Annotated in this window: 37 protein-coding genes and 1 pseudogene (1 of these 38 running past the window's edge); 18 read left to right on the top strand and 20 right to left on the bottom strand. The window is 66.6% G+C overall.

The features are described from left to right. Positions 1-75, top strand: a pseudogene (locus HB724_RS20315) (tyrosine-type recombinase/integrase) (its annotated part extends 186 nt beyond the left edge of the window); the annotation flags it as partial. A 26-nt stretch (positions 76-101) separates the two neighbouring features. Here HB724_RS20315 and HB724_RS01125 read toward each other — a convergent pair. Then, a protein-coding gene (locus tag HB724_RS01125) for an IS3 family transposase (protein WP_346344641.1) occupies positions 102-1,228 on the bottom strand; the annotation gives its coding sequence in 2 pieces (ribosomal slippage) (positions 102-970 and positions 970-1,228; 1,128 coding nt in all). A 464-nt stretch (positions 1,229-1,692) separates the two neighbouring features. On the opposite strand from HB724_RS01125, the gene HB724_RS01120 reads away from it, so the two are divergent. Beyond that, positions 1,693-3,744 (top strand): M28 family peptidase, encoded by a 2,052-nt coding sequence (locus tag HB724_RS01120; protein WP_213979061.1) that lies wholly within the window; start codon positions 1,693-1,695, stop codon positions 3,742-3,744. Between the two features lie 116 nt (positions 3,745-3,860). Here HB724_RS01120 and HB724_RS01115 read toward each other — a convergent pair whose 3' ends face one another. From HB724_RS01115 to cas9, 4 genes are all read right to left on the bottom strand, one after another. Then, the gene (locus HB724_RS01115) at positions 3,861-6,773 is read right to left on the bottom strand and encodes a TonB-dependent receptor (RefSeq protein ID WP_213979060.1); all 2,913 of its coding nucleotides are present in this window, start codon (positions 6,771-6,773) and stop codon (positions 3,861-3,863) included. A gap of 36 nt (positions 6,774-6,809) precedes the next feature. After that, positions 6,810-8,696: a CocE/NonD family hydrolase gene (locus HB724_RS01110; protein ID WP_213979059.1), complete on the bottom strand. Its 1,887-nt coding sequence runs from the start codon at positions 8,694-8,696 to the stop codon at positions 6,810-6,812. A 256-nt stretch (positions 8,697-8,952) separates the two neighbouring features. Then, the gene (locus HB724_RS01105; RefSeq protein ID WP_213979058.1) at positions 8,953-10,698 is read right to left on the bottom strand and encodes a M20/M25/M40 family metallo-hydrolase; all 1,746 of its coding nucleotides are present in this window, start codon (positions 10,696-10,698) and stop codon (positions 8,953-8,955) included. A 687-nt stretch (positions 10,699-11,385) separates the two neighbouring features. Continuing rightward, positions 11,386-11,895, bottom strand: coding sequence for a type II CRISPR RNA-guided endonuclease Cas9 (cas9, locus tag HB724_RS01100; RefSeq protein ID WP_256731232.1), 510 nt, complete (start codon positions 11,893-11,895; stop codon positions 11,386-11,388). Positions 11,896-12,481: 586 nt separating this feature from the next. On the opposite strand from cas9, the gene HB724_RS01095 reads away from it, so the two are divergent. The 5 genes from HB724_RS01095 to HB724_RS01075 all read left to right on the top strand — a co-directional run bounded on the left by HB724_RS01095 (position 12,482) and on the right by HB724_RS01075 (position 19,776). Beyond that, entirely contained in the window at positions 12,482-13,075 is a 594-nt protein-coding gene (locus HB724_RS01095) for an RNA polymerase sigma factor (RefSeq protein WP_213979057.1), read from the top strand. After that, positions 13,053-14,108, top strand: a complete 1,056-nt coding sequence (locus HB724_RS01090; protein ID WP_213979056.1) for a FecR domain-containing protein — start codon at positions 13,053-13,055, stop codon at positions 14,106-14,108. The genes HB724_RS01095 and HB724_RS01090 overlap by 23 nt, the downstream gene beginning before the upstream one ends. A gap of 93 nt (positions 14,109-14,201) precedes the next feature. Then, positions 14,202-17,225, top strand: coding sequence for a TonB-dependent receptor (locus HB724_RS01085; RefSeq protein ID WP_213979055.1), 3,024 nt, complete (start codon positions 14,202-14,204; stop codon positions 17,223-17,225). A gap of 116 nt (positions 17,226-17,341) precedes the next feature. Further along, the gene (locus tag HB724_RS01080) at positions 17,342-18,586 is read left to right on the top strand and encodes a hypothetical protein (protein WP_213979054.1); all 1,245 of its coding nucleotides are present in this window, start codon (positions 17,342-17,344) and stop codon (positions 18,584-18,586) included. Positions 18,587-18,630: 44 nt separating this feature from the next. Beyond that, positions 18,631-19,776 carry an alkaline phosphatase gene (locus HB724_RS01075; RefSeq protein WP_256731231.1) on the top strand — a complete coding sequence of 382 codons (1,146 nt, stop codon included), beginning with the start codon at positions 18,631-18,633 and terminating at the stop codon, positions 19,774-19,776. 202 nt (positions 19,777-19,978) lie between these two features. On the opposite strand, the gene HB724_RS01070 is transcribed toward HB724_RS01075, so the two are convergent. Next, positions 19,979-20,992 (bottom strand): LacI family DNA-binding transcriptional regulator, encoded by a 1,014-nt coding sequence (locus HB724_RS01070; RefSeq protein ID WP_213979053.1) that lies wholly within the window; start codon positions 20,990-20,992, stop codon positions 19,979-19,981. Positions 20,993-21,137: 145 nt separating this feature from the next. Here HB724_RS01070 and HB724_RS01065 point away from each other — a divergent pair, with 145 nt between their 5' ends. The 4 genes from HB724_RS01065 (at position 21,138) to HB724_RS01050 (ending at position 31,879) form a co-directional block, all read left to right on the top strand. Beyond that, positions 21,138-22,592, top strand: a complete 1,455-nt coding sequence (locus HB724_RS01065; protein ID WP_213979052.1) for an MFS transporter — start codon at positions 21,138-21,140, stop codon at positions 22,590-22,592. A gap of 213 nt (positions 22,593-22,805) precedes the next feature. Then, positions 22,806-26,237 carry a TonB-dependent receptor gene (locus tag HB724_RS01060; protein ID WP_213979051.1) on the top strand — a complete coding sequence of 1,144 codons (3,432 nt, stop codon included), beginning with the start codon at positions 22,806-22,808 and terminating at the stop codon, positions 26,235-26,237. Positions 26,238-26,346: 109 nt separating this feature from the next. Beyond that, entirely contained in the window at positions 26,347-28,368 is a 2,022-nt protein-coding gene (locus HB724_RS01055; RefSeq protein WP_213979050.1) for a glycoside hydrolase family 97 protein, read from the top strand. Between the two features lie 187 nt (positions 28,369-28,555). Next, positions 28,556-31,879, top strand: coding sequence for a PAS-domain containing protein (locus HB724_RS01050; protein WP_213979049.1), 3,324 nt, complete (start codon positions 28,556-28,558; stop codon positions 31,877-31,879). Between the two features lie 200 nt (positions 31,880-32,079). Here the strand turns inward: HB724_RS01050 and HB724_RS01045 are convergent, their stop codons facing one another. Both HB724_RS01045 and acs read right to left on the bottom strand, forming a co-directional pair. Next, entirely contained in the window at positions 32,080-32,721 is a 642-nt protein-coding gene (locus HB724_RS01045; RefSeq protein ID WP_213979048.1) for a response regulator transcription factor, read from the bottom strand. Between the two features lie 21 nt (positions 32,722-32,742). Then, the gene (gene acs / locus HB724_RS01040) at positions 32,743-34,686 is read right to left on the bottom strand and encodes an acetate--CoA ligase (RefSeq protein ID WP_213979047.1); all 1,944 of its coding nucleotides are present in this window, start codon (positions 34,684-34,686) and stop codon (positions 32,743-32,745) included. A gap of 178 nt (positions 34,687-34,864) precedes the next feature. Between acs and HB724_RS01035 the strand changes: the two genes are divergently transcribed. From HB724_RS01035 to HB724_RS01025, 3 genes are all read left to right on the top strand, one after another. Beyond that, positions 34,865-36,271, top strand: coding sequence for a DcaP family trimeric outer membrane transporter (locus HB724_RS01035; RefSeq protein ID WP_256731230.1), 1,407 nt, complete (start codon positions 34,865-34,867; stop codon positions 36,269-36,271). A gap of 25 nt (positions 36,272-36,296) precedes the next feature. Continuing rightward, positions 36,297-37,967 carry an MFS transporter gene (locus tag HB724_RS01030; RefSeq protein ID WP_213979046.1) on the top strand — a complete coding sequence of 557 codons (1,671 nt, stop codon included), beginning with the start codon at positions 36,297-36,299 and terminating at the stop codon, positions 37,965-37,967. A 163-nt stretch (positions 37,968-38,130) separates the two neighbouring features. After that, the gene (locus HB724_RS01025; RefSeq protein ID WP_213979045.1) at positions 38,131-39,999 is read left to right on the top strand and encodes an AMP-binding protein; all 1,869 of its coding nucleotides are present in this window, start codon (positions 38,131-38,133) and stop codon (positions 39,997-39,999) included. A gap of 7 nt (positions 40,000-40,006) precedes the next feature. On the opposite strand, the gene HB724_RS01020 is transcribed toward HB724_RS01025, so the two are convergent. After that, positions 40,007-41,164 (bottom strand): MFS transporter, encoded by a 1,158-nt coding sequence (locus HB724_RS01020; RefSeq protein ID WP_213979204.1) that lies wholly within the window; start codon positions 41,162-41,164, stop codon positions 40,007-40,009. A gap of 645 nt (positions 41,165-41,809) precedes the next feature. On the opposite strand from HB724_RS01020, the gene HB724_RS01015 reads away from it, so the two are divergent. Next, positions 41,810-42,199: a hypothetical protein gene (locus tag HB724_RS01015; RefSeq protein WP_213979044.1), complete on the top strand. Its 390-nt coding sequence runs from the start codon at positions 41,810-41,812 to the stop codon at positions 42,197-42,199. Between the two features lie 158 nt (positions 42,200-42,357). On the opposite strand, the gene HB724_RS01010 is transcribed toward HB724_RS01015, so the two are convergent. From HB724_RS01010 to HB724_RS00960, 11 genes are read right to left on the bottom strand one after another with little or no spacing between them, the layout of a single operon-like run. After that, positions 42,358-43,935: a glycosyltransferase family 39 protein gene (locus tag HB724_RS01010; RefSeq protein ID WP_218625027.1), complete on the bottom strand. Its 1,578-nt coding sequence runs from the start codon at positions 43,933-43,935 to the stop codon at positions 42,358-42,360. A 44-nt stretch (positions 43,936-43,979) separates the two neighbouring features. Next, positions 43,980-44,909 carry a class I SAM-dependent methyltransferase gene (locus tag HB724_RS01005; protein WP_213979043.1) on the bottom strand — a complete coding sequence of 310 codons (930 nt, stop codon included), beginning with the start codon at positions 44,907-44,909 and terminating at the stop codon, positions 43,980-43,982. 29 nt (positions 44,910-44,938) lie between these two features. After that, positions 44,939-45,349 carry a GtrA family protein gene (locus HB724_RS01000; protein WP_213979042.1) on the bottom strand — a complete coding sequence of 137 codons (411 nt, stop codon included), beginning with the start codon at positions 45,347-45,349 and terminating at the stop codon, positions 44,939-44,941. Further along, on the bottom strand, positions 45,346-47,166 hold the full coding sequence (locus HB724_RS00995) for a thiamine pyrophosphate-binding protein (RefSeq protein ID WP_256731229.1): 1,821 nt from the start codon (positions 47,164-47,166) through the stop codon (positions 45,346-45,348). The genes HB724_RS01000 and HB724_RS00995 overlap by 4 nt, the downstream gene beginning before the upstream one ends. Next, positions 47,163-48,173, bottom strand: coding sequence for an NAD-dependent epimerase/dehydratase family protein (locus tag HB724_RS00990; RefSeq protein ID WP_213979040.1), 1,011 nt, complete (start codon positions 48,171-48,173; stop codon positions 47,163-47,165). Before HB724_RS00990 ends, HB724_RS00995 begins: the two co-directional genes overlap by 4 nt. Beyond that, positions 48,170-49,462, bottom strand: coding sequence for a hypothetical protein (locus tag HB724_RS00985; protein WP_213979039.1), 1,293 nt, complete (start codon positions 49,460-49,462; stop codon positions 48,170-48,172). The genes HB724_RS00990 and HB724_RS00985 overlap by 4 nt, the downstream gene beginning before the upstream one ends. Continuing rightward, complete coding sequence (locus HB724_RS00980) at positions 49,462-50,421, bottom strand: glycosyltransferase (RefSeq protein ID WP_213979038.1); 960 nt, start codon at positions 50,419-50,421, stop codon at positions 49,462-49,464. The genes HB724_RS00985 and HB724_RS00980 overlap by 1 nt, the downstream gene beginning before the upstream one ends. After that, entirely contained in the window at positions 50,418-51,524 is a 1,107-nt protein-coding gene (locus HB724_RS00975) for a capsule biosynthesis protein (protein ID WP_346344640.1), read from the bottom strand. Before HB724_RS00975 ends, HB724_RS00980 begins: the two co-directional genes overlap by 4 nt. Before the next feature lie 8 nt (positions 51,525-51,532). Further along, positions 51,533-53,407 carry an SLBB domain-containing protein gene (locus HB724_RS00970; protein WP_213979037.1) on the bottom strand — a complete coding sequence of 625 codons (1,875 nt, stop codon included), beginning with the start codon at positions 53,405-53,407 and terminating at the stop codon, positions 51,533-51,535. Continuing rightward, positions 53,404-54,234: an inositol monophosphatase family protein gene (locus HB724_RS00965; RefSeq protein ID WP_213979036.1), complete on the bottom strand. Its 831-nt coding sequence runs from the start codon at positions 54,232-54,234 to the stop codon at positions 53,404-53,406. The genes HB724_RS00970 and HB724_RS00965 overlap by 4 nt, the downstream gene beginning before the upstream one ends. A gap of 6 nt (positions 54,235-54,240) precedes the next feature. After that, positions 54,241-55,053, bottom strand: coding sequence for an aldolase/citrate lyase family protein (locus HB724_RS00960; RefSeq protein ID WP_346344639.1), 813 nt, complete (start codon positions 55,051-55,053; stop codon positions 54,241-54,243). A 138-nt stretch (positions 55,054-55,191) separates the two neighbouring features. On the opposite strand from HB724_RS00960, the gene HB724_RS00955 reads away from it, so the two are divergent. The 3 genes from HB724_RS00955 (at position 55,192) to HB724_RS00945 (ending at position 57,526) form a co-directional block, all read left to right on the top strand. After that, positions 55,192-55,830, top strand: a complete 639-nt coding sequence (locus HB724_RS00955) for a M23 family metallopeptidase (protein WP_256731228.1) — start codon at positions 55,192-55,194, stop codon at positions 55,828-55,830. Between the two features lie 196 nt (positions 55,831-56,026). Beyond that, a complete protein-coding gene (locus HB724_RS00950) occupies positions 56,027-56,542 on the top strand; it encodes a sigma-70 family RNA polymerase sigma factor (RefSeq protein WP_213979035.1) in 516 nt (171 codons plus the stop codon). Between the two features lie 33 nt (positions 56,543-56,575). Further along, positions 56,576-57,526 (top strand): FecR domain-containing protein, encoded by a 951-nt coding sequence (locus HB724_RS00945; protein WP_213979034.1) that lies wholly within the window; start codon positions 56,576-56,578, stop codon positions 57,524-57,526. Positions 57,527-57,671 lie beyond the last annotated feature (145 nt).

Below are 57,671 nucleotides of genomic sequence, written 5' to 3'. Positions count from 1 at the left end.
TTCGCGGACAAGGTCTGGCGTGTGCCGGCTGAGCGTATGAAGATGAAGCAGCCTCACGCCGTGCCGTTGTCCCGGTGACGTGCTCCCCAAAATTCCCCCACTCATAAGTAGAGTCCGAGGTTGTCATGGTGCCCATCTGGGCGGGGTTGCACAAGTCGCCTGGCAGCATCGGCGGGCGTCAGCCCGCCTATCCCGCTATGCGGCCGCACATGGTTGTAATCGTCGCGCCAGTTTCTCAGCACTGATCGAGCATGGCCGAGCGATGCGAACAGCGTTTCGTTGAGGCACTCGTCGCGCAAGCGACCATTGAAGCTCTCCACATAGCCATTCTGCTGAGGCTTGCCGGGAGCGATGTAATGCCATTCGATCGGTCGATCCTGTGCCCACCTCAGGATCGCCAGGCTGGTCAGTTCGGTGCCGTTGTCACTGACGATCATCAGCGGCTTGCCGCGAGCTGCGATGATAGCGTCGAGCTCTCGACCGACCCGGGCGCCTGACAGCGAGGTGTCCGCCACGAGCGCCAGGCACTCACGGGTGAAGTCGTCGACCACGGCAAGCATGCGGAACCGCCGGCCGCAGGCCAGAGTGTTGCTGACGAAGTCGAGGCTCCAGCGCTGGTTGGGTGCCTGCGGCAGCGTCATCGGCGCTCGCGTGCCCATTGCCCGCTTGCGTCCACGTCGACGCCGCACACGCAGGTTCTCCTCACGATAGAGCCGCAGCAGCTTCTTGTTGTTCATGACGATGCCTTCACGCGCCAACATGATCCCGAGCCGCCGACAGCCGAACCGACTTCGTTCCAGCGCGATCTCGCGAAGCCGCGACCGAAGGTCGCCATCATCAGATCGCCGATGCGCATAGCGCATCGACGTCCGATCCACCGACAGGATGGCACAGGCCCGACGCTCGCTGATCGCAAAGAGCTGCCGAACATGCTCGACAGCCTTGCGCTGAGCGACAGGCTTCACCAGTTTTTTGAGGCAACTTCCTTCAGCACAGCATTATCGAGGATCGCTTCGGCCAGAAGCTTCTTTAGCTTCGCATTCTCGTCCTCCAGCACCTTCAGCTTGCGCGCCTGTGACACGTCCATGCCGCCATAGGTGGCCTTCCACTTGTAGAACGTCGCGGTGCTCACGCCATGCTTGCGGCACACATCCGCCGTCGTCGCTCCAACCTCCTGCTCCCGCAAGATCGCGATGATCTGCTCCTCGGTAAACCTGCTCTTCTTCACGTCGCACTCCTTCTCGAAGTGGACTCTACATCAAACTGGAGGAGTTTCCGGGGAGCACGTCACGCGGTGTCGGGCTACAAACGATTATGTAGAATCAAATTACTATGAGAATGGATCGAGTCCTGCAAGCGCACCATTTCCCGAAACCCGCAGAAGGGCTGGGTTCTTACTGACCCTATAGAGGACTATCTGAGAACCGGTAGCGCTTCGGCTGGGCGGTCAGTAGCTATGTTGTCTATTCTGCAGATCCGCGATTTCCTGTCGGGGGCTAATTTACGCCGCTGTCGGATCTGGTGGCCACGCTGAAAGCGCGCGAGATTGCCGGCCTAGTAACACTGCAGAAAAGATGATGTCCTCATCTGCGAAGTGGGAACCCGGCGGAGGATGGCTGGATCGACTGAGAGCGCCTTCGCGGCGAGGGTGCAAGGGGGAGATATTGCATCGTGCGAGTCAATCGAACCGTATTGCTGGGCCTTGCCCTGACGCTCGGCGCGCTGCCGCGCGTTGCCTCCGCGCAGGAGCGGGAAGACCGGACCCTGCTCACCCAGGAGCAGATGACCTCGATCATCAACGAAGTGTCGGGCGACCGCGCGATGCAGCATGTGCTGGAGCTGGTTCCCTATCAGTTCGTGCGTCTGCCGAGCGATTACGACAAGCAGTTCCGTGAAACCCGCGTCGTCGCGGACTTCGCAAAGGACTATGGCTTCGCCAACGTCACGGTGGAGACATTCAACGATGACGCGAAGACCTTTCAGCCGACGGTCGGCGAGCTCTGGATGACCACGCCCAAGAACGTGAAGCTGTTCGACATCCATGATGTGGCGCTCAGCCTCGCGTCGCAGAACGCCAATGGCGATCTCAGCGGCGAACTGATCAACCTGGGCGCCGGTCGGCTGGAGGATTTCGACGGCAAGGACGTGAAAGGCAAGTTCGTGCTGACGTCCGGCAACACCGGTCAGGTCTACAATCTGGCCATTGCACGCGGTGCGCTGGGTGTGCTTGGGATCGTTGCCAACAGTCCGCAAAGGGCGATCGACTATCCCCGCCAGATCATGTGGTCGACGGTAGTCGCCAAGCCCGGCACGGTCGCCTGGTCGGTTACGCCAGAGGTGCGCGGCTATCTCGAATCCCTGATCGCGCGTGGCGAGAAGCTGACTATCCGCTCCGTCACCAAGAGCACCGAGGTTTCCGGCCGCAGCGAATATGTCCATGCCGAGATTCCGGGCGATGGCTCGACTAGCCAGGAAGTGGGCATCAGCTGTCACCTGTTCGAAGGGCTCGTCAAGCAGGGCGCGAATGACGACAATTCGGGCTGCGCGATGACGCTGGAGGTGGGCCGCGCCTACATCAAGCTGATCAAGGAAGGAAAGCTGCCGCCGCCCAAGCGGACCATCAATTTCCAGTTCGTGCCCGAGATTTCCGGCACCAATGCCTATCTGAACAAGTACCCCGACAAGGCGAAGGCGATGATCGGGACGCTGAACTTCGACATGGAGGCCATCCGCGTTTCCGCAAGCCGCAGCTACTGGGTTCTGCAGCGCACGCCGGACAGTTTTCCGTCGTACCTGAACGACATCGCCCAGAGCATGATGGAGTATGTCTCCGACATTACCCGCGAACGCGTGCGCTTCCGCCGCTCGTTCAGCGGCTACGCGCCGACCCAGCCGGTGGAATCGCCGCACGGCTCGAAGGACGCCTTCTACATCAAGATCGACAAGCATTACGGCTCTTCCGACCATGTGACCTACATGCAGCACGGCATCCCCGCGGTCATGTTCATTACCTGGCCGGACATGTGGTATCACTCGTCCGAGGATACGCCGGACAAGCAAGATCCGACGCAGTACAAGCGCGCCGCGGTCGTGGGCTTGGGCGGGTTGGTGGCGTTGTCCACCGGCACCGACGCCATGGCCGCCAAGGTCGTGGCCGAGAATCTCGCCCGAGGTACTGGTCGCATGGGCGAAGCGCAGGTCAAGGGCCTGGGTTACATCACCGATGCCGGCGATGCGGGGCTTCCCATGGCCTATCGGGAAGCCCGGAACGCGATCCGCCATCAGGCGGAGATCGAGAAGGCTGTGGTCCGCTCGGCCAACGTCATGTGGACTGACGTCCCCGCTGGCAAAAAGAAGACGGCGGCGATCGCTTCGCTGATCGACAAGCGCGCCGAGGCGCTGCTGGCTGAAGCCCAGGCGACCTTCCAGATGGAAGCTGCCCAGCATGGTATCGGAGCCTCGGAGCCGGTAGTGACCCCGGAAGAGCGCGAGGCCGCTGCTATCATGGTCAAGCCCGGTCCGAAGGCGCCCGCACCCGGGACGCGTGGCTCACCGGCACCGGGGCCGAACCTGCCCGACGAATATATGGCCGAGTTCCAGATCCTGGTGGCGCGCGGCAACATGACTGTCCTGCAGATCCGCGACTTCCTGTCCGGCGAATTCACGCCGCTGCCGCTGGCCGATCTGATGGCCACGCTGAAGGCGCGCGAGGCTGCCGGCCTGATAACGCTGACCAGGAAGTAGGTTCGAATATTCCGTCGCGCATCCGGCGAGGGCCGGGTGAGCGGTGCGGCCTTGCCCCGGCCGAATGAAAAAGGGCGAGCCCGAAGGCTCGCCCTGTATCGTCCGCTCGTTCCGGATCAAAAGCCGAACCGGGCGCCTGCGCGGAAGGTGCGGCCATTGACGCCGGCGGCATGCCAACTCGTCAGATAGTTGCTTCCCATCGAAGGCGCGATCGGAGCCCTGGCGTTGGTGACGTTGCCGACAATGACGTAGAAAGTGAAATCGTCGTTGACCTTGAACGACGCATTCACGTCCGTGTAGAGGAACCGCTTGATATAGCAGAAATTCTCGCCGGTTCCGTAGATGTTGCCGTCGCAGGACAGATCCGCCGTGCCGGCGTCCGCAGCGACGTTCTTGATACGGTCTATGAAGTAGGTTGTGGCCGACAGGGTCAGCCGGTCAAGCTCCAGACTGTTCTGCCAATTCGCGCGCCATTTCGGCGTGCCCGACCCCGAAGACAGCACCGCGGGGCCCCGGGTGCCGGCAAAGGTCATGTACTTACCATTTGCGAGCGTGGTGCTGTATTCGAACACATAGGTCGAATTGATCGTGCTGTTCCACCGGATCTTGTCGGCCAGCTTGACCTGAGCCGTCGCCGACACGTCTAGACCGGTTGAAAGCTCGTTTGCGCCATTGGCATAGGGCCCACTGATCAGGAGCGCGCGCGGCAACGCGTCCGGAAAGTCCGGGTCGGGATCGGCCACTGCCAGCAGCAAATAGCCCTGGGGCAGCGGCTGCTGGTTGTAATAGGCCAGAAACGCGTCACCGATCTCGCCCGCCATGACGATGACGTCGGTCTTCTTGATGTTGTAATAATCCACCGTGAAGCTCAACCCCTTCACCGGCTCGACAACGGCGCCCAAGGTGAAGCTGCGGGATTTCTCCGGCTTGAGATTGGCATTGCCCGCGAAACCACCCCGAGCGCTCCGGCTCGCGGTCACATAGGCCGAATTCGCGCCGCCATGCGCATCGATATAGGCCTGGGGCAGGGCGATGGTATAGCCGCCGGAGAACCCTGAGTCCGGATCGCGCTCGGCAAAGCTCGGCGCGCGGAAACCGCGCGACCATGTGCCGCGAAGCATCAACTGCTGGAACGGTTTGAACGTTGCACCGATCTTGGGCGAGAATGCGCTGAAACCCTCCGAATAATTATCGTAACGGCCGGACCCGGTGATTTCGACCGTCTCCAGGATCGGCGCGGAGACTTCGAAGAAGCCGGCCGTCACCGTGTGCTTGCCGAAAGCTGCGGCGGTGCTGGTGAACTTGTCCAGGTCCGGATTGGGGCCCGGGTTGTTCTGTACCTCGCGGCGGACCTGACCGCCGACGGCGACCTGCAGCGGGCCGCCAGGCAGATCGGTGACTGCCTTGGCGATCGAGGCATCGAACGAAAACATCGAGAACCAGGACTTCTGCGAATATTCCGGCGCCACCATGTCACGCACAGCCTGCGTGTTCAGGTTCGGATTGACGAAATTATAAGCGCCGGTGTTGATCGCCTGCCGCAATCCGGCGATGTCGAGAACGCCGCGCTGGTCGATATCGAGCGTATCCTTTGCGGCGACGACATCCGCCTTCCAGTTCCAGCCTTCGCCGAACGATCCTTCCAGACCGATATTGCCGCGAAGAACCTCATTGACGCGGTGGGTGCCGGTCTCGATGTCGCCGAACAGATAATAGAGGCGGGCCGCGCCGCTCGCCGGATTGGCGGCATAGGCGGCCGCGTAGGGATTGTTCGGATTGAGCTGGCGATCCGCTGCTGCCGCGCAGTTCACGCCCGACGAACAGATATAGACCGGCAGCACGATGTTCGACGAATTATCCGATTCAAGACCGCGATAGGGCTGCACCTGGGCGATGTTGGTGGGCGCACCTATGTAGTCGACCATGCTGCGCGCATAGCTGCCCACCGCGTGGAATTCGATGTTGTCGGCCAGCCGGGCGCTGAAGCGCGCCGTAGTCGAATAGCGCTCCTGCTTTGGCTGTATCTGGCCATACTCATCGAGATTGTTGTGCTTGCAGCCGGTTCCGCCCGCGGCTCCCGTCACGGTGAACGTGCCGTTGGCGCAGGCGGCGGTGCCGCCGAGCAGGGTGTAGGTGCCCGTCGGATTCGCGCCCCGGAAAGGATCGGCGAGATCGGTCTGGGTGGCGCGGCGCACCAGGGCGTTGACGGTAGGGGTAGCCAGATTGTTGTCGGCGGGGTTCCCGTCATTGCCGCCGATCGAGGTCAGATCCTTGGTATTGTACGGGAAACCGGCGTCATTGTTGGAGATGCGGCCGTCCGACTGATATTCGCCATTGAGGTAGAAGTTCCATCCCTGCGACGCATAGTCGCCGAAGCCGGCCGTCATATTGGCGCGATAATGCGCACCGTCGCCGCGCTGCGTCGCGCCGCCTTCCACTGCGCCGGCAAGGCCGTTGAACCGCTTTTTCAGGATGACGTTGACCACGCCGCCGATCGCGTCGGCGCCATAGAGCGAGGAGGCGCCGTCCTTCAGCACCTGTACCTCCTGCACCGCACTGAACGGGATCGAGTTCAGGTCGACGAAGGTGATATGGCCGTCGTCGTTGATCGGGTAATTCGCCGAACGCAGGCCGTCGATCAGGGTGAGCGTCGAGGACGCGCCGACATTGCGCAGCGACACCGTCGCACCGCCGCCGGCGAAGCTGCCGAAATTGGTGGAGAGAGAACCGGCGCCGTCCGCGGCGATCGAGCGGACCGCTTCGGTGATATCGGTGATGCCGGCCTTGGCCAGGGTTTCGGAGGAGAGCAGGGTGACGGGCGAGGCCGTCTCCGTTTCGGTGGCGCGGCGGAACAGCGTGCCGGTAACGACGATCTCCTGGCCCCCCCCGGGATCGTCGGATGCGGGCTTGTCAGCGCTTTGTGCGCTTTGCGCGAAACCGGGTGTCGCGATGAAGGTGGCAATGAGAGCCAGGGATGCTGCGCCCGAATCGAATGCGAGCCGTCGGTAGCTTCTAAACCGTTTGGCCATCAAATATTTCCTCCCGTTTGTTACACCATGAGCCCCTCAACGTGGATCAACGACAGGCAGGTCGATGTAGGAGAGATTGGCGCCGTCGTGATGGACGGCGTTCTCCGCCACCACGCCCTTGCTCTCGCTCTCATTGGGCCCGCCGGTATTCAGATTGCGGACGAACTTGGGAAAGTTCGACGAGGTGACCTCGACGCGGATGCGATGCCCGGCCTGGAACTGGATGCTGGTCGCGATCGGCGTCGGCTTTATCGTATAGGTCTTGCCCGCTTCCATCATCGCCGGCTTGTCGTAGCCGGCGCGGTAGCGCGCGCGCATGATCGTGTCGCCGATGATCCAGGCGGTTCCGTCAGGCGCGACGTCGACGATCTTGACCGCGAAGTCGGTGTCCTTCGCGCTCGACGACACGCTCAGCGCCGCGTCGATGAAGCCGCTCACCTCGATCGGGGCCTTGAGCGGCTCGCTGGTGTAGACCAGCACGTCGTTGCGCGCCTCGACCCCGCGCTGGTCGAACGCTCCGGGGACTACGATCCCGCCATTGCAGCAGTCGCCGCCGCCGACGGTCGGCACCGGATTGAGCGGATCGTAGCGGAAGCGATCGGCGGGCTCTTTGCCGGGCGCCGCTGTGTCCAGCCGGCCATTGCCCCACAGGCTGTTCGCCGCACCCTCGCTGCGCAGGTAGAAGCGCATCGGCTTGGCGCCCGCGGGCGGCCAGGACGCGGTCGCTTTCCACTTGTTCTCGCCCATCGCATAGTAGCGGACGTGCGGCGTGTTGTCGGGGAACTTGGCGACGTCGCCCTTCAGCCAGCGATCGAACCAGTTGAAGATCGTGCCGTCGACGTCGAAGCTGGTATCGCCCATCGGACGCTGGCCGACGACGGTGTCCGGGCCCATCCGGTTATACTGGCAATGCGGCATCGGCGCGATCACGTTGTACTGGTTCTCGCGCACGGTGGCGGTGCTGCCGGCCTTGCGGGCATGGTTGAACAGCTCGAGGTTCGGCCCGATCGACACGTCGTACCACGTGTTGAACCACAGCGCGGGCACGCCCCAGCCCATATCCTCATGGTAGAGCCCGCCTTTCCGCCAGCCCGGATCGGCCGGCGTGCGATCGATGAACGCTTCGAACGTCGCCGGCGGCTCGCCGAGGCTCGACAGCATCTGATCGACCGGCAGGTGCCAGATCTGCTTGTTCCAGTCGACCTTGGGCTTGGTGGCGTTGAGATCGTTATACTGGGCGACGTGCACGCGCATCTTCTCGTCGAGATCGTGGGGAAGCTCGGCGCGTAGCGGATTGTCGACCCCGTAGAGCCAGACGAAGAACAGGTTGCGCGGCACGCCGCCGGTGTACCAGTTGCCCTGCTCCTGGAACCGTCCGACCTTGCCGATGCCGGCGCCCGACGACATCGGCACCATCGCCGCGTGCGCGGGATGCTTCATCCCGGCTAGCGCGAGCTGCCACTCGGCCGAGGACGAACAGCCGAGCGTGCCGACCTTGCCGTTCGACCAGTCCTGCTTGGCGATCCAGGTGAGCGTGTCGTAGCCGTCGGTCTGCGGCTTTCCGAGGATTTCGTACTTGCCCTCGGAGAAATAGCGGCCGCGCTCGTTCTGGACGATGAACACATAACCGCGGCTCACCGCCTCCAGCGCGTAGCGCTGGGTCGAGCCGCGCAGCTTGTGCTCGTTGTACGGCGTCTTCCACAGGATGGTGGGGAGCGGCCCCTTGGCGTCCCGGGGCATGAAGATGTTGGTCGACAATCGGACGCCGTCGCGCATCGGCACCAGCACTGCCAGTCGCGACACGGCAACGCGCGCCATCTCGCGCTCCATCGCCTCCGGGCTATAGTTGGAAACATCCTGCGCAAAAACAGGCTGGGTCACCAGCGCGCACACCAGCACACACCGCGAAATAGCTCGCAGCATAATATGCTCCCCCTGTGGCTATACGTCATGACGACGCTGTGCCTCTAAGGGGGAGGGATCATCCGTGCAATGTCAAGGGGTGGGCGCCAAATATTATAATTTAATATTCAAAAAGGCGCACTTGAATATTTTGAATTGCTTCTGCCGGACTTTTGGGAATTTTCTTGCTTTTTGGCGGCTATGTTCAACTTGCCGTTAACCCTGCCGGGTGATGCGTTCCCGCACAGCCGGTGCCGGAGCAATGCGACGGCGCTTCCTATTCCCGGTCCTGCCCCGTACCGCGCGTTTCGGGTTGCAGGCGCGCCGGCGAGGGCGAGACGGGCCCCGGCATAGGCATCGCTCCGGCTTGGAAGCGCGACAGGGCATCGTCGCTGGTGGCGAGCATATAGACCAGCACCGCAACTTCGATCGCGGCGTTGCGAAGATCGGGCTCGTATAGTTTTTCGTACGTGTCGAAATTGGTGTGGTGGGTGAATGCACCATAGCCGAACGGATCCTGGAGAAGGCCGATCGCCGGCAATCCGGCGACCGCGAAGGATCCGTTGTCCGATCCCCCGAGCATGCGCGCGCTTGATGCGATCGCGGTGGTGAAGCCCCAATCCCTGAAACTCGCCATCGTATTCGCGACGAACGCTGCAGCATCAGGCGGCCCGAACACGGTGGCGCCTCGCGGAATACCAGTACCGGAATCGAGGTTCACATAGCCTGCGAACTTGGCGAAATCCGGCTTGGGATGTTCAGCACTGCCGAAATGCTCGGCAACATAGGCTTGCGAGCCAAAGATGCCCTGTTCCTCCCCCGACCATAGGGCGAGGCGGATGGTGCGCCGGGGGCGCATGCCGCTGGCCTTGAGCAGCCGGAGCGCTTCCATCATGACCGCCGAACCGGCGGCATTGTCCGTGGCACCGGTGCCGGCGGCCCAACTGTCGAAATGGCCGCCCAGCATCACGACTTCGTCGGCTTTGTCCGTTCCGGGGAGTTCGGCGAGGACGTTGTAGTTCGTGCGGCCTTGCGGATGGTAGCGGTTGCGGACGTTCAGGCGAAGCTGCACCGGCATGTCATCTTCCAACACGCGGGCGATCCGGCCATAATCGGCGTTGGCGATCATCACCGCGGGCACCTGACGCACCTCGCCATAGCTGTTGACGCTTTGCACCCGCATCGCCTCCTGCGGCTCGCCGCTATCGACGATGCGCGCAGCCGCGCCGTTATCCAGCAGGAATTTGGCGACGATATTGTCGACCTCGTCTGGCGAAAGCCGGCCTGGCTGCGGCGGCGTCACGGGTTCAGGCGATCGCCTTCCCGGGCGGGCTCCGCTTGCGAACGCCAACAACTCCGCATCGCTCCGCCGTAAGGGGGCAGGCGTGAAATCATGCGACGGCGTCGCCGCGCGGCCGACCAGCACCGCGGCTCCGCGGACCTTGCTTTTCATGCTGTTCAGATATGCCGTCAGTTCCGCGAGGGTCGGCATCGCGACGGGAGCGCGAGGCGTTGGTTTGGCCCAGCTTGCGGGATCGGGAGACGATGCCGCGCTGCGCCCCGAAACCGCGCCAAGGCCTGGCGGAAGAAGCAGGACGGCGTTCGTCGTGACCAGACCTGCGGTCGACGGACTCCATGGCAGTGCGCGGGCGTTGATCGGAGCCTGGTAAGGCGCAACGACGCTCGCCTCCGTCAACTCGTTGCTCCAGCCCTGGTGCCCGAAGTCCCAGGGCTCGAGGTGGACATCCTGAAGTTCCCAGCTCTTCAGGATTTCGGCCGCCCAATCCTGCGCCGCCCGAAGTTGCGGTGAGCCGGTCAGGCGCGGGCCATGCACATCGGTTATTTGATGAAGCAGGGCCATAATCCGGGAATCGGCCGCAACTTTTGCCTCAATCCGGGTCCGAACCTCTGCGGGAGAAAGCGCCGCTTCCGTCGCCTGTTGCGGTTGGGCGGGCTGCGCAGCCCCACTGGCGATGTGGCAGATCGATAATAATGCGGCCGTAGCCAGATAGCGACGCTTCAAAGTTGCTTCCCCCTCGTGTTCGGACCGGGTGCGACGGACACTTTGCATGAAAGCCGAAATTGGCAGGCAAAGGCCTAGCTCGCAAGGCAGGAGGAATGAGAAATCCCTGCTTCTCCGAGATTCCTCTTTCTTTTCAAAATTGCACCTCGGATAGAATAGCGTGCGGAAATTGGTGCCACTTCTGATGCGCTTGACATAGCTCGATAATTGCCAAGGCCACAATGGGCTCGAGAACGGCGCCTATCGGCGCAGCCGTGCCGGAAGCTGCCAGTCTAGGCGATTCGAGAATCGCTTTGACCACGAGTCCATAGACCCACGCACCCAAAGCATCGCGCTCCACCGGCAGTTGGTCGAGATGAACCTGAAGTCCGGTTTGAAAGCTAGCCCCGGTCTGCTTCGGCAGCGCCGGGGTTCACGTTCGATCAAGACATTCTTTAGAAGGGCAGGCCGATCGCTCCCTTCACGGCATTCGATTGGTTGGAGGGAACCGATTTGTCTCTCATAACCGACCGACACGGTCAGGCCCTGGGAAAGGTGCAGCCTGCCGTTGACTGCCATGGTCGCGCTGTTCCACGAAAGCTGCGCGCCGATCACGTCGAAGCTGCTGCTCGTGCCGGACAGCGTCATTTCGCTGACCGGATCGATCGAGCCCCAGGCATGCGGCATAGCTGTTCGCGCCGGAGAGCGTCAGCATGCCGGTGCCGAGCGCTTGCGTTTGATCCGGTTCGCCTCCCGCATGCACACGATCTTGTTGGAGACGCCGTCGTCCAGCGTGTCCGCGAAGGGCAGGATGTGATCGACATCGACCGCGCTGGAGAACAGCATCTCGATCGAGATCTGCTGTCCGGTATAGATACAGCGCCGATCTAGGACGTTGCCCGGATTCAGTTCCTCCCACAGCTTCAGCAACGCGCGGTTGGCGCCGGTGTCCGGCTGGCCGATCGCGGCCAGCTTCTCCGATCGGCGTTCGGCAGCGAGCCGGTTGTCGTTGTTCTCGCGATTGAGCCGCTTCTTGTCCTCGTCAGTGAGCTTCAGCTCGCGCGCCAGCTCGATCGCGATCTCGGCCGGTGGACCATAGGTGCGGATCAGCCGGTTGACGACCCGGCGGAGCTGGTTGAGCCCGATATGGACGGTCGGGTTGGTCAGCCGGCCGACGCGCATCTCCTCCGGATCGGAAGGCTCGCCGGTGCCAGGCATGATGTGCCGCTCGAGCGCGACGCAGCTAGTCTGCGCCAGATAAAGCCAGCGCTACGGCGCTGGCTTTTTTGTTGAGCGGATAACTAAGCCACCCGCCTCAGTCGATACCCACTCAGCTCCACCGAAACATGCCCCAGCCGGGCGACCGATCGTCAGATCGCGCACGGCGTTCAGCACCGCCGACGCCAGTATCTTCTACAATCACCGCGGCACGCGCATCTCGTACGCGCACAAATATACCGGGCCGTAATATGCTAGCGAGGACAGCGGCTTTCCCGCGAGCGTCTCAGCCGAGGCCGGTACGCCTGCGCATCCTGCCACGGCTCGACTGCTCCGCATCGTCCAGAACGACGCCGAGATCACCGCTGGTATGGGAAAGGTCTATTTCGATCGCAAACGGTCCTGGTTCTAGGATGAGCGTATTGAGGTATGTGAAGAGAGGGCGCACGCGGTTGTGCGACCGTTCGGCACCGGCCTGGGTCGAGCGTCATCAATATTTCACGCGGAGCGTCTCTGGGAAGCCCTCCTGTGCCCCTTGCCGATTCGGCCGGCGGCAATTCAGCGGATCACGGACGGCTGGTATCGAATGGATGACGAGCACGACGCCATCTCGGCTTGGATCGGCAGGGAGATCCTTCCGCACGAACGCGCTGTCCGGACCTGGCTTTCGCGCCGCTGGGGGCATGTCGTCGATGCGAATGACGTGATCCAGGAAGCCTATTGCCGCATCGCCAGCCTGACCTCCGTCGATCACATCCGCAGCCCGATGGCCTATTTCTACCGGACCGCCCAGACCGTGGCAGCGGACATAATGCGCCGTTCCGGTGTAATTAACTTCACTTCCGTGACTGAAAACGAATGGTTGAACGTCATGGATAATGAGCCGCTGGCGGATCGGGCGATGGCGGCGGCCCAGGAACTCGATCGCGTCAACGGGCTGCTCTCGGAATTGTCTGAAACCTGCCGCAAGGCTATCGAATTGCGGCGGATCGAAGGTGTATCGCAGAGGGAGGCGGCTCAGCGCCTGGGAGTGAGCGAGGACGTCATACGGAACCATCTCGTGCGAGGCGTGCAACGAGTCCTGAAGGTATTGGCGGCGCAGGACGCGCATCTGAGCGGCGATGCGCAAGAGACTATCGAGCAAAAGGCGGAAGCGATTGACACCTCCCGGTCTCTCTAACAGCATCGACGATCAGGCCGCCCATTGGGCGGTGGAGGCGGCCTATGGGGACATGTCGCCGGAAAGCCGCGCCGAATTGGATGCCTGGCTGGCGGTCGACCCTCGCCATCGGGGCGCTTTCGCACGGGTCCGCGCGGCGCTGCATGTAATGGAGGAAGCGGTGGTCGAAGCGCGGCCCGCCGCGCCGTCTCCGATGCCGGCCCCTGCGATTTCCTCGTCCGACAATGACAATGGCGACCATGATGCAGCCGGCGGCCGCGCCGATGTAGCACATGCGCATGCACCTTTGCGGAAAGGGTTTTTCCGGTGGGGCGGAAGGACCGTCGCGGTGGGCGCCGCGCTGGCCGCGTCCGTGGCGGCGCTGGCGGTGGTCGGCGTGCCCGTCATGGCGCCCTTCAGATCGGGCGAGCTCGCCGCGGACGAGAAGGTCGTGATGCTCCAGGACGGCTCGGTGGCGACCCTGCGTCACAACGGGAAGCTGGAAGTCGAGCTGTCCGCCAATTTCCGCAGGGTCATCCTGCTGAGCGGCGAAGCCACCTTCCAGGTCGCGAAGGACAAGGCGCGGCCCTTCGTGGTGCGATCCGGCGATGTCTATGCGCAGGCAACGGGAACCGTCTACTCCGTCAGCCGGGTCGGCCAGACCGGCGGAAGGGTGGCGGTGGCGCGGGGAAGCGTGCTGGTCTGGTCGCGAGACGAGCGCGACCAAGCGGTTCTGCTCCATGCCGGCGACGCGGTGACGCTCGATCTGGGGCAGCCGCAGCCCGCCGCTTCCAGAACGGCCGCCGCCGTATCGCTGCCGCCGCCCGATCTGGCCCAGATCTCCCTCGACAATGTGCCGATCAAATCGGCCGTAATCCGTTTCAACCGCGTCAACAGCACCAAGATCGTCATCGCGGATCCGGCGATCGGAGAGACGCGGATCGTCGGTCTGTTCGGCGCGAATGACGTCGAGCAGTTCGCGCAGGCTGCGGCCGTCCTGTCGGGCGGAAGGATCGAGCGCGCGGGCAGGGTTATTGTAATAAAAAGTAAATAAAACTGCCAAGAAACATTAATTTATTCTTCCTGACCGAAATACTGATGATCCCCGTCAATCAGGTTGAACGCATCAAATGGCGGGGAAACCTAAATGAACGCACGTTTTTGCTGGTCGATTTCTTCCATGGCGGCGCTTGCCGTCGCCATATCCCTTCCCGCTGCGGCGCAGGCGCAAACCCGCAGCTTCAATGTTCCGGCGCAATCCGCATCGAGCGGCGTCATCGCGTTCGCGCGCCAGGCCGGCATCCGCGTGATCGTCGCCAGCCGGGATACCGACGGACGCACGACGAACGCCGTCCAGGGGAATCTGGATACGCGCGAGGCGCTCGACCGGCTTCTCGCCCAGACCGGCCTCACCGTCCGGTCCTTCGACGCGGGAGTCGCCATTCTGGGCGTCTCGTCCGATCAAAGCGCGTCCGCTGAAGAACCGGCGGCCGAGATCCAGGTCACCGGGACGCGCATCGTCCGCAACGGTTACGACGCCCCCACGCCGACGACCGTGCTGGGCGAGGAGGAGATCCGCCGGAAAGCGCCCGAGAACATCGCCGACGTCGTCACCATGTTACCGGGCGTCGGCGCGGGCAATTCTCCGGCGCAGAACACGGGAACCACGAGCTCGGGCTATACGGGCGTCAACTCGCTGAACCTGCGCAACCTGGGTTCGAGCCGCACGCTGGTTCTGCTCGACGGCCGGCGCCTGCCCGCCGCGACCGTCAACGGCTCGATCGTCGATATCAACGTCGTCCCCAACGCCTTCATCAAGCGGGTCGACGTGGTGACCGGCGGCGCCTCCGCCGCATGGGGATCGGATGCCGATGCCGGCGTCGTGAACTTCGTCCTCGACAAGGACTTCACCGGCATCAAGGGCAAGATCCAGGGAGGGGCCACCACCGAGGGCGACCGGACGAACTACTCCGTCTCGCTCGGCGTCGGGGCCAAGTTCGCCGGCGATCGCGGCCACATCCTGCTGAGCGTCGAGCATTCCTACATCGATGGCATCGATGGCCTGCCGCGCTCCTGGTACACGGGGTACAGGACGTTCGCCAATCCCAACTGGACGTCGACCAACGGCCAGCCGCGATACCTCTCGCTCGATCATGTCGGCTATGCATCGATAACGCCGGGCGGGGTCGTGACCACGGGTCCGCTCCGCGGCGTGTATTTCGGGCCGAACGGCACGCCGGGGCAGCTCAACTACGGCACGCTTCTCACTTCGGACACCTTTGTCGGCGGCGACTGGCAATATACCGACTGGTCGAAGAACACCCAGTCTTTCCTGAACGCCAATTCCCGCCAGAACGCCTTTGCGCGCGCCAGCTTCGACGTGAGCGACAGGGTCCAGGTCTTCGGGCAGTTCATCTTCACCCGCTCCTATGTGACATCGGCCGCGCCGCCGACGATCGGGACCAACACCATCCAGCGCGGGAACGCCTTCCTGCCCGACAGCATCGGCGCGCGCATGGACGAGCTCGGATTGAAGACGCTCAGCATCGGCTCGTCGAACGCGGACCTCGGCAAGCGGGAATATTCCAGCGACCATTCGCTCTACCAGTATCTCCTTGGCGCCAGCGGATCGTTCGGCCTGTTCGGGAAGGATTTCAGCTGGGAGGTTTCGGGCTATCGGAGCATCAGCAAGATCGGCCAGGACGTGCTGGTGCCGATCAGCGCGAATTTCACCAAGGCGCTCGATGCCGTCCACGGGCCTAACGGCTCGATCGTCTGCCGCTCGACGCTGACCGACCCCGGCAACGGATGCGTCCCCTACAATCCGTTCGGCACCGGCGTGAACAGCAGCGCGGCCGTCCAGTATTTCATGAGCGACGACTGGGTGCGCCAGACGATCCACCAGGATGGTTTCGCCGGAACGTTGCGTGGGGAGCCCTTTTCGACATGGGCCGGCCCGGTGTCGTTCGCCACGGGCGTCGAATATCGCCGCGACCAGGCTGAGGGCACCGCCAATCCTATCGGCCTGGCCGATGGCTTCGGCAACGCCAACTACAAGCCCATCCAGGGCTCCGTGAACGTGAAGGAGGGGTTCCTGGAGATCGTCGTCCCGCTCCTCAAGGACACGGTCTTCAAGTCGCTCGACTTCAACGGCGCCGTGCGCGCCACCGATTACAGCTCCTCCGGCTTCGTCACGACCTGGAAGACCGGCGTCACCTTCGCGCCGATCGACGACCTGAAGATCCGGTTCACGCGATCGCGGGACATCCGCGCGGGCAACCTGTCCGAGTTGTTCGCCGCCGGCTCCACGGGTTCCGCCGTCGCTTCCGATCCGTTCCTGGACGGGCAGACCTATACGGTACAGCAGGTCACGACGGGAAATCCGACGATACGGCCGGAGAAGGCCGACACGATCACCTTCGGCGCCGTCGTCACGCCGCGAGCCATTCCTGGCCTGTCCCTGTCGGCGGACTATTGGGACGTGAAGATCCGCGACGCGATCACGACTGCGTCGAGCAGCTCGACGGTCGACCAGTGCTTCAAGGGCGACCAGGATCTGTGCGACAACATCGTTCGCGGCGCCGACGGCAAGATCAAATATATCTATGTGCGGCCCGTGAACCTCGATCTGTTCTGGGCGAGGGGCGTCGACGTCGAGGCGAGCTACCGGCTTCGCCTGTCCGATGTCGCGTCCTCGCTGGGGTCGGGGCTGGTCTCGATCCGGGCGCTCGGCACGCTCAATCTCAAGAACGGAAGCGAAAGCGGGCTGACCGGCATCTTCAATTCCAGCCTCAGGGAAGGCGGCGCCCCGCGATATCGCTATCTTGTCGATCTCGCGTACAGCAAGGGGTCGTTCGACGTGTCGCTGACCGGGCGGGGTATCAGCTCCGGCGTACATGACGCCACCTTCGTCCAGTGCAGCACGGATTGCCCGAGCGGGACCAACACGATCAACAACAACCATGTGGATGGCGCCTTCTATGTCGACGCGTCCGTGAGCCATGGCATCGCGGGCGGAGTCGAGGCGTTCTTCGTCATGACCAATATCGCCAATCGCTCGCCGATACCTTCGGCCGACGGGCCGGGATTCAGCTCCGCGCAGTTCGGGTACAACCGCACCTATTCCGACACGGGCCGCGCCTTCCGGGCCGGGATCCGGTTCCAGCTCTAGGCGGTGGGAAAAGGCGCCGTTCCCCGGATCGATCGGGGAGCGGCGCCTGCCCCCACGCATCCTGCCCGGCCGCGCATTTCCGCATGCGTCCGGCTCCCAGAATCCGGAGAGTATCAATGAAGCGTAGAGACTTTATGGTTGCCGCCGCGTTGACTTCGTTCGCGCCCGTCCGGGCGGCGGCCGCGCGGCAGGAGGTGAAGCCCGACATCGTCGGAACACCGTTCAAGCAGCGTTGGCCCGACGCCACCTACGCGCGCAACGTCTGGACGATGCAGGTATTCGACGGCCGGCTCTATCTGGGCGCGGGGAACAGCTCGAACTTCGGCCCCTCGTCCAATGCGGGCCCCGTTCCGATCCTGTCGTTCGACGGCCGAAGCTTCGTCGAGGAATATACCGTCAACGAGGAGCAGATCGCGCGCTTCTATCCGGTGGGCGACGTCCTGTTCGTTCCGGGACATGATCCTCGCGACGACTGGTCCTATGGCAACCTCTATCGTCGCGCCAACGGCGCGTGGAGCAAGCTGCGGAATATCCCTCGCGGGATCCATGTCTACGACATCCGGCACTATGCCGGGCGCCTGATCGCGGCCGGCGGCGCTTACGGCCAGCCGATCTCCGCCTGGATATCGGAGGACGACGCGGAGAGCTGGAAGCCCGCGGCGCTGGTCCCCAATCCGGCGCTGGCCGAACCGACGATCCCGTCCGGCAGGATCGCGACCGTGCTCGGCCAGCAGACTCAGGTGGTCGGCCGGTTCTGGACGCTGTTCGAGATCGGGGACGCGCTCTATGCGAGCACCACTGCCCCGATGGCGCGCGCTCAGGGCGACGCCCACCCGCGCATCGCGACGCTCTTCCGCTTCGATCCCGCGCAAAACGGCTTCCAGCCTCTCGCGTTCGGTCACCTGTCCTCGCTGTTTCCGGAAACGCCGGCCAGCGGCGATCAGGTCGGGCTGGTCGAGCGCTGGGCCAGGCTCGGCCGGGAAACGGCCTATATCGGCGGCTGGCAGCATAACGATCATCAGTGGCTGCCGATCGGCCTTTATGCGGCGACATCGGCCGAGAAGGCGCGCCGGCTCCCGTTGCCGCCGTCCGAGCAGCCTCGCGACATTCTCGTCGAGGGCGGCCGGCTCTACTGCCTTTCGTCCCGGGAAGAGGGGAGCCAGCATCGCGTCTCCGTCACGCGCTTCGACCGCGCGCTCAAGGGCGGGACGGTGGTGGCCACCTTCGTCGCCCCCACGTTCGCCAGGTCTTTCGCGCTGTTCCAGGGGCGCTTCTATTTCGGCCTGGGCACGGAAACCGGCACGGGCGCGGCGCTGTCCGAGGCGGCGGGCACGATCCTCAGCACGCCCTTCATCGCGTGACGCCGTGCGATCGGCAAGAACGACAATTCCAGGGAAGCAACATCATGTCACGATCGATTGAACGTTTCGGCCGGCTCCTTGGCCGGCTCGCTAAAGGCGGACGATCCGCCCTGGCCCTCGCCCCGGCGATGGCGCTGCTGTGCGCGAGCACGCCCGTAGAGGCGCGGCCGGCGCGAAATGTGATCCTGTTCCTCGGCGACGCGGGCGGCCTGCCGACCCTGAGCGCCGCCGGCATCTATGCCCATAACCGCCCGCAATCGCTGTTCATCCAGTCGATGCCGCATATCGGCCTGTCGGACACGTCGGCGCTCAATCACTGGGTCACCGATTCCGCCGCCGGCATGACCGCGATCGTCACGGGCCACAAGACGAACAGCGGCATGAATTCGGTCGTTCCCTCGGTCGGCGGGACGGGCGTGACCCCCGTGAAGACGATCCTGGAATATGCCGAGCAGCGCGGGCTTTCCACGGGCGTCATCACGAACATGCCGATCTGGGACGCGACGCCGGCCGCATGCTATGCGCATGTCGCGAGCCGCACCGACAAGGACGAGATCTTCCGGCAGTTGCTGGCCCCGCGCTATGGGGACGGCGTCGACATCCTGATCGGGAAGGACCGCGCCGCCGCCGAGGCGGCTTATGCGAAAATGGGGACGAACGCCGCCCAGGCCTTCACCCGCGCCGGCTATCTCTTCAGCGACGACCCATTGGCGCTGACGCCGGAAACGCGCCGGGCGGCGATCCTCCGCGACGAGGATTTCGCTCCCATCCCCGCCGTGGAGGCAACGATCGCCAGTCTCAGCCGCAACAGGAAAGGCTATTTCCTGATGGTCGAGTGGGACATGCACACGAACAAGCTCCAGGACGGGCTTCGGCATGCCGTCGAGATGGACGACATGATCCGCAAGGTCAGCGCCAGTGTCGGCAAGGACACGCTGATCCTGTTCGTGGCCGATCATTCCTATGATCTCAAATTACTGTCGGGTACGCGCGACCGGCCCCTGGCCGAGCAGCTATCGGCGCCTCAGGGGAGCAGGCCGGTGATCGCGGCCGATTCGAAGGGCGCGCACGCGGGAGAAGAGGTTGTCGCGGCCGCGATGGGGCCTGGAGCGGAGGGCGTGAAAGGGTTCTTTTCGAACACATGGTTGTTCGACGTCATGATGACGGCTTTCGGGTGGAAAGTGAGCTGACGCTATATTCTGTGTTTCGCGTTGGCGAATTGGGCGACGTTCGACTTGGGTATTGGGCGGCCCATGAAAGGCAGCTATTTGCACCTCGTCCGCTGATAGCCGACAGTCGGCAAGTGGCCACATTCAGCCGCGGAACACCGAAATTATCCAATAATTTGAATGCCCGCTTTCGGCATGGGCAAGATCAGATATCCCGAGCGCCTCAGCCCCCGCAGGATTCGCGCACGATCAGCTCGGTGGGCAGGCGCTTGCTTTCCTGGTGGTCGTCCTTGTCCATGATCCGGGAGACGAGGAGGCGGCCGGCTTCGAACGTGTCCTGGCGGATCGTGGTGAGCGTCGGGGTGCTCAGGCGGCTGAGCAGCATGTCGTCATAGCCGACGACCGAAACGTCCTGCGGCACGGCGATGCCGTTGCGGCGCAGGGCCTGCATGGCGCCCAGCGCGATCAGGTCGCTCGTGGCGACGATGCCGTCGAACTTCACGCCCCGGCGCAGCAGGCCGCTGACTGCGGCGAAGGCGGATTCCAGCTCGAACTCGACCGTCAGGATTCGATCGGCATCGGCTTCGAGGCCGCTTTCGGCCAGGGCATCGAGATAGCCCCGGCGGCGCTGCATCGCTTCGGGATCGCTGCCGCCCAGGAACAGGATGCGGCTGCGACCGAGCCGGGCGAGGTGCCGCGTCGCGCGGCTGCCGCCGAGCAGATTGTCGGACCCGATCGAGCAATAGCGCTGCCCCGGCAGATCCGCCCCCCAGACGACGAAGCGGGCATTGCTGTCCGCCAGCCGGTTGAACTCGTCATGGAGCATGCTCTGGCCGAGGAAAATCACGCCGTCCGCCCGGCTCGTCGTGGTCGCGATGACGAGATCCTCGAAGCTGGTCGGCGAGGTGTGGCTGACCGTGAAGTCGCAATCGCGCGCGCGTGCGGCCTCGCCGATATTCGCCAGCAATTCGAGGAAGAACGGGTGCGACAGCGGCAGCGGCCGCCCGCGCATCACTGGCGTGACGATCGCGATCGATCCGTCCGCGCCGATCGGGCTGGTGGGCATTGTGGACTTAAACGGATAGTCATGGTCGCGCGCCAGCGCCCAGATCCGCTGCTTGGTCCGGGTGCTGATGAGCGGATGATCGTTCAGCGCGCGCGACACCGTCGATGCGGACACGCCTGCCAGCTTCGCCAGATCCTGCAGCGTGGTATTGTTATTGCTATTGCTGCCCATTGCACCCAAGCTGACGGCGAGGCCGAATACGGCCCATTAGCGCATTGGGAGGGGCCCTTTGCAAGCGATCGAGAGGGGATTGTCGGGCGCGGCGCGCCCGTGGCGGGGTGCGGTCCTCCGTCCGCCGGCCTGGCAGCTTTGGAACATGTGCCTCGGGCTGTTCGGGGTGCAGGTCGTCTGGGGCCTGCAGAACGTCAACACCAGCCGTATCTTCCAGACGCTGGGCGCCAATATCGACGAACTGGCGCTGTTGTGGATCGCGGCGCCGATCACCGGGCTGTTCGTCCAGCCGGTCATCGGGCATCTGAGCGACCGCACCTGGGGGCCGCTCGGTCGGCGCAGGCCCTATATCGTGGCGGGCACGCTGCTCACCGCGCTGGCGCTGGTGGCGATGCCGCTCGCCACGACGCTCTGGTCGGCCTGCCTGATGCTGTGGCTGCTCACCGCCGCGATCAATGTCGCGATGGAGCCGTTCCGCGCGCTCGTCGCCGATACGCTGCCCGAGCCGCGCCGCACTTCGGCCTATGCGCTGCAGGTGTTCTTCATCGGGGCGGGAGCGGTGTTCGCCTCGGCGCTGCCCTGGATGCTGAACCACTGGTTCGGGCAGGGCGGGCATGCCGGATCGGTCGGCATCGCCTATGGGATCGGTGCCGTCGTGCTGCTGGCGACGGTGGGCTGGTCGGTGGCGACCACACGCGAGCGGCCGCCCGAGCAGCTCGCGCCCGGCCCCGGCGAGGTGCCGCATCCCGAAGTGCCCAGCGCGAGCGGGGCCGCCGCGCTGACGTTCAGCGGGATCGCCTGGATTTCGGGCGGGATGCTGCTCGCCGGCGTCACCGCGGCGCTTGGGTCTGCCCGCGAGCTTTATCTGGTCGCGGGCATCGCGGCCCTGTTCGGCCTGCTCCAGCTCGGCGCGGTGCTGCTGCGGCGGCGCGGGCGTGCGTCGATCGGGATGATCGTCATCGTCGAGGACATCCTCCACATGCCGTCCGTGCTGAAGCGGCTGGCGGTGGTCCAGTTCTTCACCTGGTTCGGGATGTTCGCGCTGTGGGTTTATGCGATCCCCGCCGTCGCCGCGCTCGATTTCGGCACCCTCGATCCGGCATCGCCCGCCTATGGCGAAAGCGCCGATTGGGTCGGCATATTGTTCGCCGAATATAATGCCGTCGCGGCGGGGGCGGCGCTGCTGCTGCCCGCGATCACGCGGCGCATCGGCCGGCATGCCTGCCATGCGATCTGCCTGGGCTGCGGCGCACTCGGCCTGCTCGGCTTCGCCGGCATGCATCGGGCGGGCGACCTGTGGCTGCCCGCGCTCGGCATCGGCATCGCCTGGGCGGCGATCCTGTCGCTGCCCTATGCTATGCTGTCGGACGGCGTGCCGGCGCGGAAGATGGGCGTCTATATGGGCATCCATAACATCTTCATCGTCCTTCCCCAGCTCGTCGCGGCGTCGATCATGGGGTTCGTCGTGCGCGTGCCGTTCGGCGGCCATGCCGAGGGCGCGCTGTTCACCGCCGCCGGCTCGCTGATCGTCGGCGCATGCCTTGCGTTAACGATTCCCTCCATGCACCATCGCCAGGAATTTAATGCAATATTGCATTAAAGGCAATTGCTGGAGACATTGGAAAATCGCCCGGCTGGCCCCTGATGCTCCCTATGACGAGGGTTGTGGTGCGGGAGTTGGTAGCGCTACCGGAAAAATCGGGCTTGCGCGCAATGCAAAAATACGCAACTTTGCGCAAAGATTGCAGCGCCCGGCGATGCCGCGCGCCCAATAACGCCTCCGCAAAAGCGGAGCATAAAAGGGGAGGAAAGCATGAAGGATCTCGATTCGAGCCGTCGATTCCGCGCGTTGCATTGCGGCGTCTCGCTTTGCGCGCTGGCGGTGATGGGCTTCGCGCCGGCTGCCCATGCGCAGACCGCCGTGAGCGACGCGCCGGCGCAGCAGGAATCCGGCGCAGAGGCGCAGGCAGGGGAGGATGGCGGCCAGACGATCGTCGTCGTCGGCGTCCGCCGCGCGCTCGATACGTCGCAGAACATCAAGAAGAATTCCGACACTTTCGTCGATTCGATCACCGCGACCGATATCGGCGCCTTCCCGGACAAGTCGGCGGCCGAGGCGCTGGCGCGCGTGCCGGGCATCACCGTCAACCGCCTCCAGTCGGCCGACGACAGCACCCATCCCTCGGGCGAGCCGACCGGCGTGCTGATCCGCGGCCTCACCCAGGTCCGCACCGAGTTCAACGGGCGCGACAGCTTCTCGGCGGATTCGGCGCGCGGGCTCCAGTTCAACGACGTCTCGCCCGAGCTGCTCGCGGGCGTCGATGCCTACAAGAACCAGACCGCCGAGATGATCGAGGGCGGCATCGCCGGTACGGTCAATCTGCGCACGCGGCTGCCGTTCGACCAGAAGGGGCTGCTCGTCACCGGCAACTTCAAATATAATTACGGCGACCGTTCGGATCGCTGGACGCCCGAATTCTCGGCGCTCATCAGCGATACGTTCGAGACTCCGATCGGCCGCTTCGGCATCCTTGCCGACTATGCCCAGAGCCATGTCGTGACGCGCACCGAGAGCGTCATCATGGACAAGATCGACACCTATTGCACCGCCGGCTTTGGCACCCCGACCGCGGGCACGGTGGGCGCCGACGGCAGGGTCGGCTGCACGGCCAACCCCTTTGGCGGCACCGGCTTTGCGCTGGCGCCGGATGGGGTGCGCTTTTCCGAGGTCGATTACGACCGCAAGCGCCGGGGCATCGCGCTTGCCGGCCAGTATGAGAATAATTCCGGCACGCTGCGCATGACCGCGCAGTATCTCGACTCGCACTATCGCAATGGATGGTTCGAGCGGGCGAGCCACGCGATCCTCGACGGCAATTATTTCGGCACGGCCGCGTTCAATCCGCGCACCTCATCCGCGCTGGGGCCGGCGGACGGCACGGGCGCGCTGGTGTTCGGCCCCGACGGCATGCTGCAATCGGGCACGCTGACCCAGCCGCATGGCAGCTTCAGCGGCACCTATGAGAGCCTGCAGGCGGCGATCAACGCCGGTTCGGCCGTCGCCGGCATGCCCTTCGTCAATTATTGCGGCGCGGGTGCGAACTGCGCGACACTCCGCGACGGCCTCTATTTGCAGAACGAAGCGCGCAACTTCGCCCATCGCGAGGGCACGCGCGATTTCTCGGGCAATATCAAATGGGATGTCAGCGACCGGCTGCACCTCAATCTCGACGGCCAGTATATCGAGGCCTCGACCTATAATAACGATATACTGGTCGCCGCCGGTTCCATGGCGAACTACCAGTATAGCGTGAACGGCGACGGCACGCCGCAGATCAAGCTGCTGCCCGGTTCCAACGTCAACTATGCAGATGGCGGGCTGGCTAACCCGCATAATTACTGGGTTCCGTTCATCCAGGGCCATGTCGAGGACAACAACGCCGACGAGTTCGCGCTGCGCGGCGACCTGGAATATCAATTCGCCGAAGGCGGCTGGCTGGATTCGCTGAAAGTCGGCGCGCGCTATGCCGATCGCCACCAGCGGGTGCGCTATTCGACGTTCAACTGGACGCCGATCGCCGCGAGCTACGCCTGCAACGGGCCGGGCTTCAACGCCGACAACACCAGCGGCGGCGCCTATCCGACCGATACCGGCAATTGCGCCGGCAATGCGGGGCATCCGGATTTCGCCGGCTATGGCGCGGGGATCTGGGAATCCTACAATATGGGCGGCCTGTATGACGGCAACGTCTATGCGAACGGCCCGCTGGTGTTCCTCAATCGCGACACGCTGAAGGATTTCGGCCGGCTGATCGACTCGCTGAGCGGCGCCACCACCCATTCGCCGCTACTGCCGGGCTATACCGCGATCTGCGACCGCCCGGAGGCGACCGTCGATAATTGCTTCACCCCCGGCGAAGTGCTCGACGTCCGCGAGAAGACCGAGGCGGCCTATGCGATGCTGCGCTTCGGCGGCGAGGACAAGACGATCTTCGGCGGCGTCAACGTCGTCGGCAATGTCGGCCTGCGCGTCGTCAAGACCCGCGAGGCCAGCGACGGCAGCATTGCTTTCCCGGCGACCAACATCTTCGCCAATCTGGCCCCGTGCGGCACGCCCCTCAGCGGCAACAACATCGTCAATCCGAGCTGCTATCTGACGCCCGACGTGATCGCCTTCGCGAACGGCGCCGCCACGCCCAACAGCTACAAATCCTCGACGACCGACTGGCTGCCGAGCTTCAACGTCCGCTTCGGGCTGGACGCGAAGAACTTCATCCGCTTCGCCTATTCGCGGGCGATGTCGCGCCCGGATTTCGGCTATCTGCGCAACTCCGTCGCGATGAACACGGTGCTGCTCAACACGACGCCGGATTCACCCTATATCGTCTATAATTCGCCGAACGCGGAGCATGTCGCGGCGAACGTCACCGGCTATAATTTCGTCTTTCAGGCGAATTCGGGCAATGCGGGGCTGAAGCCGGTCATGGCCGACCAGTTCGATCTGTCCTACGAACGCTATATGGGCAGCAGCAGCTCGCTCACGCTGACCGGCTTCTACAAGAAGCTCACCAACAGCATCAGCTTCGGCCAGTTCAACCGCACCTTCACCAACGGCACGTCGACCCAGACGGTCCAGCTTCTCGGGCCGCACAATGCCGACAAGGGCGGCAAGCTGCTGGGCGTCGAGGCTGCCTATCAGTCATTCTTCGATTTCCTGCCGGGCATCCTGAGCGGCCTGGGGACGCAGCTCAACTACACCTATGTCCACCAGTCGGGAATCAACAACTCCAACCTGCTCAATGCCTCGTCGAGCGGCGACGTGGGCGCAGCGGGCGCGGGCCAGCCGGCGCTCGGCGGAACCGGCGCGGTGATCGACTCGCATCGCCTGGCGGGCATCTCGACGCACACGTTCAACGCGGTGGCCTTGTACGAGAAGGGGCCGGTCGGCTTCCGCGTCGCCTATAACTGGCGCTCGCGCTACCTGACCCAGAATCTGGATTGCTGCATCGGCCTGCCGGTGTTCCAGAAGGCGGCGGGCTATCTGGACGGATCGATCCGCCTCTCGGTCAACCGCTTCCTCGAACTCTCGGTCGATGCCTCGAACCTGCTCAACACCAAGAGCGTCTACCAGCAGCAGATCTTCGGGGACTCTCCGGCGACCCCCGGCGCCAGGCCGGTATACCAGGATTCCGCCTGGAGCCGGGTCGACCGCCGCTTCCAGTTCGGAGTGCGCGCGAAATTCTGACCACCCTCCTCGCGCCGCTGCGATCCCCTCGCGGCGGCGCGCCCTTTTTGGGTGCCGGCGGCGAAACCGCATGCCTCGATCGATTTTCCCCGAAGCAAAGGATTTCCGGATGTTCCGCCCTCTCGCCCTTTCCATCGCGACGCTTCTCTGCGGCACGGCGGCCACCGCCGCGCAGGCGCGCGAATGCGCCCAATCGCCCGGCAAGGTGCTGGAGGTCTGCATCGACGTGCAGGGCGGCAAGGCGCTCTACACCGTCACGCGGGGTGGGGCAGTGGTGCTCGCGCCCGCCGAGCTGGGGCTGAGCTTCGACGGGGAAGAGACGGCGCGCTACACGGCGATCGGCAATCCGCGCCGCAATTCGGTCGATACGAGCTGGGAACAGCCCTGGGGCGAGCAGCGCGTCATCCGCGACCGGCATAACGAGCTGACCGTCACGCTCACCGGCGACACGCCGCTCAACGCCCGCGTCGATGTCACCTTCCGCCTGTTCGATGACGGGATCGGCTTTCGCTACGGCTATGCGAACGTGCCGGCGGGGCAGGCGGTGAAGGTGACGGCGGAGCGCACCCAGTTCCGCCCGGTTGGTTCCTATCAGGCATGGTGGTATCAGGGGCTGGGGCAGGAGCGCGACGAATATCTCTACACCCAGACCGACGCCCGCCGCATCACGCTGGCGGAGACGCCGCTGACGCTGAAGGGGGAGAACGGCCTGTATTTGTCGTTCCACGAAGCCGCGCTGGTCGATTTCCCGAGCATGCTGCTGGCGGGCAACGGCACGGGCACGCTGACCGCCTCGCTGATGCCCTGGCCCGACGGGATCGCCGCACGCAGGACCGGCCCGTTCGCCACGCCCTGGCGCACCGTGCTGATCGGCGAGACGCCCGGCGCACTGGCCGACAGCCGGATCGAGCTCAACCTCAACGAGCCGGATAAGCTGGGCGACGTCTCCTGGTTCAAGCCCGGCAAATATGTCGGCGTGTGGTGGGAGATGCACCTCAAGCATTCGACCTGGGGCAGCGGCTATCGCCACGGCGCGAATACCGAGAATGTGAAGCGCTATATCGATTTCGCGGCGAAGAACGGCTTCGACGGCGTGCTGGTGGAAGGGTGGAACCAGGGCTGGGATGGCGACTGGATCGCCCATGGCGAGAAGTTCAGCTTCACCAAAGCCTATCCCGATTTCGACGCGCCGGGCCTCGCCGCCTATGCGAAGAGCAAGGGCGTCGAGCTGATCGGGCATAACGAGACGGGCGGCGCGGTCGTCAATTACGAGGCGCAGCTTGAGGACGCGATGGCGTTCTACGAGAAGCTCGGCGTCCATGTCGTGAAGACCGGCTATGTCCACAACAGCGGCGATATCGTCGATGCCGAGGGCGGCAAGCAGTGGTTCGCGGGCCAGTATATGGTGCGCCACCACCTGAAGGTCGTGCAGGTCGCGGCGAAGCACCGCATCGCGATCGACGCGCACGAGCCGGTCAAGGATACCGGCCTGCGCCGCACCTGGCCCAACATGATCAGTCGCGAGGGTGCGCGGGGGCAGGAATATAACGCCTGGGGCACTCCCACCAATCCGCCGGAGCATCTCGCCATCCTGCCGTTCACGCGGATGCTGGCGGGGCCGATGGACTTCACGCCCGGCATCTTCGATCTCGCGCACGGCCAGACCGACGTGACGCTGCGGGTCCAGTCCACGCTCGCGGCGCAGCTCGCCGAATATGTGGTGCTCTATTCGCCGGTGCAGATGGCGGCAGACCTGCCGGAGAATTATGACGCGCATCCCGATGCGTTCCAGTTCATCCGCGACGTGCCGACCGATTGGGAGACCACGCGCACGCTCCAGTCCGAGATCGGCGATTTCGTCGTGGTGGCGCGGCAGCAGCGCGGCGGCGGCGACTGGTATCTGGGCGCGATCACCGACGAGAATGGCCGCACGCTCAGCCAGCCGCTCGATTTCCTCGCGCCGGGCAAACGCTATGAGGCGCAGATCTATGCCGATGCGCCGGATGCCGATTACCGCACCAATCCGACCGCCTATCGTATCGAGAAGCGCGTGGTGACGCGGGCCGACAGCCTGACGATCAAGCTGGCGGCCGGGGGCGGTGCGGCTGTTCGTCTGCGACTTATCGAATAAGGCGCGCGAGCCCAGGGCCACGTCTGGGAAGTTGTGGCCCTCCGGATATGCTGGAGGGACTGCAACAGGTGACCGGAGCTGGCCGGGCGCTTGGACGGTCGCAAGCGCCAAAAGTCCCGGGCTAACGGCCCGCTTGCAATTTCACGGGTCGGGCCCCAGCCTTGGCGGGGAGGGGACTGGCCGGCTTGTGAGCGACGATCTGATCGTGCTGATCGCGATAGTGTATGTCGCGGCGATGTTCGCGGCGGCGGCGTGGGTGCAGCGCCGGCGCGAGCGTCGCGGCGCGCTGCGCTTTCGCTTGCCCGCCTACACCCTGGCGCTGGCGGTCTATTGCACGAGCTGGACCTATTTCGGCGCGGTCGGCACCGCAGTCACCGATGGCTGGGGCTATCTGCCGATTTATTTCGGACCGATCCTGCTGTTCGCGCTGGCGCCCGCCTTCCTCCAGCGTCTCGTTGCTGCGGTCCGGGCGGACGGCGCGACTTCGATCTCGGACTTCATCGGATCGCGGTTCGGCAAGAGCCGCGGCGTCGCGGCGCTGGTCACGATCCTCGCGCTGTTCGGCACGATCCCCTATCTCGCGCTGCAACTGCGATCGGTGGGGATCAGCTATGCGCTGATCGCGCATCAGGAGCAGATCGGCGGCGCGGTGGTGTCCGCCGCGATCCTGCTGGCCGGGTTCGCGATCATGTTCGGCGTCCGCCATTATGAGATCGCGGGGCGGAACGAAGCGGTCCTCTATATCGTCGCCGGCGAATCGGTCCTGAAGCTGGTCGCGCTGATCGGCGTCGCGGTGTTCGCCGGGTTCATTCTCCTGCAGGCGCCGGCTGGGTTCGGCCGGGTCGGCTGGGAGCATCTCCGGGCCGGGTTCGCGCCGGCGCGGCTGACGATCGACTTTCCGGTGGTGACCGGCGTGTCGATCCTGGCGTTCCTGTGCCTGCCGCGCCAATTCTATGTCGGCGTCATGGGCGCGCACGCCGCCGAGGATATCGGCCGGGCGCGCTGGCCGTTCGTCCTCTATCTCCTCCTGACCGTCCTCGCGGTGCTGCCGATCGCGGCGGCGGGGCTGGCGGTGCTGCCGCCGGGATCGCGGCCCGATTTCTTCGTGCTGAGCCTGCCGATCGAAGCCGGCGAGACGGCGCTCGCGCTGATCGTGTTCCTCGGCGGGCTTTCGGCGGCAGTGGCGATGGGCGTGACCGAGGCGATCGCGCTGTCCACCATGGTCTCGAACGACCTGATCGCGCCGTTCCTCCTGCGCAGCCGGGTGGGCGACGAGGCCAATGTCGGCCGGATCATGCTGTGGGTGCGCCGCGCCGCGATCCTGGTGCTGATGACGGCGGCGGCGGCCTATGCGCTGCTGATCCCCAGCGGCGCGCAGCTCGCGTCGGTCGGGCTGATTGCCTTCGTCGCGATCGCTCAGTCCGCCCCGGCGCTGATCCTGGCGGTCTCGCGCACCGGCAACGACAGCGTCGCCGCCATGGCCGGGCTCGGCACCGGGCTGCTGCTATGGGGCTACACGCTGTTCCTGCCCTCGCTCGGCGTCCTGCCGCAGGAGCTTGCGCACGGCCCGTTCGATCCGACCGCGCTGCTCGGCATCGGCGGGCTGAGCCCGATTGTCCACGGCGCGCTGTGGAGCCTGGGAGGAAATTTGCTGGCGCTGAGCCTGGTGTCGGCGCGGCGCGTCCGCCAGGATTTCGCGATCGATATCGGGCGGCCGGGCAAGGTCGCCCAGGTCTCCACCATCGGCCAGCTCGCCGACATGGTCGCGCGCTTCACTGCCGTGGACGATCCCGTCGCGCTGTTCGGCCCGGATCGCGGCGCGGCGATCGATCGCCATGCGGCCAGGACCGCCGAGCGGCTGATCGCGGGCGTGGTGGGCGTATCCTCGGCGCGCGCGATCATGGCGTCGGCGCTGTCGGGCGCCAGCATCGGCGTGAGCGATGTCGCGCTGATGCTCGATGCCTCCGGGCAGAGCCTGCGCTTCTCGCAGGGGCTGCTCGCCGCGACGCTGGAGAATATCGAGCCGGGGGTCAGCGTGGTCGATCGCAACCTGCGGCTGATCGCGTGGAACAGCCAGTATCTCGATCTGTTCAACTATCCCGCCGGCATGGTGCGCGTCGGCGTGCCGGTGGCCGATCTGATCCGCTTCAACGCCGAGCAGGGCGAATGCGGCCCCGGCGAGGTGGAAGGTCATGTCGCCCGGCGGCTCCAGCATATGCGCGAGGGCCATGCGCACAGCTTCGAGCGCAGGCGCCTCGACGGCCGCATCCTCAAGACCGTGGGCGGCCCCATGCCCGATGGTGGCTATGTGATGTGCTTCACCGACATTACCGCCGAGGCCAGGGCACGCGCGGCGCTGGAGCGGGCGCGGGCCGAGCTGGAGGAGCGCGTGACGGCGCGCACGATCGAGCTGTCCGACGCCAATGCCCGGCTGGCGGGCGCGATCGCCGACAAGACACGCTTCCTGGCCGCCGCGAGCCATGACCTGCTCCAGCCGCTCCACGCCGCCCGCCTGTTCGCCGCCGCGCTGAAACGCGAGGTGCCCGAGGCCGCGCTCGCCAAGCTGGACCGGATCGACCGGTCGATCGAATCCGCCAACGATCTGCTGCGGGCCCTGCTCGACATTTCCAAGCTCGACGCGGGGGGTATCGTACCGCAGCCGACGCGGTTCCGGCTTCGCCCGATGCTGGCCGAGCTGGTCGAGAGCTTCGAGCCGCTCGCCGCCGAGCGCGGGCTGGCGCTGCATCTCGGCGCGGTGGATGCCGTGGTGGAAACCGATCGGACGCTGCTGCGCTCGATCATCCAGAATTTCCTGTCGAACGCGGTGCGCTACACGGAGCGGGGCGGCATCCTGGTCGGCGTGCGCAGGCGTGGCGGCGAGGCCCGGATCGAAGTCTATGACACCGGCCCCGGCATTCCGGCCGACAAGCAATCGGTGATCTTCCGCGAATTCGAGCGGCTCGACGGCAATAGCGAGACGGGGATCGGCCTGGGGCTCGCCATCGTCGAGCGGACCGCGCTGCTGCTGGGCGCGCGGGTCGACCTGCGCTCGGCGATCGGGGCCGGCAGCCGGTTCGCGGTGACGCTGCCGATCGGGGAGGGCGCGGTGGAACATCCTCGGCCCGCGCGGATCGAGAGCAAGCGCAACCATGCTTCGAAGCGCATCCTGGTGCTGGATGACGAGGCGGTCATCTGCGACGGCATGGTCGCGCTGCTCGGCAGCCTGGGGCATGCTGTGGTCGCAGTTCGCACCGGCGCGGCGGCGCTTGCGCAGGAGGGGCGGTTCGACGCCGCGCTGATCGATTTCAGCCTGGGCGAAGCGCTCGACGGGATCGACGTGATCGACCGGCTGCGCGCGCGCCAGCCCGGCCTGGCGGCGGCGCTGGTCACCGCCGACCGGAGCGATGCGATGGCCCGCCGCGCCGCCGAGCGCGGGATACAGGTGCTCGACAAGCCGCTGGCGCTCGCCACGCTGTCGGACTGGCTGGCGGTGCTGGTCCAGCGGGGGTGATCGCGCCCAAGTCCGGGATGAATCGACATCCCCCAATCCTCCCCCGGAGGGGGAGGGGAACCGCCGCAAAGCGGTGGTGGAGGGGTAGTCTCCGCAGGCGATGGCGCTTGGGGCAACCTACCCCTCCACCAAGCTGCGCTTGGTTCCCCTCCCCCTCCGGGGGAGGATTGGGGATGTCGCGTTCCGAATACCGATCCGCCCTAATGCGCCACGCCGATCCCCAGCGCTCGGGCGGCGAGGGCTGCCTGGGTGCGGTTCTGCACGCCCAGCTTGGCGAGCACCGCCGTCATATGCGCCTTCACCGTCGCCTCGGTGATGTCGAGGTCGAAGGCGATCTGCTTGTTGAGCCGCCCGGCGAGCACCCCGAGCAGCACGCGGAGCTGCGTGGGCGTCAGCGTCGCTACCTTGCGTGCCATGTCGTCCACTTCGCCGGCGGGCGGCTGGGGCAGCGCGACATCGCCGCCCGACAGCGCCGTGGCGATCGCGGCTTCGATCGCGCCGAGATCCTGGTCCTTGCCGATGAAGCCCACCGCGCCGAACCGCCGCGCCTCCGCCGCCGCGCCCGGGTCCGCGCCCGATACGACGAGGATCGGCACCGAAGGCCGCTCGGCATGGAGCATCGCCACGCCGGAAAAGCCGGTCGCGCCGGGCATCTTCAGGTCGAGCAGGATCAGCAGCAGGTCGCTCGCCGACGCCGCGATGCGTATCGCCGCGTCGAGCGTCGCCGCTTCGACAATCCTGCTATCCGGACTCACGGCCTGCGCCGCCATCGCCATCGCCTGCCGGAACAGGGGATGATCGTCGGCGATCAGGATCGTGCCGGTGGGCGCGCTCCTCTCCATTCCCCATCGTAGCGCGTGCGATCAGGCCGCGACAAGCAGGCTGTCCGCCACCAGCCGATCGACCACCGAAGGATCGGCGAGCGTCGAGGTATCGCCCAGGTTCGACGTGTCGCCCTCGGCGATCTTCCTCAGGATGCGGCGCATGATCTTGCCGCTGCGCGTCTTGGGCAGGCCGGGCGCGAACTGGAGCGCGTCGGGCGTGGCGATCGGCCCGATCTCGTGCCGGACCCATTGCGCCAGCTCGCGGCGCAGCGCGTCGCTGCCGTCCTCGCCGGCGTTCAGCGTCACATAGGCGTAGATGCCCTGACCCTTCAGCGCATGTGGCATGCCGACCACCGCCGCCTCGGCCACCTTGGGATGCGCGACAAGGGCGCTCTCGATCTCGGCGGTGCCCATGCGGTGGCCGGAGACGTTGATGACGTCGTCCACCCGGCCGGTGATCCAGTAATAGCCGTCCTCGTCCCGCCGCGCGCCGTCGCCGGTGAAATATCTGCCGCGGTAGGTGGTGAAATAGGTCTCGAAGAAGCGCCGGTGATCGCCATAGACGGTGCGCATCTGCCCCGGCCAGCTTTGGGTGATGACCAGATTGCCCTGGGTGGCGCCGTCCAGCACCGCGCCCTCGGCATCGACCAGTTCGGGATGGACGCCGAACAGCGGCAGCGTGGCAGAGCCCGGCTTGAGCGCCGTCGCGCCGGGCAGGGGGGAGATCAGCACGCCGCCCGTCTCGGTTTGCCACCAGGTATCGACGATCGGGCACCGGCCCTCGCCGACGACGCGGTGATACCATTCCCATGCCTCGGGATTGATCGGCTCGCCCACGCTGCCCAGGATGCGCAGCGACGTGCGCGACGTGGCGGTGACATAGCCGTCCCCCTCGCGCATCAGCGATCGCAGCGCGGTCGGCGCGGTGTAGAAGATCGCGACGTTCCACTTGTCGACGATTTGCCAGAAGCGGCTGAAATCGGGGAAATTGGGCACGCCTTCGAACATCAGCGTGGTCGCGCCGTTGGCGAGCGGGCCATAGACGACATAGCTGTGCCCCGTCACCCAGCCGATATCGGCGGTGCACCAATAGACTTCGCCCGGCCGGTAATCGAACACATAGTCATGCGTCAGCGACGCCCAGAGCAGATAGCCGCCGGTGGTGTGCAGCACGCCCTTGGGCGTGCCGGTGGAGCCCGAGGTGTAGAGGATGAACAGCGGGTCTTCCGCGCCCATCGGCTCGGGCGGGCAATCGTCGGAAACCAGCTCGCGCTCGGCCTCATACCAGCGATCGCGGCCCGGCTCCATCGCGACGGCACCGCCGGTGCGCCGCACGACCAGTACCCGCTCGACCGAGGGGCAATGTTCGAGCGCCTCGTCGACATTGGCCTTGAGCGGAACATGCTTGCCGCCGCGCAACCCTTCGTCGGCGGTGACGACCAGCCGGGAATCGCAGTCCCGGATGCGCGAGGCTAGGCTGTCGGCGGAAAAGCCGCCGAACACGATCGAATGGATCGCACCGATCCGCGCGCAGGCGAGCATCGCGAACGCCGCCTCGGGGATCATCGGCAGGTACAGCGTCACCCGATCGCCCCGCCGCACGCCATTGGCCTTCAGCACATTGGCGAAGCGGCAGACTTCCTCATGCAGCTCGCGATAGCTGATGATCCGCTGCATGCCGGGCGCATCGCCTTCCCACAGGATGGCGGGCGCGTCGCCGCGCGTGGCGAGATGCCGGTCGATGCAATTGGCGGAGACGTTGAGCACGCCGTCTTCGAACCAGCTTATGCCGAAATCGGCCTCATGGAAGCTGCTGCGATCGGTGACGGTAAAGGGCTTGATCCAGTCGAGCCGCTGCGCCTCGGCGCGCCAGAAGGCATCGGGGTCGGCCGCGACCTGGGCCTGCATCTCCGCGAAGCGCGCGGCGTCGATCCGCGCTCCGCCCGCAACATCCGGCGCCACCGGATACACCGTCTCGGCCATGGCCGCGCTCTCCTGAATCGTTGTTTTGGGGTGAGCATAGCCAAGGCTGCGGCCAAGGCATCCTCGACCATGGTCGCACTCCCCTGCGACCAATGTCGCTCTATCGTCCCCACCAGCCCGCTTCGATGATCGGGCCTGGCAGCACCACGCGAACAGGTGGGCGCCAGGGGAGAGCAGCATGTCGAAACAGCCATTTCGGGCGACGTTGATGGTCGGCGCGGGCGCGTTGGGCCTTGGCCTCATGGCCCAGCCGGCCGCCGCGCAGCAGGCGGGCAACCAGGCCAAACTCGAAGCGCGGCTCGCGCAGCTCGAGGCGGAGGTGGCCGAGTTGCGCGGCGAGCTTCAGGCGTCGCGCGCCGGTCAGGCGGCGGTCGCGAACCAGGCGGCGACGGCCAGCGCGGCGGCGGCAAAGGCCAGCGAGCAAATCGCCGCGATCGAGAAGCGCCCTGCCGCGCCGGCGGAGGGCTTCAACGTCGGCGGCACCAATTTCAGGTTCGGCGGCTTCATCAAGGCGGTGGCGAGCTTCAGCCGCTATGACGACGGCGATGTTCCGACCGGATCGCTCGGCAAGGATTTCTATTTGCCGCAGCAGATCCCGGTCGGCGGCGCGCGCGAAAGCAATGATTTCACCGGCCATGCCAAGCAGACGCGGCTGCAGATGACTACCTCGACCCCGATCGGCGGCCATCAGCTCAAGGGGCTGGTCGAGGTCGATTTCCAGACCGCCGCGGGCACGCAGGGATCGCAGCGCACCACCAACGGCTATGATCTGGCGCTGCGGCGGGGCTTCTTCACCTATGACCATTTCCTCGCCGGGCAGGAATGGAGCAATTTCCAATATGTCGCGGCGCTGCCCGAATCGACCGACTTCGTCGGCGCGACCGAGGGCACGGTGTTCGTCCGCGAGATGCAGCTTCGCTACGCCTTTCCGCTGAGCAAGCAGGCGACGCTCAGCGTGGCGATCGAGAATCCCGAAACCGCGTCGATCACCACGACATCGGCGACGCTGATCGAGAATGACGACGATCGCGTGCCCGACGTGACCGCGCGGCTCAACTATGCGGCGAGCTTCGGCGAGCTGTCGCTGGCGGGGCTGGTGCGGCAATTGTCGGTCGATAACGGCGCGGTCCATGGTCGCGCGGCCGGATGGGGCGTGAGCGCCGCCGGCAAGATCCCCTTCGGGCCGGACAAGCGCCACGACCTGCGCTTCATGGCGACCTATGGCGACGGCATCGGCCGCTATGTCGGGCTCAACCTGGCGCCCGATGCGGTGTTCGACGGGACGCCGGGCAGCGATCTGGAGACGGTGAAGAATTTCGCGGGGTTCGCGGCGGTGAAGATCGGCTGGACGCCGACGATCCGGTCGAGCCTGATCGGCAGCTATCAGCATGCCGTTTATCCCGATGCCGTCCTGATCCCGGGCGCCGCCAATCGCACCGCGTGGAGCGTCGCCGGCAATCTGTTCTGGTCGCCGGTCAAGGGCTTCGACCTCGGCGTCGAGCTTCGCCATGGCGAGCGCGAGATCGTGAGCGGGGAGAAGGGGCAGCTCGATCGCCTCGAATTCGCGACCAAGTACAGCTTCTGACGAAAATAACCGAGAGGATGAGGATATGGCGACGGTAGCGGGAGACGGGCTCCCCAAGCATCACAAGGCGACGCAGAGCGAGAAGCTCGTCATCGCCGCATCATCGCTTGGGACGGTGTTCGAATGGTATGATTTCTACCTGTACGGGCTGCTCGCCACCTACATATCGGCGCAGTTCTTCTCGGGCGTGAACGAGACGACCGGCTTCATCTTCGCGCTGGCGGCGTTCGCGGCCGGCTTCGCGGTGCGGCCGTTCGGCGCGCTGGTGTTCGGGCGGATCGGCGACCTGGTCGGGCGCAAGAACACCTTCCTGGTGACGATGGGCATCATGGGCCTGTCCACCTTCTCGGTCGGCCTGCTGCCGTCCTATGTGAGCATCGGCGTCGCCGCGCCGATCATCCTCGTCATCATGCGCCTCGCCCAGGGCCTCGCGCTGGGCGGCGAATATGGCGGGGCCGCCACCTATGTCGCCGAGCATGCGCCCGAGGGGAAGCGCGGGCTTTATACGAGCTGGATCCAGACCACCGCGACTTTGGGCCTGTTCGCGGCGCTGCTCGTCGTCATCGGTACGCGGCTGGTGATCGGCGAGGAATCGTTCGCCGCCTGGGGCTGGCGGCTGCCGTTCCTGATCTCGATCGTGCTGCTCGCCGTCTCGATGTGGATCCGCATGCAGCTCGCCGAAAGCCCGGTGTTCCAGAAGATGAAGGACGAAGGCACGACGTCGAAGGCGCCGCTGACCGAAGCCTTCGCCAAATGGGGCAATCTGCGCTGGGTCATCATCGCGCTGCTGGGCGCGGTCGCGGGGCAGGCGGTGGTCTGGTACACCGGCCAGTTCTACGCGCTGTTCTTCCTCGAGAAGACGATGAAGGTGGACGGCGCGACCGCCAATATCCTGATCGCCATCGCGCTGGCGCTCGGCACGCCGTTCTTCGTGTTCTTCGGCTGGCTGAGCGACCGGATCGGCCGCAAGCCGATCGTGCTCGCGGGCTGCGCGATCGCGGCGCTCACCTATTTCCCGCTGTTCGCTCTGCTCACCACCGCCGCCAATCCCGATCTCGCCAGGGCGCAGCTTTCCGCGCCGGTGACGATCGTCGCGAACCAGGGCGAATGCTCGTTCCAGTTCGATCCGGTCGGCAAGAACCAGTTCGACGCCAAGAGCTGCGACATCGCCAAATCCTATATGGCCAAGACCGGCATCAGCTACGGCAATGTCGATGCTGCCCCGGGCACGGTCGCGGTGATCAAGGTGGGCGACAGGAGCTTCACCGCGCCCGATCCGAACCTCGTCACGGGCGCAGATCGCAAGGCCGCGATCAAGGCCTATCAGGACGATCTCAAGGCCGGGCTGACCGCGGCGGGCTATCCGGCCAAGGCCGATCCGGCGAAGATCGACAAGCCGATGGTCGTCGCGATCCTGTTCGCGCTCGTGCTGCTGGTGACGATGGTCTACGGCCCGATCGCGGCGCTGCTGGTGGAGCTGTTCCCCAGCCGCATCCGCTATACCTCGATGAGCCTGCCCTATCATATCGGCAATGGCTGGTTCGGCGGCTTCCTGCCGACCACGGCCTTCGCGATGGTCGCGGCCACGGGGGATATCTATTACGGGCTTTGGTATCCGGTGGTGGTCGCCGCCGCGACGGTGGTGATCGGGCTGCTGTTCCTGCCCGAAACCTTCCGCCGCAGCATCGACGACTGATCGCCGGCCAATCCGGCAACGCGCGAGGGGCGGTGGCAGCGATGCCGCCGCCCCTTGTGTTTTGGCCCCTCGACCAATGTCTAATGGCGCCCGCCTGGGCCGAGCGCGCAATATGGCTTCAGGCCGGCCGGAACAGCGATGCCGGCCAACAGGAGAGGATGCCATGTCCGGCGGCTATACCGATGCCTATCGCGCCAGCATGGCGGATGGCGAGGCGTTCTGGCTGGAGGCCGCGCGCCTGATCGACTGGGAGCGCACGCCCGCCACCGGCTGGAGCGAAGGCGCGGGCTGGTTCGCCGACGGGACGATCAACACCTGCCATAACGCGATCGACCGTCATGTCGCGGCGGGGCGGGGCAGTCAGGCGGCGGTGATCTATGAAAGCCCCGTCACGGGCACCCGCCGGACCTACACCTATGCCGAGCTGCTGGAGCGCGTGGCCCGGACGGCGGGGATGCTGGCCGGGCTCGGCGTCGGCAAGGGCGACCGGGTGGTGATCTACATGCCGATGATCCCCGAGACGCTGTTCGCGATGCTTGCCTGCGCGCGGATCGGGGCGGTGCATTCGGTGGTGTTCGGCGGCTTTGCCGCGCCCGAGCTTGCCAAGCGGATCGACGATGCGAAGCCCCGGCTGGTGCTGATCGCATCCTGCGGGATCGAGGGCCAGCGCGTCATTGCCTACAAGCCGCTGGTCGATCACGCGCTCGAACTGGCGCGGCACAGGGTCGAGCATGTGGTGCTGTTCCAGCGCGCCCAGGCGGAGGCGGAGATGACGCTCCCGCGCGACCTCGACTGGACGGAGCTGTTCGGCGCGGCGGAGCCCGTTGCCTGCGTGCCCGTGGCGGCGACCGATCCGCTCTATATCCTCTACACCTCGGGCACCACCGGCACGCCCAAGGGCGTGGTGCGGCAGAATGGCGGCCATGCCGTCGCGCTCGCCTGGAGTATGGCCAACATCTACGGCGCGAAGCCGGGGGAGACCTTCTGGGCGGCGTCGGACGTGGGTTGGGTCGTCGGCCATAGCTATATCGCCTATGGCCCGCTGATCGCGGGCTGCGCGACCTTGCTGTTCGAGGGCAAGCCGGTCGGCACGCCCGATGCCGGCACCTTCTGGCGGACGATCGACACCCACCGGGTCGACATCTTCTTCACCGCCCCCACCGCGATCCGCGCGATCCGCAAGGAAGACCCGCAGGGTGATTGCATCGCCGATATCGGCACCGGCCGGCTGCGTGCGCTGTTCCTCGCGGGCGAGCGTGCCGATCCGGACACGATCCACTGGGCCGAGCGGCAGCTTGGCGTGCCGGTAGTCGATCACTGGTGGCAGACCGAGCTGGGCTGGCCCGCGGTCGCGACCTGCCTGGGGCTCGGCGACGAACGGCGGCAGGCGGGGAGCGCCGGCTTCCCCGTGCCCGGCTATGCCTTCGACGTGCTGGACGAAGGGGGCAGGCCGGTCGCGCCGGGCGCCACCGGCAATGTCGTGATGAAGACGCCGCTCCCGCCCGGCTGCTATTCGAGCCTTTGGAACAATCCGGCGGGCTATGCGAAGTCGTTCGAGGCCTATCCCGGCTATTACGAGACCGGCGACGCCGGCCATATCGACGCGGACGGCTTCGTCCATATCATGGGCCGCACCGACGACATCATCAACGTGGCGGGCCACCGCCTGTCCACCGGCCAGATGGAGCAGATCGTCGCCTGCCACCCGGCCATCGCCGAATGTGCGGTGATCGGCGTGGACGATGCGCTGAAGGGGATGATCCCGATGGCCTTTGCGGTCGCCAGGGCCGGCGGTCATGACGACGCATCGCTTGCCCGCGCGGTCATCGCGGCCGTGCGCGACGAGCTCGGCCCCGTCGCGGCGCTGCGGGACGTGCATATCGTCGATGCGCTGCCCAAGACGCGCTCGGGCAAGATCCTCCGCGCGACGCTGCGCCGGATCGCCAATGGCGAGCGCGTGGAGACGCCGCCCACGATCGAGAATCCCGACGTTCTCCATCAATATCGGGCGCTGTTCGCTGTCCCCGCTTGAACCTGCGCTACCCCGACATTCGTTGGGGGTCCAAGCCGGGACGGGCACGGCGCTCCCGGCTCAGGCTGCGCAACTGGAGCAGCGCGGCGGCCCCCGAAAGCAGCACGGCCATGATCGATACCGCCGGCCATCCGCCCAGGTTCCAGGCCGCGGTCGCGGCAGCGGATCCCGCGGCGCCGCCGAGGAACATCGACCCCATGAAGATCGTGTTGAGGCGCGCGCGGGCGGCGGGACGGAGCGCATAGACCAGGTGCTGGTTGGAGATAAGCGCGCTCTGCACCGCGAAGTCGAGAAGGATCACGCCGACCACGAGGCCGGCGATCGACTGCCAGAGGCCGAACACGGCCCAGGACAGGACCGCGAGGATCGCGCCGAGCGCCACGACCGGTCGCGGCCCGCGCTTGTCGGCGATGCGCCCGGCGACCGGGGCGGCCAGGATGCCGACCGCGCCGACGATGCCGAACAGTCCGGCGATATCGGCGCCGAGACCGAAGCGCGCTTGCAGTTGCAGCGCGAGGATCGTCCAGAAGGCCGTGAACGCTGCGAACAACAGGGCCTGCGTGACGGCGGCGAGGCGAAGCGGCCCGAACTCGCGCCATAGGTGCACGAGCGACGCCATCAAAGCGCCGTATCGCAGCGTGCTTTCGGGATGGCTGCGCGGGAGCCGCACGGCCATCAGCGCCGCAGTGCCCAGCGCCATCGGCACGCCGAGCAGGAACATCTCGCGCCAGCCCGCATGGGTGGCGACGAAGCCGGCAAGCGTGCGGCTGAGCAGGATACCGCACAAAAGGCCCGCCATCACCGTCCCGACCGTCGCGCCGCGGCGCTCGGGCGCGGAGAGATGCGCGGCGAACGGCACGATCTGCTGCGCCACCGTCGATGCGACGCCGACTGCCAGCGAGGCGACCAGGATCAGCGTGACGTTCGGCGCCAGGGCGGTCGCCACCAGCGCGACGGCAAGCACCATGAACTGGGTGACGATCAGGCGCTTGCGCTCCAGCAGATCGCCCAGCGGGACGAGCAGGAACAGGCCTGCCGCATAGCCGAGCTGCGTTGCCGTCGGGATCAGCCCGGTGAGGTTTCCCGGTAGCTCGCGCTCGATCACGCCGAGCATCGGCTGGTTGTAATAGATGTTGGCGACGGCCACGCCGGCGGCGACCGCCATGGCGAAGGTCAATCCGCGGCTGAGTCCGTGTTTGCCGTCCGCCGCCTGGCCAGCGGCTCCGATATCGCTGATGGCGTCCATCTTCGCCTCCTTGGGGATCAGCCGCTTTCGTTGATGGCCGCATCTGGTCGCCGGGCAGAGGTAGATCAACCCAGTATCGGTTATTATCCTCCCTTGGTGTTATGGTCATATAGCGGGATTCGAATGGACCTGAGCAATGTCGTGGTGTTGGTCGAGGCGCATCTCAGGAACCGCTGATGCATCCGTGAGGGGCAGGGCGGGCATGCGACGATCCCGGGATGACCGAGCCCCGTCGGCACTTGTGAGCGGAACCCATTGCCAGTCGTCCCCTCTCTTCAGCGCCCCAATGCCCGGAAACTTCAGATAGGCGCCTGTCACGAGAATTGGCGCTTGGCCGCACGAGCCGGGCGGCGTGGCCGTGCTGCTTTTCCCTTGTTGACTTGTGGGGTTCGTTCTTATTTTGTTTCGATCCGGCCGTTGAAGGACAAGGAATGGAACAAGCTCCTACTCCAGTTGCATCGACTGAGCGACGCGCGCCTTCGTGCCGGCCGGCGACTGCCGGGACGCGATATTTGAGAGCGGGCCGGGAAACACCTACGCCATCCCACGTCCGGAGATGAAACGATGACCCGCTCCTATCACAACCCCAATCCATATATCCCGGCCTCGCTGAGCGAGATCTATGACCTGTTGGGCGCGATGTTTCTCTGGGCGCCGACGTTCATCGATGAATCAGGTGTCTTTCCGGAACGTAACCTCGAAAGCGAATTTCACGTCCTTGTCGAAAGCTTCGGCGTCGTCCGCAAGAAGTTGGGCGAGGAGCGCTATGCGAAGCTCGTCGATCTCGCGGCGCAGGCGAAGGCGCTATTCGCGGACGATCCCGAGGACACCAACGGCAAGACCGATCAAGGGCGCGAAGTCCTGCTCGCGATCGAGGCGGTGATCCAGGAAGTCCGTTCCAGTCGCGTCAAGGCGAAGTTGGAGGACGACGGGGAAGAGATCAGCGGCGACTGACGGGCACGCGTAGCCTTGGTTCCGTAGGCCGAAGTCATGATAGGCAGGTTGCAGTTCGAGCGACGGCCAGTTGCAGGCATGGCCCCCCAACAGGCCGGGGCCGTCGATCATCTTCACCGGCTCCCATGCATCGAGGTCGGCGGGGCGGAGCAGGGCGACTAACGCAGCCGGATGATGAGGATGTCCGGGCCGCTCGAATGGCCGGGGGCCGGACGGATGTTGGCCCGGACCTCCCCGTTGCGCATGAGCGCGCGATAGCGGGCGAGCTGCGGCCCGAATGTGGCGCCGTCCGCGGCATAGCGGTCGTAATGGCTGAAGATCGCATAGTCGGCGCGGCAGGTGGCGAGCCTGGCGGGGGCGACATAGCCGATATCGACCACCGGGCTTCCGGCGCGCAGCTTCTCGACGCGCGAATAGCGGATGCGGCCGCCGAGCGCCTGGCGGACATCGACGCAGCCGGCGCTGCCGATCGGGAAGCGCAACTGCCACGGCCCCTGGAACAGGTCGAACGCGGCATGCTCGACCAGAATGGTCGCGCCGGGCGGCACATGGGCGCGGACCCAGGAAGCCGCCATCTGCCGCGTGTCGTGCAGCCGCTCCTCCGCGCTGGTCCATGTGGCGTGCAGCATCGGGATCGCGAGCAGCAGGGCGGCACCCCATGCGAACGGACCTTCGCGAAGGCGGGTGACGCGCGAAACCGCTCCCGCCGCCATGTGCAGCCCATAGGCCATCGCCAGTGCCGCGAAGGGCAGCAGCGGCACGATCCAGCGCTCCCACAGCAGTGCCTGGGAACAGATCAGCACGAGGAAGGCGAGGCAGGCCGGCAGGACCGCCCAGCGGATCCGCGTGTCGCGCGCCATTCCGGCCAGGCCCAGCGCGGCGAGCAGCAGCCCGCCCGCGCCCAGTGAGCGCAGCAGCGGGTGCGAGACATACCAGGCGAGATTGGCGAGAAACCCCGCGCCGGTCGCGCCGGGATGAACAGGGCGGGCCTCGCCAACCAGGTCTTGCAGCACGGTCGGATAGTCGAGCAGCAGATAGGGCGATGCCACAAACAGCGTGGCGACCGAGACCAGCCCCAGCAGCACCAGATCGACCGGCACGCCGCGCTCGTGCCGCCAGCGCATCAGCCCTGCGCAAAGCGGGCTCGCCAGGATCATGGCCGCAGGCCATTTGGTCGCGCAGGCCAGCCCTACGCAGATGCCTGCCAGGACATAATCGCGCCGCCGCCCGTCCTGCGCGATCGCGATGGCGCTCAGCGTCCCCAGCAGCATGAAGACGCTGGCTTGCACATCGGTGCGGATGATCTGCGAATATTCGATATGGACCGCGTTGATCGCGAGGAAGAAGGCCGCGAGCAGCCCCAGCCGCCGGTCGCCGATCCGCGTGCCGATCCGGTAGATGAGCCACACGCAGGCGACGCCACATGCGACGATGAACAGCCGCCCGGGCAGGAAGATGATCCCCGGATCGGCATAGACCGCGCCGGCAAAGGCGTGCGCGTCGGCAAAGCGCCCGGTGGCGATCCCGATCGCACCGGTCAGGTAGAAGATCGCAGCCAGGCAATAGAGCGTCGTCGTCGCCGGATGGCCGAACCAGCCGGGATTTAGGCTGTGATCGCGCAGCATGTCGAGCGCGGTCATCACGAACAGCGGTTCATCGGGATCGTTGAGCGCGGGCAGCCCGAAGCCCACGCCGTGCAGGCGCAGGCCGAGTGCCAGCAGCAGTACCGCGAGCAACGCGCAGCGCTGGAGGAGGCGGGGGCGTGCCGCGAGGGCGGCGATTATGACACCGCCTCCAGCCGCTTCGCCCGGCGCGCGGCGGCCGGCTGGCGCGGCACGCCGGCGAGCGTGATCATGTTGCCCAGTTTCAGCCCGATCGCGCGGCGCGGGAGCGGCAGCCAGCGCGGCGGCTTCATGCCGATCGTCCACGCCGCCTGGCGGGCGACGAAATCGAGCGGGAAATAGTTGCGGCTGGCCTCCACGGCGATGTCGCCGAAGCCGGCGCGCGTCAGCAGGCTGCCGATCGTCGCCGGACTGTAGAGCAAGGGATGCTGCAGGCAGAAGGGCGGCCAGCGCGTGCCCATCACCCGGCGGAGCAGCGAGCGCTCGTTATGCGTGACGATCATCAGTGTGCCGCCGGGGCGCAGCTTGGCGCGGATCTGTTCGAGCATCGCCAGCGGATCGAGCAGGTGGTCGAGCACATGGACCATCACCGCGAGGCCGATCGACGCATCGGGCACCGCCGTCAGGTCGTCCATGTCGGGCAGCAAAGTGGCCGGGCGGCCGGCGGCGGCGTCAAGCAGGTCGCGGTGGATCGCGCGGTTGGGCTCGAACAGCCAGAAATGCTCGAAATCGCCGTTCCGCGCCGCTTCGCCGACGATATGGCCGACGTCCGGTCCGATCTCGAGATAGCCGCCCTTCAGCTCGGCGCGCGCCGCGGCGTGAGCGAAATAGCCGCGCTGGGTGGCGGCGATGGCGTCACTGGAAACCACCTCCATGTTGGGCGCCATCCGGGCATAGAGCGACGCCAACTCGTCTGCGTCGAAGAAATAGGGGGCGTAGAGCAGGCCACAGGTCGCGCAGCGATGATAGGAGAAGAACGGCTTCTCCTTGAACAGCCCCTCCCAATAGGGCCGCAACGCGGCGACCGTCATCGCCTCGGCGCGGAAGCGGCTATGCACTTCCTCGCGTGCGGCGGTAGCCCCGCACATCGGGCACTCCCGGCGCCGGAAGCCGCCGCTCATCGCTTGCCCCCGGCGAAGCTCACCCGGCTGTGCCAGAAATAGCTGCCGACGATCAGGACGGCGGTGAAGCCGAGTTGCGCCAGCACCGGCGGGATCGCCGCCAGCTCCACGAGCAGCGGCAGCGCTGCCCAGTTGGCGGCATAGTTGAACAGGTAGAAGCTGGAAAAGGCGCCGAACTCGCGGGCGATATTGCCGCGCGTGCGGAACACGCCGAGCTTGTAGGTGGTGAAGGCGAAGCACAGGCTCACCGCCTGCGCGATGCCGAGCGCCACCAAGTAGTGCGTGTGGAGCAGGGGCGCGCTCCACAGCAGCAGCGGATAGATGGCGAGCCCGAACACGGTATTCGCCGCGCCCGCCGCGGCGAAGCGCAGCGGGCGCCCGCCATGCCTTGCAGATTGGGCGATCATGACTCCTCCAGCAGATCGATCCGCATGTTCGCGCGCAGCACGTCACGCGGCAGGAAGGGCGATAGATCCTCCAGCGCGGGCGAGGTGATGCGGCCGTCCGGATGCGCCTTGGCGCTGAGCTTGGGCGCGAAGGCGACATGCTCGTCGACCATGATCTCGCAGAACACCGGCCCCTCGGTGACAAGCGCGCCCTCGATCGCTTCGGACAGGTCGCCATGCCCCGAAGCGCGGAAATAGGCGAAGCCGAACGCGGCGGCGATCTTGGCGAAATCGGGGAAGGTTACGTTGCTCTTCGGCCCGCCGCCCACTTCCACGCCGTTGAAGAAGTTGCGGTGCGTCTGGAAGATCGAGACATAGCCGTTGTTGTTGAGCAGGAAGACCTTCACCGGCAGGCCGTTGCCGGCGATCGTCTGCATCTCCTGCAGGTTCATCATGATGCTGCCGTCGCCGGCGATGCAGATCACGCGCTGCTTGGCCGAAGTCGCGGCGCAGGCGCCGATCGCGGCGGGCAGGTCGTATCCCATCGTCGCGCAGCCGGAGTTGGTCCAGATGCGCTGGCCGCGCTTGATCTCGGCCGCCTGGAAGCTGACTACGCAGGCGCTGCCGTTGCCGGTGACGGTGATGTCGTCCTCGTCCAGCGCGCGGAACAGCGTATCCATTGCGACATAGGGGTGGTTGGCGGGGCCATGGTCGCGATATTCGGGCAGCACCGTCGGGAACTGGCGGACCCGCTCGCGTGCCCATTCGAGCCATTCGAGCTGGCCGTCGCTCGGCCCGGCATAAGGCTGGGCGAGCAAAGCAGGGATCAGATCGGCCAGATCGGCCACCACCGGCATGTCCGGCACGACGGTCGGCTTGCGCAGCTCGACGGGATCGATGTCGACCCAGATCTTGTACGCCTCCCGCGCGAAGGTCTTCCAGTTGTAGCTGACCTGGCGGATGTTGAGGCGGCTGCCGAGGACGATCAGCAGGTCGGCGCTCTGCGTCACCATGTTGCCGCCGCGGTCGCCCACCGTGCCGGGCCGGCCGGCATAGAGCGGGTGTGCGTTCCACAGCACGTCATGCGCGTTCCAGCCGGTGACGACGGGGACGCCGAGCTTCTCGATCAGCTTCAGGAAGTCGGCATACGCCCCGCTCAGCCGCACGCCACCGCCGGCGAACACCACCGGCCGTTCGGCGGCACGCAGCTTGTCGAGGATCGCGGCGGCGGTGGCGGGCAGGTCGGTGCGCTTCCACGGCTCGTCCAGCTCGGCGGGATCGAAGCCGGGCAGGGAATCGGGATCGATCTGCGTGGCCTGCACGTCGAGCGGAATGTCGAGCCATACCGGCCCGGGCCGCCCGCTGGTGGCGAGGTAGAGCGCCTTTTCGAGATGGTAGCGGATCGTGTTCGGATCGGTGACCATCACGGCATATTTGGTGATCGGCCGCACCAGCTCCTCGATGTCGAGCTCCTGGTCGCCATATTGGCGCAAGGGGAGCCCGGTGGCGCGCACCGTCGTCTCGGTCTTCACCTGGCCCGACAGGACCAGCATCCCGATCGAATCGACCCAGGCGCCATAGACGCCGGTGATCGCATTGGTCCCGCCGGGGCCGGAGGTGACGTTGACCACCGCCAGCCGGTTGGTGAGGCGGTAATAGGCTTCCGCCGCCATCGACAGCGCCTGTTCGTGATGGGTGAAGATGGTCGTGAGTTCGGCATGCGTGCCGAGCGCATGGTTGAGGTGCATCGCGCCCCCGCCGGTCAGCATGAAGACGTCGCGAATGCCGCGTTCGGCCAGCCGGTCCGCCACCCAGGCGGCGAGTTTCATCTTGGTCATGGTTTCCATCCGTTCCATAGCGCCGTGCGCCGGATCGCTTCGTCGAGGCCGATCGTCGGCGCGACGCCCAGTTGTTCGCGTATCCGCGCGGTCGAGGGGACGTAGCGGCCGGGGTTCCAGCCGGGATCGGGCAGGCCGAGTATCTCGACGCCGGGCGCGCTCAGGATCGCCGCGGTGCGCCGCGCGAGATCGGCGATCGACACTGCCTCCTCGGAGCCGACATTGCACACCATGCCCGGCGCGCCCGCCAGCAGCAGCGTCCAGAGCCACACCGTCAGGTCGGCGGCATAGAGATAGGAGCGGACCGCCTGCCCATCGCCCTCGATGCGGATCGTGCGCCCGGCCATCGCGTCGCGGATGAAGTTGCCGGCGGCGAAGTGGATGTCGAGCGACAGCAAAGGCCCCAGCAGCGCGAAGATGCGCGCGCCCACCACGTCCAGCCCGAACTGCTTGCCGTAGATGGTGCAGAGCATCTCGGTCGCGCGCTTGCCCGCGCCATAGGCCGATCGCGGATCGAGCGGATCGGGGCCGCCGTGCCAATCCTCGGGCACATGCGTCATCTCCCAGGGCTGGACGCCATAGACCGCGCCCGAGCTCAGGAATAGCAGCCGGGCATCGCGCTCCACCGCAAGGTCCAGCGCGTTGCGGGTGCCCTGGAGGATGGTGTCGAACATCCGGCGCGGGTCGCCCTTGTTGAGCGCGGCGCTGGCATCGGTGGCGGCGTGGATGATGTGGGTGAAATCGCCCCCGGGCGGCGTGAAGTCCAGCACGTCGCCCCGCACCAGCCGGAAGCGCGCGGCCAGATGCGGCGCGCGGGCGGCGAAGCCCTGCGGGTCGCGGCTGAGCAGCGTCACCTCGGCGCTGATGGGCGCCCGCGCGAGGGCCTCCAGCATCCAGCGGCCGATGAAGCCGGTGCCGCCGGTCATGAAGATGCGCGCGCCGTCCAGCCTCGGCCAGAGCGGGGCGAGCGCCGCGTCCACGGCGGCAAGATCCTCCTCGAAGATCATGCCGGTTGCAGTGCCAGGCTCGGCCGGTGCGCCGCATGGGCGCGCCACACCAGCAACAGGCTGTCGATCGCAAGCGCCCAGACGATCAGGATGATGAGCCCGGGCCGCACGAAATGGCCGAGCGCGATGCCGAAGCTCGCGGTCACCGGCTGGCCGCTGAGCCAGCTCGCCCCCGGCACCTCCAGCACGGTCGCGAGCACATCGTCCGCGACCAGGCAGAGCAGATAGGCGCAGACGATCGCGACGATCGGTCCCGGCCGCCGCCACGGCTCCAGCAGCACCAGGAACAGCAGGAAGGTCTGGGTATATCCCCCCGGCGATTGCGTCACGAGATAGGCGCCGAGCAGGATCGCCGCGATCCGGTTCGCCGGCAGCGCGCGCGGCTGGAGCCATGCCCCGGCAAGCGCCAGCAGCGCGATGCATTGGCTCGCGCGGATCGCGATCGGCACGATGAACTCGACCGTCTCGATCGTGCGCGAGGGGATGAAGCTCAGCACCGGCATCTGCGACGCGCGGATCAGCAGCAGCGGCGCATAGCTGGTCGAATAATGGACTTCGTTCCACACCTGCCCGGTCTGGAAGACCACCCAGTTGGCGGTGTTGGCGGCCAGCTCGCCCGGCGTGCCGCCGCCGACGATCACGAGCGTCACGAGATAGAGCAGGATCGTCGCGATCCCCGCCAGCTCCAGCGCGCGCCATTCGCGCTTCACCGCCAGCGCGAGCACGGGCAGCAGCAGATAGGGCTTGAAGTTGATCGTCGCCGCCGTCGCCGCCCGGCGCCAGAAGGGGGCGATGTTCAGCGGCCCATGCGCCAGCACGAAACAGGCGAAGGCCGGGAGGATCAGGTTGCCCCGCTCCAGCGTGAACAGCAGCGGCAGGCCAAGCCCGAAGGCGAGGGTCCGCATCGGCGCGGTGCGCGGATCGGCGCGGCGGAAACTCAGCCATACCAGCGCCACGTCGATCAGGTAGAATGCGAGGATCGCGCTCCGCCCCAGCCAGTCGCAATCGCGCGCATAGAAGGGCGAGTTCAGATAGCAGCCGGGCAGGCTGAACGCGTCGAGGAACACGAAGGACAGCGGCGGATAGATGCTGCGCCACACGTCATAGGTGCCGGGATTGTTCGCCCAATAGGCGGTGTTGAACCAGTCCATGAACGTGTCGTTGGTGTCGAACACGAAGGGCTGCGGCAGATAGCCGAGCAGGTGGAACTGCCACGCCGTCCAGGCGACGCTGGCGAGCACCGCAAGCGCCAGCAGCGCCTCGGGAACCAAAGGCAGGATGCGGCGCATCAGCGGCGCGGGGCGGCGCGATCCGCCGGGAAATTGATCCGCTCGCTTTCCAGCACCAATGGCACGCCGCGCGTGCGCTCGGCGATCATGCGGACCTGCTCGCCGATCAGGCCGAGGAAGAACATCACTGTAGCGAACATCGCGACGGCGAGCGTGATCCCCAGCAGCGGCCAGAAGGGACCGCCCAGCACCAGCGCGGCGAGCGTCGCGGCGAACAACGGCAGGGCCAGCAATCCCATGCCCAGCGCAATCGGAATCGGCGCGCGCAGCAGCGACTTGGCCGATCCCGCCAGCCCGGAAAGCGCGAACGAAGCGAGCGAGGCGAAGCCGTTCTTGGTAGTGCCCGCCGCCCGCGCAGGCCGGTCGAACGGCACCAGCGCCAGCCGGAAACCGCTCTCGACCACCATGCCGCGAAAGAACGGCTCCGGCTCGTTCCACCGGGCGAGCGCATCGACCACCGCGCGATCGAACAGCCCGAAGCCGGTCACGCCGGGGATCACCGGATAGTCGGCGATCCGCCCGAGCACGCCATAGCCCAGCCGCCGCACCGGCCCCAGCAACGCCGCGCCTTCCTCCGAACGGCGCTGCCCCAGCACCACTTGCGCGCCGCCGCGCCACAGCCGCACGAATGCACCGATCATCGCCGGCGGATCCTGGAAGTCGGCGCACATGCCGATCACTGCGGCCCCCGCCGCCTGGTAGATGCCATAAGTGGGCGAGCGCATCTGGCCGTAATTGCGATTGTTGAAGATGGCGCGGATGCGCGGATCCTCGGCACACAGCTCCCGGATGATTTCCCGCGTGCCGTCGGTCGAATCATTGTCGATCAGGATGATCTCGTGCGACGCCACATGCTGCGCGGCCTCGGCGTCCACCGCCCTGCAGATCGCACGAACATTCTCCGCTTCGTTGAAGCAGGGAATGACGATCGACAGTTCGGGGGCGCCTCGGCCGCTCACCGGCCGGCATCCTCGCGGGAGAGGCGCAGGCCGGTGGCGGGTGCGTAGATCTCGGTGAAGGCGGCGAGCGCCAGGACGAGCAGCAGCAGCGCGACCGCCGGGATATTGTATTTGCGGTCGACGTCGAGCCGGGGCGCCTCGATCACCTGCACGTCCGACGCGGTCTCGGCGGCGAGCGCGTCGACCGCCACTTCCTCGGACGAGCGCGCATAGACTTCGTACAGCGCCTGGGCGAAGCGATAGTCGCGATAGAGGTCGAAATAGGCGCCCGTCACTTCGGAGATACCGGCGACATTGGGGCCGGCGCTGCCGGCGGCGGGCGCGTTGGTCTGCCCGATCTGCGCGCGCAGCGACGCGACTTCGGACTGGACCGACTGGAGCTGCGGGTTCTCGGCGCCCTGAAAGCGCTGGAGCGTTTCCAGCTCGACCAGCTTGGCCTGGAGCTGCGCCTGCAGCCCCGCGCGCAGCGTCAGCTCGGAGCCGAGCTGCGCTTCCGGCTCGGCCAGCTTGTTGCGGCGGCGGAAATCGCTGAGCGTCGCCTCGGCCTTCGCCACGCGGATCGCGGCTTCCTTGAAGCGCTGCTCCACCACCTCGCGCTTGCGCCGCACCCGATCGCGGCCGAGCAGGCCGATCCGGTCGCCGATCGCCTGGACATAGGCGGCGGTCAGCCGCTGCGCTTCCTGCGGATCGTGCGTCCGCGCGGTGATCTCCAATATGCCGCCGGTCAGCGAATGCACGTCCATCCTGTGCGCCAGCGCCATGGCGGCGCGGTCGCGGTTCGCATAGCCGCCGGGGCCGACCAGCTTGAGCCGTTCGATCACCGCATCGCTCACTTCGCCGCCGCGGCCGATCGTCAGGTACAGGTCGATCGGCGGCTTCGCACCGCCCAGCAGCGCCGCGAAGCCCTGCAACTGGCCGCCCGCCGCGTTCAGCGACGAGCTGAGCCCGAGCGAACTGGCGTCCTGCGGCACGATCTTGGCGCGGGCGACATAGGGGCGCGGGACCAGGCAGAGCACCGCGAGCACCAGCGCCGCCACGGCATAGGCGATCCGGCGGCGGCGCATGTCGCGCCAGAGGCTCGTGATACGGGTTCCGATCGGCACGGCGGCGCTCAATTGTTGAGGAGCGCGGCGATGGTCGCCGCGCCGGTCAGGCCGCCGAACATGCTGGTGGTGATGTCGCGCAGCCGCGCCCAGAACTCCCCGCGATTGGAATCGAGCGGCACGAAGATCAGGTCGCCCGGAAGCGCGATCTCGCGCACCACCTGCTTGCCGTTGGCGAGCACGGTGCCGTTGGCGCGCACCACGAAGATCTCCTTCTTGTCGCCCAGCTTCTGGACGCCGCCGGCGGAGCGGATGAACTCCCCGATCGTCATGCCCGGCCGATAGGCGAAGGATGCCGGGCTCGGCACCGCGCCGAACACGCCGACGGTCACCGGCTGCGGCGGGATGTAGATCGTGTCGTTGTTCTCCAGCACCAGATCCTCGGGCAGCGTCTTGGCCCCGACCGGCAGGTCGAAGACAAGGCGGCCGTTGGGCTCGCGTTCGCGCAGCTGCGCGACGACCGACTGGATCAACTGGGTATTGCCCATCTGCGCCGCGCGGGCGCGATCGGCGGAGACCAGCGGCTGGGTGGAAAGCTGCAGCTGCATGTCGCGGATCGCGCGATCGAAGCTCACCCGCTGCTGCTGGCGCACGCTGTCGCGGGTGATGACGCTGGCATAGGGAAAGGCGCCGGACGTCAGGCCGCCCGCCTGGGCGATCACGTCGCCCAGCCGCGCACCGGGACGGAAATAATAGCGGCCGGGCTTCGCAACCTCGCCGCTGATCGTCACCAGCGCTGATTGCTGCTCCAGCGGGCGGGCGATGCCGATATTGGAGAGGATGCGGATCACGTCGCCGCGCTGCGCGGGGCGGGTGCGCGCCTCGGCGGCGGTCAGTTGCTGCCAGCCGGCGTCGCGTGCCCCAAGCGAATCGAGCACGAGCAGCCGGCTGCTGTCGGCGACGGTGCTGACGCCGCCGGCATAGAGGATCGCGTCCTCGAGCGTTTCGCCGGCGCCGACCTCGAAGATCGCCTGGCGGTTGATCGCGCCGACCACCGCCACTTGCGGACCCGCCGGCGCGATATAGAGGACGTCGCCGTTCTGGAGCACGGCATCGCCGCTCTTGTCGCCCTTCAGCAGCAGGTCGTAGAGGTCGAAATCGGAGACCAGCTTGCCGCCGCGCCGCAGCTGGATCGAGCGCAGGCTCCCGCCGGACGCGGGGCCGCCCGCCGCCAGCACCGCGTTGACCAGCGTCGAAAGGCTGCTGACCGAATAGGAGCCCGGCCCGTTCGCGAAGCCGGTGACATAGACGGTGATGCCGCGCAGCCGCGCGATCGTTACCTGCAGGTCGAAGCTCCGATACTGGCGCGAAATCTGCCGCGCGAGCACGTCGTGCAGGTCGCCATAGCGCACCCCCGCCACGGCGATCCCGCCCACGCGCGGCACGAAGATCCGGCCCTCGCTGTCGATCGTCAGCCGCAGGTTCGCCGCCTGGACCGATCCGCTGAGGCCGAGCTGGAGCTGGTCGCCCGGGTTCAGCCGGTAATCGTCGGGCACCGCCGTAGTGGGCGGCGTGGAGAAATCGCGCGCGCCGGGCGTCAGCAGCTCCGCGCCGAAGCGCCGCACCGGCGTTCCGGCGGCTTCCGACACAAAGGCTTCGAACTCGTTGGCCGGGGCCATATGCGGCGCGCCTGCGCCGGCCGGCTTTGCGGGAGAGGCCGCATCGTCCGGAGCCTCCGGAGAATTGTCGATCACCGCAGGCTGGAAGCTGGGGCTGTCCTTGGGCTGGGGGATCGCCGTCTGGGTCGCGGCGGGGCTGCGCTCCTCGGTGCCGGCCTGCGCCGCGCCGCCGACCGGCGGCATCAACTGCGCCGAAGCGGGGCAGGGGGCCAGGGCCAGCGCCACCGCGAGGGGCGCCGGCAACAGGTCACGAAGAGGGATCATGCGGCGACTGCTTCCGGTTCGACGAGGCCGGCGCCGATGCCGAGCAGGGTGGAGGCGGCGGCCTCCCAAAGATCGGGCGTCGCCGCGATGAGCACGCCCGGGCTGCCCGATCCGACGCGATAGGGGCGATGGTCCCAGTGGCGGACCTCGCCGCCGGCCTCGGTCACGAACAACGCGCCGGCCGCATGGTCCCAGGGCAGGATGCGCTGGAACAGGGTCACGTCGTTCTGCCCGAACGCGATCCGCGGATAGCTCTCGGCGGCGCAGCGCGGGATCGGCACCAGGTCGAAGCGCCGCGCGGCATGGGCATGGACCCGCGCCCGGCGTTCCGGGGCGAGGAATTGTGTGCCGAGCGCGGCGATCGGGCGGGGGCTGCCCGATGCCCGGGCGCGAACCGTCACGCTATCGCAGGTCGCGCCCTTTCCGCGCTCGGCATGGCAGAGCCGCCCGCTGTCCGGATCCAGCATCCAGCCTGCCAATGGCTCACCATCTTCAATCAGCGCCACCATCAGCCCGAACGGGCCGCGTCCGGCGGCGAAATTGGCCGTCCCGTCCAGCGGATCGACCAGCCAGACCAGTCCCGTGCCGACATCGTCGAGCAATTCGGGGGCGTCCTCCACCGCCTCCTCGCCGACGATCCGGGCGCCCAGGCCCAGCGCGTCGAGCCCGTCGCGCAGGCGCAGCTCGGCTTCGCGATCGGCCAGGGTGACGATCTCGCCCGGCCGCTTCTCGGCGATCTCATGCGGGGCGAGCGCGCGGAAGCGCGGCATGACGACCGTGCCCGCTACTTCGCGGATCAGCGCGGCAACCTGTTGGTGGAGCGACATCGGGGCTCAGGCGGCGACGCTGGTCATCTGGCTGCGCGCGGCGCTGGCGTCGCGCTCGCGCATCATCCGCAGCCGGGCCAGATCCTCATCGGCGATGGCCGAGTAATAAGCGCGCTTGTTCTCCAGCCAGGCGAGCTCGAACGCCACCGCATTGCCCACCGCCGCCTCGAAGTCCGGCAGCTCTGCCGCCGCGCCGTCGAACACGATCTTGCGCGTCTCGAACCGGTCGAGCCGGACCGCGCGGATCTCGCGCAGCGCGGGAGCCGCCTCGACTGCGACCGATCCGCCCACCACCAGCTCCAGGTCCGCTGCCGCGCAGGCGCGGGCGGCGGTCAGCACTGCCTCGGTGATCTGGCGATCGTTGATCGCGCCGCGCGGTAGCCCGCGCGACAGGGTGAAATCCACGCGGCCGAACACGATGCCGTCCAGGTCGGCGCGGGCCAGCGGCAGCATCGCGTCGAGATTGCGCAGCGCCGTCTCGGTCTCCAGGTTGAACAGGAAGCGCGTGCCCTCGGCGTCCTCGCCATGCGTCTTGCGCTTGGCCTCGATATATTTGCTCAGTGCATAGGGCGTTTCGATCATCGGCGCGATGATGTGATCGACGCCGTAGAGCCGCGAGGCGAGCAGGTCCGACACCGCCTCGCACCCGCCGATCTTGAGCGCCACCTTCAGGTCGGCCGCGCGGGCGAGATGCAGCAGGCGGAGGAATTCGTCGGGACGGGTGCCCTCGGCCTCGAATTCGGCCTTCACGGCGACCACGCCATATTCGTCGCGGCCCTTTTTCAGCATGTCGAGCATGCGGCGTTCGGTGGTGTTCACGGGTCGGTCCCTCTCGATACGCAACTATGGATCGGAGGGGAGACGGAGCCTGGCGGCGGAACCCGTAACGCGATTTTCACGCGAAATTTTTTCGGATCGGCGTTGCGGGTATCGGGATTCGGCTCCGTCGTAACAAAGATGCCGGGCATATTCGCGATCCAGTTTCCCTGTGCCTTCCTGCTGGCGGCGGTAGGCCCGGTCACGCTCCCGGCAGGCGACGATCCGGCATTTCGTGCTCGGATGATGGACTGGTCGGCCGCAACTCCCGCCCCGGCCGAGCCTCGCCCCGTCAGGCATGTCGCAAGCGTCGCGCTGCCCCGGCTTTCGTCGCGCTTCGGCTACCGCGTCGATCCGCTTCATGGGGGAAGGGCGATGCACGACGGTATCGACATCCCCGGCCCGCTGGGCGCGCCGGTGCGCGCCGCCGAGTCCGGCACGGTGCGCTTCGCGGGAACCGCGGGCGGCTATGGCAACATGGTCGAGATCGCGCATCCCGATGGGCTGGCGACGCGCTATGCGCATCTGTCGCGCATGCTGGTGCGGCCCGGTACGCAGGTGGAGCAGGGCGAGGTGATCGCGCTGATGGGATCGACCGGGCGCTCTACCGGCAGCCACCTCCATTTCGAGGTGCGCGCGCACGGCCATGCCATCGATCCGCTGGGCGAGCTCGGCGCCGCTCCTGCCTGGCAGGAGGTGTCTCCTCCGCCCGCACCCGCCGCGCCGCATCTCTCGGCCTTCGCCAAAGCGCGTGCGGCGGCGGAGCAGGACGATCGCTGAGTTCCGCTCCTTCGAGCCGCAGCGTGGCGCAGGCGGAAACCCGCCGGTCACGCGAGGGGTTGGCAATGCGGCCGCTCGCGGACTAGGTGCATGGTGGACCCGAGGGACAGGCCAATTGAGTCCCGGCGTCGATGCGCCTCCTGGGCAGAGCGTGTCGGCCTCGTTTGCAGGACAGCGACGGAAATCATCTCGCGCAATGGATGGAGAACCCCAGATCGACGGGCTGCAGCGCGTGATCCTCAACGAGCGCGGGCGGCTGCTCCGCTTCCTCGCGGCGCGCGGCGCCGGGGTCGAGGCCGAGGATGTGCTGCAGGATCTGTGGCAGCGCGTCGCCGCGCAGCCCGGCCATCCGATTGCCGATCCGGTCGCCTATCTGTTCCGCGCCGCCGAGAATCTGATGCGCGACCGGCGCCGCTCCGATGTCAGCCGCGAGCGGCGCCAGCAGGACTGGCACGACAGCGGCGAGACGGCCGAGGAGGCGCCGCTGGGCGAGCGCGTCCTGATCGCGCGCGAGCGGCTGCGCGAGGCGGAGTCGCTGCTCGCGGAACTGGGGCCGCGCGTCGATCGGGTATTTCGCCGTTATCGCCTGGAAGGGGAGAGTCAGGCGGTGATCGCACGGGAATTGGGGGTGAGTTTGAGTTCGGTCGAGAAGGATCTGCAAAAGGCATATCGGGCGCTCGCGGCGCTGAAGGCGAAATTCGATGCGGAATGAACGGCTCGACTCCGTCCTTGGGGTGCAATGGGCATGACCGCACAGGAATCCGGGACGATCGAGGAGCGCGCGCGCCTCTGGGCGATTCGCGTCCAGGATCCGCATTTCGCGGACTGGGATGGCTTCACCGCGTGGCTGGAACAGGCGCCCGCCCATCTCGCCGCCTATGAAGCCGCGCTGGAGGACGATCGCTGGACGGAGGATCTGTTCCGTTCCGCGCCGCAGCCCGCAGCCGAACCGATCGCCGCTCCGCCGTCGCGCCGCCGCTGGGTCTTTGCCGGCACGGCGGCCGCCGCGCTTGTCGTCGTCGCCGACGGCTGGGCGGTGCTCGATCGCGAATCCCCGGTGCGCGAGGTCGCGACGGCGCCGGGCGAGCATCGCACGATCGCGCTGGCGGACGGCTCGCGGATGATCCTGAACGGCGCGACCCGCGTGGCGTTCAGCGAAAGCACGCCGCGCGCGGTCGAGCTGGTCTCCGGCGAGGCGCTGTTCGAGATCCGCCACGATGCGCGCAATCCCTTCGTGGTGACGGTGGCCGGCACGCGGCTGGTCGATGCCGGCACCGTGTTCAACGTGGTCCGCGACGGCGGCGCGCTCGATGTCGCGGTGGCGCAGGGCGCGGTGATCTATGCGCCGGGCAAGGCGCAGATCCGGCTGGATGCGGGCGCCGGCCTGTCGCGCGCGAGCGACGGCGCCCGGCCGGTGGTGCGCAAGGCGAGCCCGGACGGCGTCGGCGGCTGGCAGATGGGCCAGCTCCAATATGACGACGCCACGCTGGCGCAGGTCGGCCGCGATCTCGGCCGCAATCTCGGGCTGGCGATCCAGGGCTCGGATGCCGCGGACCGCCTGCATTTCACGGGTACGCTGGTGCTGACCGGCCCCCCCGAGCAGGTGCTCGCGCGCGCCGGGCCGCTGCTGGGCGTGCGCTTCGTGCGCGGAAAGGACGGGTGGACGATGGCTCCGACCGATGCGGCGCCGCATTAGGGCCTGGCCTCTGCCTTTCATCCTCTTCACCAAGCCCCGCGCGTGGGCAGGGGGCGCGGGGGAGGGGGGGGGGGGGCGCCGCGCGGGGGGGGCGGGGGGGGGGGGCGGCGCCCCGGGGGGGGGCCCCCCCCGGGGGCCCCCCGGG

This window comes from Sphingomonas sp. dw_22, assembly GCF_018449795.1.
GTDB lineage: Bacteria > Pseudomonadota > Alphaproteobacteria > Sphingomonadales > Sphingomonadaceae > Sphingomonas.
This window is presented reverse-complemented; position numbering and strand designations above follow the sequence as displayed.

Excerpts from the sequence above, each read along its gene's own strand:
- HB724_RS01115 (WP_213979060.1), bottom strand. The coding sequence starts at position 6,773 with ATGGCCAAACGGTTTAGAAGCTACCGACGGCTCGCATTCGATTCGGGC.
- HB724_RS01110 (WP_213979059.1), bottom strand. The coding sequence starts at position 8,696 with ATGCTGCGAGCTATTTCGCGGTGTGTGCTGGTGTGCGCGCTGGTGACC.
- cas9 (WP_256731232.1), bottom strand. The coding sequence starts at position 11,895 with ATGCCTGGCACCGGCGAGCCTTCCGATCCGGAGGAGATGCGCGTCGGC.
- HB724_RS01095 (WP_213979057.1), top strand. The coding sequence starts at position 12,482 with ATGGATGACGAGCACGACGCCATCTCGGCTTGGATCGGCAGGGAGATC.
- HB724_RS01085 (WP_213979055.1), top strand. The coding sequence starts at position 14,202 with ATGAACGCACGTTTTTGCTGGTCGATTTCTTCCATGGCGGCGCTTGCC.
- HB724_RS01080 (WP_213979054.1), top strand. The coding sequence starts at position 17,342 with ATGAAGCGTAGAGACTTTATGGTTGCCGCCGCGTTGACTTCGTTCGCG.
- HB724_RS01075 (WP_256731231.1), top strand. The coding sequence starts at position 18,631 with ATGTCACGATCGATTGAACGTTTCGGCCGGCTCCTTGGCCGGCTCGCT.
- HB724_RS01070 (WP_213979053.1), bottom strand. The coding sequence starts at position 20,992 with ATGGGCAGCAATAGCAATAACAATACCACGCTGCAGGATCTGGCGAAG.
- HB724_RS01065 (WP_213979052.1), top strand. The coding sequence starts at position 21,138 with ATGTGCCTCGGGCTGTTCGGGGTGCAGGTCGTCTGGGGCCTGCAGAAC.
- HB724_RS01060 (WP_213979051.1), top strand. The coding sequence starts at position 22,806 with ATGAAGGATCTCGATTCGAGCCGTCGATTCCGCGCGTTGCATTGCGGC.
- HB724_RS01055 (WP_213979050.1), top strand. The coding sequence starts at position 26,347 with ATGTTCCGCCCTCTCGCCCTTTCCATCGCGACGCTTCTCTGCGGCACG.
- HB724_RS01045 (WP_213979048.1), bottom strand. The coding sequence starts at position 32,721 with ATGGAGAGGAGCGCGCCCACCGGCACGATCCTGATCGCCGACGATCAT.
- acs (WP_213979047.1), bottom strand. The coding sequence starts at position 34,686 with ATGGCCGAGACGGTGTATCCGGTGGCGCCGGATGTTGCGGGCGGAGCG.
- HB724_RS01035 (WP_256731230.1), top strand. The coding sequence starts at position 34,865 with ATGTCGAAACAGCCATTTCGGGCGACGTTGATGGTCGGCGCGGGCGCG.
- HB724_RS01030 (WP_213979046.1), top strand. The coding sequence starts at position 36,297 with ATGGCGACGGTAGCGGGAGACGGGCTCCCCAAGCATCACAAGGCGACG.
- HB724_RS01025 (WP_213979045.1), top strand. The coding sequence starts at position 38,131 with ATGTCCGGCGGCTATACCGATGCCTATCGCGCCAGCATGGCGGATGGC.
- HB724_RS01020 (WP_213979204.1), bottom strand. The coding sequence starts at position 41,164 with ATGGCGGTCGCCGCCGGCGTGGCCGTCGCCAACATCTATTACAACCAG.
- HB724_RS01015 (WP_213979044.1), top strand. The coding sequence starts at position 41,810 with ATGACCCGCTCCTATCACAACCCCAATCCATATATCCCGGCCTCGCTG.
- HB724_RS01005 (WP_213979043.1), bottom strand. The coding sequence starts at position 44,909 with ATGTGCGGGGCTACCGCCGCACGCGAGGAAGTGCATAGCCGCTTCCGC.
- HB724_RS01000 (WP_213979042.1), bottom strand. The coding sequence starts at position 45,349 with ATGATCGCCCAATCTGCAAGGCATGGCGGGCGCCCGCTGCGCTTCGCC.
- HB724_RS00995 (WP_256731229.1), bottom strand. The coding sequence starts at position 47,166 with ATGACCAAGATGAAACTCGCCGCCTGGGTGGCGGACCGGCTGGCCGAA.
- HB724_RS00990 (WP_213979040.1), bottom strand. The coding sequence starts at position 48,173 with ATGATCTTCGAGGAGGATCTTGCCGCCGTGGACGCGGCGCTCGCCCCG.
- HB724_RS00985 (WP_213979039.1), bottom strand. The coding sequence starts at position 49,462 with ATGCGCCGCATCCTGCCTTTGGTTCCCGAGGCGCTGCTGGCGCTTGCG.
- HB724_RS00970 (WP_213979037.1), bottom strand. The coding sequence starts at position 53,407 with ATGATCCCTCTTCGTGACCTGTTGCCGGCGCCCCTCGCGGTGGCGCTG.
- HB724_RS00965 (WP_213979036.1), bottom strand. The coding sequence starts at position 54,234 with ATGTCGCTCCACCAACAGGTTGCCGCGCTGATCCGCGAAGTAGCGGGC.
- HB724_RS00955 (WP_256731228.1), top strand. The coding sequence starts at position 55,192 with ATGCCGGGCATATTCGCGATCCAGTTTCCCTGTGCCTTCCTGCTGGCG.
- HB724_RS00950 (WP_213979035.1), top strand. The coding sequence starts at position 56,027 with ATGGATGGAGAACCCCAGATCGACGGGCTGCAGCGCGTGATCCTCAAC.
- HB724_RS00945 (WP_213979034.1), top strand. The coding sequence starts at position 56,576 with ATGACCGCACAGGAATCCGGGACGATCGAGGAGCGCGCGCGCCTCTGG.